Source organism: Allobosea sp. 10N428, from assembly GCF_056394545.1.
On sequence record NZ_JBFTIC010000002.1, the window covers coordinates 1 to 57536 of the forward strand.

General features: G+C 64.7%; 50 protein-coding genes and 1 pseudogene (1 of these 51 running past the window's edge). 27 read left to right on the plus strand and 24 right to left on the minus strand.

Going from position 1 to position 57536, the window contains the following annotated elements; genetic code table 11:
• Positions 1–230, plus strand: a pseudogene (locus AC1DDA_RS06500) (ISNCY family transposase); the annotation flags it as partial.
• A 1200-nt stretch (positions 231–1430) separates the two neighbouring features.
• On the plus strand, positions 1431–2795 hold the full coding sequence (locus tag AC1DDA_RS06505) for a hypothetical protein (protein ID WP_476795136.1): 1365 nt from the start codon (positions 1431–1433) through the stop codon (positions 2793–2795).
• A gap of 356 nt (positions 2796–3151) precedes the next feature.
• Here the strand turns inward: AC1DDA_RS06505 and AC1DDA_RS06510 are convergent, their stop codons facing one another.
• The 4 genes from AC1DDA_RS06510 to AC1DDA_RS06525 form a co-directional block, all read right to left on the minus strand.
• Positions 3152–4999 carry a hypothetical protein gene (locus AC1DDA_RS06510; RefSeq protein ID WP_476795137.1) on the minus strand — a complete coding sequence of 616 codons (1848 nt, stop codon included), beginning with the start codon at positions 4997–4999 and terminating at the stop codon, positions 3152–3154.
• A gap of 47 nt (positions 5000–5046) precedes the next feature.
• On the minus strand, positions 5047–5559 hold the full coding sequence (locus AC1DDA_RS06515; protein ID WP_476795138.1) for an ABC-three component system middle component 2: 513 nt from the start codon (positions 5557–5559) through the stop codon (positions 5047–5049).
• Positions 5547–6548 carry an ABC-three component system protein gene (locus AC1DDA_RS06520; RefSeq protein WP_476795139.1) on the minus strand — a complete coding sequence of 334 codons (1002 nt, stop codon included), beginning with the start codon at positions 6546–6548 and terminating at the stop codon, positions 5547–5549. Before AC1DDA_RS06520 ends, AC1DDA_RS06515 begins: the two co-directional genes overlap by 13 nt.
• 360 nt (positions 6549–6908) lie before the next feature.
• Positions 6909–8129: a hypothetical protein gene (locus AC1DDA_RS06525; RefSeq protein ID WP_476795140.1), complete on the minus strand. Its 1221-nt coding sequence runs from the start codon at positions 8127–8129 to the stop codon at positions 6909–6911.
• 192 nt (positions 8130–8321) lie between these two features.
• Here AC1DDA_RS06525 and AC1DDA_RS06530 point away from each other — a divergent pair, with 192 nt between their 5' ends.
• Both AC1DDA_RS06530 and AC1DDA_RS06535 read left to right on the plus strand, forming a co-directional pair.
• Entirely contained in the window at positions 8322–9458 is a 1137-nt protein-coding gene (locus AC1DDA_RS06530; RefSeq protein ID WP_476795141.1) for a hypothetical protein, read from the plus strand.
• A gap of 599 nt (positions 9459–10057) precedes the next feature.
• Positions 10058–10237 (plus strand): hypothetical protein, encoded by a 180-nt coding sequence (locus AC1DDA_RS06535; protein ID WP_441513350.1) that lies wholly within the window; start codon positions 10058–10060, stop codon positions 10235–10237.
• Between the two features lie 48 nt (positions 10238–10285).
• On the opposite strand, the gene AC1DDA_RS06540 is transcribed toward AC1DDA_RS06535, so the two are convergent.
• Both AC1DDA_RS06540 and AC1DDA_RS06545 read right to left on the minus strand, forming a co-directional pair.
• The gene (locus AC1DDA_RS06540; RefSeq protein WP_476795142.1) at positions 10286–11761 is read right to left on the minus strand and encodes a SulP family inorganic anion transporter; all 1476 of its coding nucleotides are present in this window, start codon (positions 11759–11761) and stop codon (positions 10286–10288) included.
• Between the two features lie 228 nt (positions 11762–11989).
• Positions 11990–12544, minus strand: a complete 555-nt coding sequence (locus tag AC1DDA_RS06545) for a helix-turn-helix transcriptional regulator (protein WP_476795143.1) — start codon at positions 12542–12544, stop codon at positions 11990–11992.
• 53 nt (positions 12545–12597) lie between these two features.
• Between AC1DDA_RS06545 and AC1DDA_RS06550 the strand changes: the two genes are divergently transcribed.
• The 11 genes from AC1DDA_RS06550 (at position 12598) to AC1DDA_RS06600 (ending at position 23565) form a co-directional block, all read left to right on the plus strand.
• A complete protein-coding gene (locus AC1DDA_RS06550; RefSeq protein ID WP_441513352.1) occupies positions 12598–13509 on the plus strand; it encodes an ABC transporter ATP-binding protein in 912 nt (303 codons plus the stop codon).
• Complete coding sequence (locus AC1DDA_RS06555) at positions 13506–14273, plus strand: ABC transporter ATP-binding protein (RefSeq protein WP_476778275.1); 768 nt, start codon at positions 13506–13508, stop codon at positions 14271–14273. Before AC1DDA_RS06550 ends, AC1DDA_RS06555 begins: the two co-directional genes overlap by 4 nt.
• Positions 14260–15471, plus strand: a complete 1212-nt coding sequence (locus AC1DDA_RS06560; RefSeq protein ID WP_476795144.1) for an ABC transporter substrate-binding protein — start codon at positions 14260–14262, stop codon at positions 15469–15471. Before AC1DDA_RS06555 ends, AC1DDA_RS06560 begins: the two co-directional genes overlap by 14 nt.
• A gap of 21 nt (positions 15472–15492) precedes the next feature.
• Positions 15493–16380: a branched-chain amino acid ABC transporter permease gene (locus AC1DDA_RS06565; protein WP_476778273.1), complete on the plus strand. Its 888-nt coding sequence runs from the start codon at positions 15493–15495 to the stop codon at positions 16378–16380.
• A complete protein-coding gene (locus AC1DDA_RS06570; RefSeq protein WP_476795145.1) occupies positions 16377–17333 on the plus strand; it encodes a branched-chain amino acid ABC transporter permease in 957 nt (318 codons plus the stop codon). The genes AC1DDA_RS06565 and AC1DDA_RS06570 overlap by 4 nt, the downstream gene beginning before the upstream one ends.
• Positions 17330–18904, plus strand: a complete 1575-nt coding sequence (locus tag AC1DDA_RS06575) for an amidohydrolase family protein (RefSeq protein WP_476795146.1) — start codon at positions 17330–17332, stop codon at positions 18902–18904. Before AC1DDA_RS06570 ends, AC1DDA_RS06575 begins: the two co-directional genes overlap by 4 nt.
• Positions 18904–19890: a CobW family GTP-binding protein gene (locus tag AC1DDA_RS06580; RefSeq protein ID WP_476795147.1), complete on the plus strand. Its 987-nt coding sequence runs from the start codon at positions 18904–18906 to the stop codon at positions 19888–19890. The genes AC1DDA_RS06575 and AC1DDA_RS06580 overlap by 1 nt, the downstream gene beginning before the upstream one ends.
• Positions 19887–20369, plus strand: coding sequence for a GAF domain-containing protein (locus AC1DDA_RS06585; RefSeq protein ID WP_476795148.1), 483 nt, complete (start codon positions 19887–19889; stop codon positions 20367–20369). The genes AC1DDA_RS06580 and AC1DDA_RS06585 overlap by 4 nt, the downstream gene beginning before the upstream one ends.
• 397 nt (positions 20370–20766) lie before the next feature.
• Positions 20767–21489: a haloacid dehalogenase type II gene (locus tag AC1DDA_RS06590; RefSeq protein ID WP_476795149.1), complete on the plus strand. Its 723-nt coding sequence runs from the start codon at positions 20767–20769 to the stop codon at positions 21487–21489.
• Positions 21490–21511: 22 nt separating this feature from the next.
• Positions 21512–22000: an Lrp/AsnC family transcriptional regulator gene (locus tag AC1DDA_RS06595; RefSeq protein ID WP_441513362.1), complete on the plus strand. Its 489-nt coding sequence runs from the start codon at positions 21512–21514 to the stop codon at positions 21998–22000.
• Between the two features lie 146 nt (positions 22001–22146).
• A complete protein-coding gene (locus tag AC1DDA_RS06600; RefSeq protein WP_476795150.1) occupies positions 22147–23565 on the plus strand; it encodes an FAD-binding oxidoreductase in 1419 nt (472 codons plus the stop codon).
• A 221-nt stretch (positions 23566–23786) separates the two neighbouring features.
• Here AC1DDA_RS06600 and gabT read toward each other — a convergent pair whose 3' ends face one another.
• From gabT to AC1DDA_RS06615, 3 genes are read right to left on the minus strand one after another with little or no spacing between them, the layout of a single operon-like run.
• Positions 23787–25091, minus strand: a complete 1305-nt coding sequence (gene gabT, locus AC1DDA_RS06605) for a 4-aminobutyrate--2-oxoglutarate transaminase (RefSeq protein WP_476795151.1) — start codon at positions 25089–25091, stop codon at positions 23787–23789.
• A gap of 36 nt (positions 25092–25127) precedes the next feature.
• The gene (locus AC1DDA_RS06610) at positions 25128–26306 is read right to left on the minus strand and encodes an NAD(P)/FAD-dependent oxidoreductase (protein ID WP_476795152.1); all 1179 of its coding nucleotides are present in this window, start codon (positions 26304–26306) and stop codon (positions 25128–25130) included.
• A 12-nt stretch (positions 26307–26318) separates the two neighbouring features.
• On the minus strand, positions 26319–26657 hold the full coding sequence (locus AC1DDA_RS06615; protein WP_441513367.1) for a tRNA-binding protein: 339 nt from the start codon (positions 26655–26657) through the stop codon (positions 26319–26321).
• A 164-nt stretch (positions 26658–26821) separates the two neighbouring features.
• Here AC1DDA_RS06615 and AC1DDA_RS06620 point away from each other — a divergent pair, with 164 nt between their 5' ends.
• Complete coding sequence (locus tag AC1DDA_RS06620) at positions 26822–28279, plus strand: NAD-dependent succinate-semialdehyde dehydrogenase (RefSeq protein ID WP_476795153.1); 1458 nt, start codon at positions 26822–26824, stop codon at positions 28277–28279.
• A 138-nt stretch (positions 28280–28417) separates the two neighbouring features.
• Here AC1DDA_RS06620 and AC1DDA_RS06625 read toward each other — a convergent pair whose 3' ends face one another.
• From AC1DDA_RS06625 to AC1DDA_RS06650, 6 genes are all read right to left on the minus strand, one after another.
• The gene (locus AC1DDA_RS06625; protein ID WP_476795154.1) at positions 28418–29116 is read right to left on the minus strand and encodes a hypothetical protein; all 699 of its coding nucleotides are present in this window, start codon (positions 29114–29116) and stop codon (positions 28418–28420) included.
• Positions 29117–29535: 419 nt separating this feature from the next.
• Entirely contained in the window at positions 29536–29658 is a 123-nt protein-coding gene (locus tag AC1DDA_RS06630) for a hypothetical protein (RefSeq protein ID WP_476795155.1), read from the minus strand.
• A gap of 79 nt (positions 29659–29737) precedes the next feature.
• A complete protein-coding gene (locus AC1DDA_RS06635) occupies positions 29738–30133 on the minus strand; it encodes a carboxymuconolactone decarboxylase family protein (RefSeq protein WP_476795156.1) in 396 nt (131 codons plus the stop codon).
• Positions 30134–30174: 41 nt separating this feature from the next.
• Positions 30175–30522, minus strand: coding sequence for a RidA family protein (locus tag AC1DDA_RS06640; protein WP_476795157.1), 348 nt, complete (start codon positions 30520–30522; stop codon positions 30175–30177).
• A 25-nt stretch (positions 30523–30547) separates the two neighbouring features.
• Positions 30548–32869, minus strand: a complete 2322-nt coding sequence (locus AC1DDA_RS06645; RefSeq protein WP_476795158.1) for a molybdopterin-dependent oxidoreductase — start codon at positions 32867–32869, stop codon at positions 30548–30550.
• Between the two features lie 34 nt (positions 32870–32903).
• Positions 32904–33650 (minus strand): GntR family transcriptional regulator, encoded by a 747-nt coding sequence (locus tag AC1DDA_RS06650; RefSeq protein ID WP_476795159.1) that lies wholly within the window; start codon positions 33648–33650, stop codon positions 32904–32906.
• A 610-nt stretch (positions 33651–34260) separates the two neighbouring features.
• Between AC1DDA_RS06650 and AC1DDA_RS06655 the strand changes: the two genes are divergently transcribed.
• The 11 genes from AC1DDA_RS06655 (at position 34261) to AC1DDA_RS06705 (ending at position 46312) form a co-directional block, all read left to right on the plus strand.
• Positions 34261–35325, plus strand: coding sequence for an ABC transporter substrate-binding protein (locus tag AC1DDA_RS06655; protein ID WP_476795160.1), 1065 nt, complete (start codon positions 34261–34263; stop codon positions 35323–35325).
• Between the two features lie 12 nt (positions 35326–35337).
• A complete protein-coding gene (locus tag AC1DDA_RS06660; RefSeq protein ID WP_476795161.1) occupies positions 35338–36414 on the plus strand; it encodes an ABC transporter ATP-binding protein in 1077 nt (358 codons plus the stop codon).
• Between the two features lies 1 nt (position 36415).
• On the plus strand, positions 36416–38242 hold the full coding sequence (locus tag AC1DDA_RS06665; RefSeq protein WP_476795162.1) for an ABC transporter permease subunit: 1827 nt from the start codon (positions 36416–36418) through the stop codon (positions 38240–38242).
• Between the two features lie 30 nt (positions 38243–38272).
• On the plus strand, positions 38273–38995 hold the full coding sequence (locus tag AC1DDA_RS06670; protein ID WP_476795163.1) for an aspartate/glutamate racemase family protein: 723 nt from the start codon (positions 38273–38275) through the stop codon (positions 38993–38995).
• Between the two features lie 13 nt (positions 38996–39008).
• Positions 39009–40127: an NAD(P)/FAD-dependent oxidoreductase gene (locus AC1DDA_RS06675; RefSeq protein ID WP_476795164.1), complete on the plus strand. Its 1119-nt coding sequence runs from the start codon at positions 39009–39011 to the stop codon at positions 40125–40127.
• Positions 40111–40404, plus strand: a complete 294-nt coding sequence (locus AC1DDA_RS06680) for a (2Fe-2S)-binding protein (RefSeq protein WP_476779931.1) — start codon at positions 40111–40113, stop codon at positions 40402–40404. Before AC1DDA_RS06675 ends, AC1DDA_RS06680 begins: the two co-directional genes overlap by 17 nt.
• Positions 40401–41813, plus strand: a complete 1413-nt coding sequence (locus AC1DDA_RS06685) for an FAD/NAD(P)-dependent oxidoreductase (protein WP_476795165.1) — start codon at positions 40401–40403, stop codon at positions 41811–41813. The genes AC1DDA_RS06680 and AC1DDA_RS06685 overlap by 4 nt, the downstream gene beginning before the upstream one ends.
• Before the next feature lie 284 nt (positions 41814–42097).
• The gene (locus AC1DDA_RS06690; protein WP_476795166.1) at positions 42098–43039 is read left to right on the plus strand and encodes an ABC transporter permease; all 942 of its coding nucleotides are present in this window, start codon (positions 42098–42100) and stop codon (positions 43037–43039) included.
• Positions 43039–43914, plus strand: a complete 876-nt coding sequence (locus tag AC1DDA_RS06695) for an ABC transporter permease (RefSeq protein WP_476795167.1) — start codon at positions 43039–43041, stop codon at positions 43912–43914. The genes AC1DDA_RS06690 and AC1DDA_RS06695 overlap by 1 nt, the downstream gene beginning before the upstream one ends.
• 4 nt (positions 43915–43918) lie before the next feature.
• Complete coding sequence (locus AC1DDA_RS06700) at positions 43919–44686, plus strand: glycerophosphodiester phosphodiesterase (protein ID WP_476795168.1); 768 nt, start codon at positions 43919–43921, stop codon at positions 44684–44686.
• A 63-nt stretch (positions 44687–44749) separates the two neighbouring features.
• Complete coding sequence (locus AC1DDA_RS06705; protein ID WP_476795169.1) at positions 44750–46312, plus strand: ABC transporter substrate-binding protein; 1563 nt, start codon at positions 44750–44752, stop codon at positions 46310–46312.
• A 242-nt stretch (positions 46313–46554) separates the two neighbouring features.
• On the opposite strand, the gene AC1DDA_RS06710 is transcribed toward AC1DDA_RS06705, so the two are convergent.
• From AC1DDA_RS06710 to AC1DDA_RS06750, 9 genes are all read right to left on the minus strand, one after another.
• Positions 46555–48021: an alkaline phosphatase family protein gene (locus AC1DDA_RS06710; RefSeq protein ID WP_476795170.1), complete on the minus strand. Its 1467-nt coding sequence runs from the start codon at positions 48019–48021 to the stop codon at positions 46555–46557.
• Positions 48022–48050: 29 nt separating this feature from the next.
• Complete coding sequence (locus tag AC1DDA_RS06715) at positions 48051–49034, minus strand: ABC transporter ATP-binding protein (protein ID WP_476795171.1); 984 nt, start codon at positions 49032–49034, stop codon at positions 48051–48053.
• A complete protein-coding gene (locus tag AC1DDA_RS06720) occupies positions 49031–49999 on the minus strand; it encodes an ABC transporter ATP-binding protein (protein WP_476795172.1) in 969 nt (322 codons plus the stop codon). The genes AC1DDA_RS06715 and AC1DDA_RS06720 overlap by 4 nt, the downstream gene beginning before the upstream one ends.
• Positions 50000–50348: 349 nt before the next feature.
• The gene (locus AC1DDA_RS06725; RefSeq protein ID WP_476795173.1) at positions 50349–51485 is read right to left on the minus strand and encodes a M24 family metallopeptidase; all 1137 of its coding nucleotides are present in this window, start codon (positions 51483–51485) and stop codon (positions 50349–50351) included.
• Complete coding sequence (locus tag AC1DDA_RS06730; protein ID WP_476795174.1) at positions 51482–52702, minus strand: M20 family metallopeptidase; 1221 nt, start codon at positions 52700–52702, stop codon at positions 51482–51484. The genes AC1DDA_RS06725 and AC1DDA_RS06730 overlap by 4 nt, the downstream gene beginning before the upstream one ends.
• A 17-nt stretch (positions 52703–52719) precedes the next feature.
• A complete protein-coding gene (locus AC1DDA_RS06735) occupies positions 52720–54339 on the minus strand; it encodes a dipeptide ABC transporter ATP-binding protein (protein WP_476795175.1) in 1620 nt (539 codons plus the stop codon).
• Between the two features lie 4 nt (positions 54340–54343).
• Positions 54344–55168 (minus strand): ABC transporter permease, encoded by an 825-nt coding sequence (locus tag AC1DDA_RS06740; RefSeq protein ID WP_476778258.1) that lies wholly within the window; start codon positions 55166–55168, stop codon positions 54344–54346.
• A complete protein-coding gene (locus tag AC1DDA_RS06745; protein ID WP_476795176.1) occupies positions 55161–56108 on the minus strand; it encodes an ABC transporter permease in 948 nt (315 codons plus the stop codon). The genes AC1DDA_RS06740 and AC1DDA_RS06745 overlap by 8 nt, the downstream gene beginning before the upstream one ends.
• A 20-nt stretch (positions 56109–56128) precedes the next feature.
• Positions 56129–57536, minus strand: partial view of an ABC transporter substrate-binding protein gene (locus AC1DDA_RS06750; protein WP_476795177.1) — the 3' portion only. Its footprint extends 146 nt past the window's final position; the window shows 1408 of its 1554 coding nt (coding positions 147–1554); its start codon lies off the right edge, out of view; its stop codon occupies positions 56129–56131.

The window sequence follows — 57536 nt, forward strand, 5'->3', positions numbered from 1 at the left end:
AGCGGCTTTCGGAAGCTCTTGCGTGGGTGAAGGCTCGCCAGGATGAGATCCGACCGGTACGAACCAAGACGAACAGCGAAGCCGGCGGCTACATCCCGCGCCCGAAAGGACGCCGAGGACCGATCTCTTTCGCCGATCGCCACGCCGCGACGAAACAAGCCAATCACACCGCCTCTGCCGGCGCTGCTGCGAAACGTAAGCTCTCCGCAGCCCCGGCAGAGGCGCCGTAGCGCCCTGTGACATTTCTAAATTGCAGAAACCTGAGACATTTCAATCCGGTTGCAACAACTCTTGCTGCCGGGGGCGATGCCCCCTGTCGTCGTTGTCGTGTAGCCCGATTGGCCGTCGTTTAGCCCATATAATCGCGCGATGTAGCCCGATTGAACGTCGTACGGATTTTGAAGCGTGCTTAGCGGCTCCCATGGCGATGTGAGGTCCGCCGCGCCATGTGAGGCGACCGGTGGACCCCCATCTGCCAGTGATCACCGTCCGTCAGTTCGCGACTGCGCCAACCTGCACACTGCAACGGCCTCTAGGCCGGCGGCCGACGCGAAACGTTGTGAAACGCGATCGCGAACCTGACCTCAGCAACAGCGCCGCTGCATGGTTTGTCACACGAGCGCTCTCCGACTACGACCTCGCCCAATCCTTGCTACCTACGGGCGCTGATTGCCATGCAAATGGATTCGGTACGCCAAGACGCGAGGCCATACGTTGATAAGGACGGCCGAATCTCGCTCTCGTAGCCGCGCCGGCTCCTCGCTCGCCAAACTATCGGGGATATGTCTGGAACAACTCGTATTTCCCTATTTCCGGACTTCTGGAATCATGGACTTAAACCCCGATCCTTCACAACCGACGTGCAACCCGCGAAGATACAATCATAGCGCCAGGCGCTCCCATGGTTTTGGGCACTGCGAGTTCGACCAATATGGACGCGGAAGCATTTCGAGCGGCGCGACGGGACCTTGGTCTGACCGAGATCGAGTTCGGAAATGCGTTCGGAGTTTCGAGGCGAACAGTGCAGAACTGGTCCAAGAAGGGACCACCTCCTTACATCGCAGATCTGCTGCAACTGGTCCTTCTCATGCGCATTGTCGGGCCGGGACGTTCAGACGCCGTGCCATCAGTGGCCCCTGCCCTGGACACTCTTTTGACCTCGGCTGTTGCTGCAGGCTGGAATAAGGCCGCCGTGCTCGCGGCAGTCGACGCATGGGTGGCGGCCAGACATGAGGACTAGTCGTTAACCATAATGAATGATGAGCATCATCGTTAAAGTTTTAGAGATTGAAAGCGCACAATGTGCGCTTTTATAATGTGTGCATTGTCAATGGCCCGACGCCCGGCCGGCAGCTCGATCTCGAAATAGCGAGCGTCCGAACCAATCGCCAGATGATGAGACGCCTCGCTTGGCTGGCCGATTTAAGCCTATGCCGATCTTCTCGCCGTTCTTCAAAAGCCTGCGTAAGTCCTTTCAATGGAGGCGTGCATGCTCGCTCAGCGCCGTGTTGGTCGCACGAAACGACGGTCTTTGGTTCTCTCGCTCCAACGTAGAACGAGTGGGGGCCGCCATAGTCGCGACCTCATCGTTCCGCGCGAGATCAACAGAAGGAGGGTGCATATACCGGCTGAACCGGTTGGCCCGTGAGTGCAATTGCACTTACACGCGATACGCCGACGATATCACTTTCTCGACAAACGAGCGGGAGTTTCCGGAGCGCATCGCCGTTCTGGATGGCCTCCACGCCTGGCAACCGAGCGGGGAGCTTGCGTCGCGCATCGCTTCCTCGGGCTTCGAGATCAATCCCGACAAGACGCGGATGCAGTATCGGGACTCTCGTCAGGACACGACGGGCCTCATCGTCAACCGGCACCTCAACGTCCCGGTCGAATATTGGAAGCAGGCCAGGGCAATGTGCCACCGCCTGTTCGTCGACGGCCAGGCCTATCGAGTTTTCGACGGTAAGAAGGAGCCGATCTCGCTCGATAGTCTGAGGGGCCGCCTGAACTTCATCTATTACATTCGCAGCCTGACGCTGAGCAAAGGCAAGCCGGACAAGTCAAAGGGCATTCCGGGATATCGGCGCCTTTTTGCGCGCTTCCTGAATTACAACGCATTTTGGTCGATCGAAAAGCCCGTCATCGTCTGCGAAGGCAAGACTGACGGCATATACCTGCGGAGCGCCATCCGCTCTCTCCATGCCAAATTTCCGGGTTTCTTCGAGACCGTCGACGGTAAGGTCAAGATCCGCCCAGCGTTCTTCAAATATACCGCGAACACTCGTGAGGTTCAGGACCTGTCGGGCGGCAACGGGCAGCTGAAAAATCTCGTGGCGCAGTACAAGCACCGGACGAAAGGCTTCAAGGGCACGCCGAAGGCGCCCGTGATCATTGTCACCGATTGCGACACCGGAGCGATCGACCTGTTCAAGGAAGTGAGCAAAATCGTCGGCACGACGGTCGCCCGTGATGACCCATTTTATTACCTTCACACAAACTTGTATGTCGTTCCGGTTCCGAAGCTCGGGCTTCCGGAGACGGCGATCGAAGATCTTTTTGAGAAGTCGCTGCTCGAAACCAAGATCGACGGAAAGACTTTCGACAAGACGAACCATGAGCAAGACGGCGGCAAATTCTATTCGAAGTTCACATTCGCCACGAAGGTCGTTGCAGCTTCGAAGGTGCCAGTCGACTACAGCCGCTTCGAGCCCCTCCTCCAAGCGCTGCTAGATGTCGAAGCCGACTACGCGACGCGGCTAGCCACTATCCCTCCAACTGTGCTTCCCCCGCATTAGCTCATGACCCAAACGCCATCTTTGGTCTCGCAGCGCGCTGCGGCTTCTCGTTGCGGAAGCCGATCGGAGAAATGATAGGTCCGCATTCTGCAGAGGATCAACGTCCACAGCTGGCGTAACACGCGAGTCGAGAATTTTCCTGGGTCATTGAAAACTCAGCTCTGCGCAGCAACTGGGGCATCACGCCCCGGCAGCGCGAGAGTGGAGCTAGAGCCTCGCCAAGCGAGCCCGGCGCAGGTCCTTATGCGGAGTGTCAACCACGAGGATTAATCGCGGCATGCAGACGAACCAGACTGCTCAGTGTGCCCTACAGATCATTGGAGCGATAGACAGCGGCGGGGCAGGAAGCGCTAACTTTAAGCCCGTCCGTCCCCCGTGGGCTGAATCCGCCCGGCCGGGAAGAACCCTTGCCTACCTTCGCCGCCCTGTCCGACGAACACCGTCACGTGTGCTTTCGCGTCGGACGGCGGATCGATATTTTCGAGAACGATGAACTGACCGAGATTCCCCAACTGCGCCAGGGACCGGAAGAACCTAGCTGACAGCTTCGTGTCCTTGATTTCCTGTTCATCCTCCGACAAGGCGCCTTCCCTGTGCGTCATAGGCTCCCGGTATGTCAGCAGCGGCGTATCCAGGACGATGAAGCCAGGATGTGGCAAGCCCTTGCGCCGGCAATGAATCAGGACAGCAACCTTGAAAGCCGAGTGCAGGACGGCGCGGACGCCCTTGCCGTTACTCGCCCGCCCCTTCCCGTTTACCTGGATATCCTGTTTCGCCGGGTCGAAGGCCACTACAGGGTTCCCGGGAAATCCCCAGTCGCGCAGGAGTTCCTGGACAATCTGGGAGAACTCATGTGCCGTGGTGGCGCTGACGCCCGCTTGTAGCTTCGACGGGGTGCTGCGCGAGGCGTCGCGCGAACTCAACTGCGAACGGCGAGCGGCCATCCGGTCTCGCTGCGTGTAGAGATCGAGCGCGCGCTTGATCTCGTCGCGCTCTCGGATGACCTGCTCGTAGTCGGTCCGGGCGCGAAGTTCCTCCGGACGCTCCGTCTCCAAGTTGCGTTCCGCATCCGACAGTTCCGCGAGCATCCTCTGCCGGCTCCGGCTCAATCCCGCGGCGTCGGCGTTGACCGACGCCATCGTCTGCGAGAGGTCACGGCGTTCGCGTTGGATCTTCGCAATCTCCGCGGCGGCTGCGGCTTGCGTCCGGGCGATCTCGTCCGCGGCATGGGAATGCACCTGATGTTCGGGGTCGGCGCCGCAGAGCGCGCAGGGCCGGCCCGCCACCGCCTTGAGGAGGAAGCCACCTTCCTCCAAGGCGACGAGCCGCTCGATATCCGACAGAAAAACGCGATCCAACTCCGCGAACCGACACGACATGGTTTCGAGTTCGGCGAGCTTGGCAGTGGCCGCGTCCACTTCGTCCGTAAGCCAGCGACGCCGACGGGTGAGCGCGTCAATTCGTTCCTGGCGAACGCGTAGATCGGCATGGCGGTCGGTGAGCGCCGCTTCGAGCAGGCCGGAGCGCCTTTCCATCTCCTGCCGCACGGGGGCCTTCTCGCCGATCTCGGCGTCGATGCGCTGGATCAACTCGTCGAGCAGCTCGATCTGGCCTTCGACCTTCGCCTGCCTGACCGCGGGCCTGACCTGCGGCACCACGGCAGAATCGTCCGTGCCGGTCATCAGCAAGCGGAAAACGTTCTTCTCCGCGGTGTTTTCGGTCTTGATGGCGCTTAGGACTGGGCTGGCCTCGTCCATGATCGGCCCCTCGCCCACGATCACGTAGGCCGCCAGCTTCCGGAAGCTGAGGCTGTCCTTCTCGCCATGGATGTTCGTGACGATTTCCTTGCCAGAGAGCCCGAGGGAGGAAAGCAGAAACTGCGAGACGTTGTTGCCGGATTTCGCGCTGTGGATGGCGCTCAGCGTGGCTGGGGGAGCCCGATCCTTCGGGCGCTCGGTCAGTAACCCGTCGAATCGTTCAAGATCTCCGCCCTTGACGGACCGGTGGAATGTGACTTCGCCCCCGTCCGGCAGGACCATCGCCAACAGGGCACCGTCGTAGCCTTCTCGCTGCTCGATGTCCGGGAGCTCGTCGCCCCCGCCCAGCATGAAGTTGATCGCTTTGGCGACGAAGCTCTTGCCGGTGTTGGATGCGCCGTAGACGATGTTCAGGCCGTCCTCGAATGTCAGGATGGCAGGCTCCACGGCTGCGCCCGTGAAGCTGAGGCTCCGCAGCCTAATGCCTCTCGTGCTCACTGGTTCGCCTCGCCCGGTGATCCTGCAGCCTGGAAGTCGGTCCTCAGGCGTCCGATGCGCTCCTTGACGATTCGCTCGATCTCGGCGGGCTCGGCGCGCGCGAAGCGCTCTGCCAGCCAGCGGGCGCGGTCTTTTAGATTCATGATGTAGGGCGATTGCAGCATGCCGAGGAACGAAGGGGCGTCCTCGCTTGCCTGGAAATGGATTCCATCGTCGTCGTGCCTGACATCGACCATATGCACGCTGCGCATCAGGTTGAGGCTGTCCTCGACGAGTCTGCGCCGCACGAACAGCTCGCCGATCCGTGGCGCGAGGTCCGGGTGCAGGCTGTCCGGCCCGTCAACGTCAGCGGTGTGCACGACGAGATGATCGAACCAAGTCATTTCCATCAGGCTGCACCGCCGCGGATAGAAAGCCTCCAGTACGATGAGCGCCCGCAGTCCGGTCTCCAGCGCGCTGTTGAAGAGCGGGCCGTAAGCGGAAGATGACGGAGGGCTTAGCGTTTCCAAGGCAGTCGGCCTTCGTTGGCAAGGTGGTGACAGAAGCCCTGCTTCACCTCGACGCGAGCGTAGGGTGCGAGGATACCCGCCGGCACGACCGATGCGGCGCGGTCCGTCACGCCGTCGATCCTCGCCAAGGTGTCGGGGTAGGACGCCCGATAGGCGCCCACGACCCCATGGTAGATTTGTTGTCCGAAATCCACCAGCTCTCGCTCCAGGGTGTTGTCCCGATAGTGGCGCTTGAAGTACGCCGCCTCGAAATAGCGGGTTCGCTGCTCCCACAGGTGCTCGCGGAACTCGCCATGCGCCAGCACCGCCGCGACGTCGGGAAAGGAGGCCCGCGCGCGCTCTTCGTAGGCCTGCACGATCTGGGCAAGATAGTTTTCCTCGACGTCGGCGATGGCGTCCGGAGTGCCCTCTGACGCGTAGGGTCCGGGATCAGCCCCGAAGAACTTGACGAGCGTCGGGCGAATGTGTGGATCCTTGAGGATCGCGTAGACGTCGAACAGGTGGACCGAAGAGAAGTCGAACCTGTGGATGAGGGCCAGCAGCTCGGACGTCAACGGCACCGTGGCGCGCTCGACGATCTTCGTGGCGCAGTTCTGATCCCACTGGTCGATAATGGTCTGGCGCAGCCGCGTCGGATGTCCGATGCCCTCCAGGACGGCGCGTGCCGCACCTTGTGGAGCGATAAAGTGATAAGCCGCGGGAAGCGAGGTCCCATCTCGGTTCGCGTGGTGGAAGACCTTGGCCAGTTCAGGAAGGATGTCCGGCATTCGCAGGACGGATTTCAGTTGTTTCGCCTGGAAGAGGTGCCACGGACCCTCGAAACGCTGCGGCGATAGGAAGCCCACGACGTCGCGCCCCTTGTCGCCCGTGCCCGCCCACACCTGCGTGGCGGAATACGCCTTGGCCTTGTTTGACATCCAATGATCGACGAAGAGTTCCAGTTCGTTGGGGCGAAGCGTCTGGATACCGCGGACGTGGTCGGTCGACATTCAGGGTTTCCGAATCCGAGGCTGGCTGAGCGCGCGATCATGGCAATCCACGCGACAGACGGAGGGCCGTCAATAGGGCCGTCGCCCGCGCCGATCGGCGGCTGCGGGCGCGTCGACGGAGAATAGAATGGACGTCGGCGAGGAAAACGGGCCCGGGCCGCCGGGATGAACGGCGCGTCAGCGCCTTTGGCGGCCTGTGGGAATTGCGGCAGCGGACCGGGAACGCGGGAGGCGGGAGCACGCGCGCCAAGATGCATCGGGCGGCCTGAGGACCGCTAAGCAGGGATCAACGAAGGGGCTGCTAGCGCGAGTTTCCGATCTCGCTCCTGGATCGGATAAGGCGTTGCCCTGGCAGAGCAATCAAGCAGCGGCGCTGATCGCCTTCAGAACGCGCCGCGTTTCCACCGCCAGTAGGAGTTCGTCGTCGAGGGTAACAATCCGGGCGTGCATCGTCGCGATCCGGATCGGATACAGTCGCTGGAACGACTCGCGGATATCCTCCGAGCGACGGAAGATGCCCCTGAAGACCTCCTTCCAATTGTCGGAGCGCTCGATGATCTGCTGGTAGTCGGCGAAGTCGGCGTAGTGGATCAGTGGGACCTCGGCTTGGCCGGCGGCCTTCGCCTTGTCGCGCTTCGCTATCCATTGCTCCAGCATGGTCTGCGGCAGCCGATGCCGCATCCAAGCATCGCCGAACGCTTCCCGCATCACGCGGTCCAGAAAAAGCCGCACCTCGGCCTCGAAAAGCCGCAACCTGTCGAAGGCCTCCCTCGCACGGTCACGGTCCTCGTCCTCATCGATAGAGGCCGGCTCGTCCCGACGCAGGCCAGCGATCCGCAGGCTCGCGTCGAACGCGCCCGGAGTGAAATCCGTCAGCATCGGATCGAAACCGCGCTCCAGGTAGAACGCCGACCGGGCATCGGGGTCAAGCCATCGATCCGTCGCCGGAAAGGTGGTGTCGCGCCAATCCCCGAGGCCGCCGCGAAGCATCTCGCTGAGCATGCCGGCGTAAGGGCGTCGTTCTGCGAGGTTGCGGCCAATGGCAAGGACCTCGGCGAAACCGCGAGCGGAGGCTGCCTCCGCGCCGACGCGGAGCCAGGGCTCATGCATCCGCGCCATCTCCGCTTCCAATGCGGTCGTCGAGAACGCCCGCCGCGTCAGTTCGGCGGTTTCCGCGGCCCGGCGCGCCAAGCTTCCGATCTCGTCGAACTGCGGAAGGCGAAACGCAGCCAAATTTGCGATCTCATGGAACTGCATGGCCGTCAGGCCGCCCCGGACCATGGCGGGCATCCCAAGACCGGCAACGCCGACGCGACGCGCCTGTTCGAAAGGGCCTTCAATCAATTTGCGATGGCATTCCCACTGATCGTTCAGCTTGGCCAGCGCACCGGACTGACTCACGTCGGAGAACGTCTTGCGCCACGCTTCCTCCTGGCGAAAGGTTGCCAGTATTCCACTCTCGACGTCGATATGGCGCCGGATCTGCGAGAATGGGTCCGCGAGGCGCTGAATGTCGCGCAGCGGCTGCAACGCCCGAGTGGCGACATCCAGATCTTTCATCCATCGGAAGGAATCAGTCATGCGGCCTCGTCCATGCGGCCTCGTCGGTTTGGCTTCATGCTGACGACGACACGGGCCGAAATATGGCAGTTGCCGCACCTACCCCCCACGGTACTTCGCGCTTGCTGGTTTCTACGAAGCCGCCGCCCGTTGGCATGTGCGTCGGCTGGTATAACCTCGCGACTGACATGGTCCGCAGGGCGCGCAAAATGAATGACGAAATCGCGGGACGACTTCAGCGCCCGGACGAAGCTCGACTTGGCGCTGCGGGCCAGCTACCTCTGCTCGTTATGCAAGCGATCAACGGTCGGTCCTAGTGACGAGGCGCCCGACGCCGTGACGATGATCGGCGTCGCAGCGCACATCTGTGCCGCCGCGCCGGGGCCGGGAGCGCGCCGCCACGACCCGACAATGACGCCCGAGGAACGGTCCCACATCGACAACGGGATATGGCTGTGTGCTTCGTGCGGCGTCCTGATCGACCGAGACGAGAAGCGCTACACCGCCAATGCACTCCGAAGGATGAAGCGCGATCACGAAGGCTCGCGGCGCCTCGAGGGATCGGATTCCGACGCCGAGGGCGACCTCATCGCCATAGGACAGGACATCGTCGCAGTCGGGACCGTCATCCGCTCCGGCCCGGATGGTACGCGGGTTCGCCTGTCCCACTTCGTCAACGGTTCGGGTCGCGATCTCTGGTCGTTGAACCGGGACTTCGATAGATGGCTGCCCGAGCGGCGCCATGTGCTTTTGAACGAACTCGGCTTCGGTGGGTTGCTGGCCGAGCCGCCTGTCGTCGAGCGCGCGGGACAGGCCTATGAAGTTCTATTCAGGCTCAAGGATCAGGTCCCGCGCCGAAACGCCGCCGCAAGCATCTCGTCCATGTCTCGCGAGGACGGGCGCATGCTTCATGGAATGGAGGCGTACGTCCAGGTTTTCGAGAGCGTACTGGGCATGGCCCTAGGGACTTGGTTCACCGATCTCGGCCTCGGCAGCGATCTGTCCGATCTGTACTGGCGCTACAAGGGGTCTCCGTGGTTCGAACGCCTTGCGATGATGGAAATGATCCGGCTCTCCTCCATCCCGCGCGTCCAAAATGGCCTCGACGCCCCATCGACCCCGTTTCTGGCCGTCAACCGCATCGACAGCGTCAAGGTGCCGTCCTTCGACCTGACGGGCCAGAAGCTCGGAATCGAGGTGCGGTTCGATCTGGAGGGGATGGGCCCGTGGGAGCACGTCCTTTCGGTATTCGTCTCAACGCCGGAGCAACTTGCGCAGGATCGCGAGAAGGCGCGGTTTCACAATGACAAGATCAAGCGAATCGAGGGAGAATATGCAAAGCGCGAGTGACTTCGTCCCCGCTTAAGTGGGTTCGCGGCGCTCGTCGTGTCCCGTCGCGCGCTCCACCGTGCAGTTGTGTAGCCCAATTAAACGTCGCACGCTCCACAACGCTTAATCGGGCTACACAACGCCCTGTACGACGTTCAATCGGGCTACATCGCGCGCGCAATTGGGAGCCATATCGACTGGACTCATTGGAAAATTTGGCGTCGTAGTGCCAAAAATCCGGCTACGCCGCAGTCGTCGCGTGCCGTGCCGGACGATCAAACGTCGTCCACGCCACAGAGCTCTGTCTGCCCGCGCGAGGCCTGTCGCCGATCTTCGCTAGGACTTCGGGAGCGCGCGGGTTCTGGCTGTCGCGAAGAAGCGATGAGGACGTCCTCCGGGTAACCTTACAGCCCCCAATGGCACGATGCGGCAACGGGATGCCCCGTTTCGCGGCCGGCGCCGCCCCAGCGTGGCGAAATGTCAGGTCCGCTCTCTGGCAGATGCTCAACGTCAGCAGCTGGCGCGACCTGGTGGTTGACCTCGGCACATATCGGTCAATTTCATCGCTACTGTTGCTATAGGTCGGCTCCTCAAATGTGAGCGCAACGCAGGATCGGATTATGACCGAGCGATTTGAACGGCATCGCCAACCCTGGACCTCCGAGGAGCTCCAGAAGCTGAAATTGCTGGCTGGAAAGGGCATGGCCTTGAAGGCGATTGCGAAAGCGATGACTCGTAGCGAGGAATCCATCAAGGACCGCGCAAAACGCGACGGCATCGGTATCGCCAAACTCCGCTAGAATCGGAGCCTCAAGAGCCGGCATCTCGTGCCAGCCGTAAGGCCGCCGCTAATGGCCGGCCACGACCTGCCCTTCGCCCTTGTCGTGGACCGCAAGGCGCTCGACCATGGTTGCTGTCGCATGGTTCATGCCGACGACCTCGACGGCGATGTCGTTGTGCCGGAACTTGAGCACGACGCGGTCGAGCGCGTTGATGGCCGTGATGTCCCAGAAATGCGCGGCGCCGAGGTCGATGACGACGTGTCTGACCTCCTCCTCGCGGAAGACGAAGGCGGCATGGAAGGCCTCGGCGGTGGCGAAGAAGATCTGACCGCTGACGCGATAGATCCGCTTCTCACCCGCGCACTCCGAGGCCACCGCGAAGAAGCGCGTGACCTTGTGCGCGAAGAACAGTCCGCTCAGCACGACGCCGAAGAGCACGCCCTTGGCGAGATCATGCGTGGCGACGACGACCGCGACCGTGCCCAGCATGACGAAGCTGGAGCTTTTAGGATGGATCAGCAGCGTCTTCAGCGAGCGCCACTGGAATGTGTTGATCGAGACCATGATCATCACCGCGACGAGTGCTGCCATCGGGATCTGCGCGACATAGGGCCCGAGCACGACGATCAGGAACAGCAGGAAGCCGCCGGCCCAGAAGGTCGAGAGGCGCCCGCGCCCGCCCGACGAGACGTTGATGACCGACTGCCCGATCATCGCGCAGCCGGCCATGCCGCCGAAGCAGCCGGCCACGATGTTGGCGAGGCCCTGGCCGGCGCATTCGCGGTTCTTATCGGAGGTCGTGTCGGTCATTTCGTCGACGATCGCCGCCGTCATCAGGCTTTCGAGCAGGCCGACCATGGCGAGCGTCAGCGCATAGGGCGTGATGATCTTCAGCGTCTCGAAGGTGAGTGGGACCTGCGGCAGTGCGAAGAACGGCAATTCGCTGGGCAATGCGCCCATGTCGCCGACGGTGCGGATGCCCAACCCGAAATACATCGATATCGCGGTCATCAGCACGATCGTCACCAGCGGCGACGGCACCGCCCGGGTCAAGCGCGGCAGCAGGTAGATGATCGCGAGGCCGGCGGCGGTCATGGCATAGACGACGGGGCCGCGCCCGAGCAGTTCGGGCATCTGTGCCAAGAAGATCAGGATGGCGAGGGCGTTGACGAAACCGGTCACAACCGAACGCGAGACGAAGCGCATCAGGTTGCCGAGCTTCAGGCTGCCGGCGATGATCTGGAAGACACCGGTCAGCAGCGTCGCCGCCAGCAAGTAGTTGAGGCCGTGCTCCTTCACCAGCGTGGTCATCACCAGGGCCATCGCGCCGGTCGCGGCCGAGATCATGGCCGGGCGCCCGCCGGCGATGGCGGTGATGACGGCGATGCAGAAGGAGGCGTAGAGCCCGACCTTCGGATCGACGCCGGCGATGATCGAGAAGGCGATCGCTTCCGGGATCAGGGCCAGCGCGACGACGGTGCCGGCAAGGAGCTCGCGCGTGACGTTCGGAGCCCATTCGCTCCGCAGATGAGAAATGGTCATGACAAAGCTTCCCGCTCCGGACGGTCGCAGCCTCCGGGCAATCAAGAACGGCCGCGTGCAAGCGGCGACGGATGAGGGAAGCCGGCGCTAGGGCGGGCTCAGGCGCGTGCGGAAGAACCTGATGAGCGCGATCATGCCACGACCCATAGCAGGCCTATGCTGCAGGGCAACGACGCTGGGCGCTTGGACGATATGCCGTCACGGCAGCCGATCTGCTAGTGTCCTCTTTCACCCGCGCAGAAGTAATTCGACGAGAGCCTGGGTGTTCTTGGCGTTATATTTCCTGAGCAAGCGGGCTCGGTAGATGTCCACCGTGCGCGGACTGATATCCAGCGCCTTCGCCACTTCTTTCCCGGTCCTCCCATCGATGAGCAAGGTTGCAATATCCCGCTCCCTGGGGGTCAGAGTCGTCCTCAACGACTGACCTGATGGCTGAGCCCGGTCGAGTTCCGAGAAGACCCAGAGGGTATGCGCGTGCGCATGTTCCGGAGTGTAGGTGAAGCCGCTGACCCGAACCCAGAACAGATCGCCGTCGAGCCGGCGCATGACACGGTCATCCGTGTAGCTGCGTTCGCTGGCCAAACGCTCGCCGACTCGGGCGCCCGTCTCCTCATAGTCCGTCTGGGTCGGGTAGAGCCGCTCGAAGGTCGCGCCGACCATATCGGCGATCGAGCCTCGAAAGATTCTGGCGAACTCGTGGTTCCCGGCCACGATAGTCCGGTTCCTGCCGACCGCCAGGCCGACCGGCGCATTCTCGAACGCCTCCCGATAATCCACGTCCATCACAACGACCTCCACGCGGGCGATCCGAGCCGGAATGCCGCCCGAACACTTAAGTGTTCGACACCTATAGCATTAAGCGTATAGGTGTCATAGCGTCCCAGGACGATAAGAGCCGAGCCGCCATGCGGTTTCGAGCAGATGAAGGGCCGACGAGCTTCGTCGAAGCCCTCGGGGAACCGCGACATTGGACAGCCATGACACACGCGCAGTTGGAGATCGCTGATCTCTCGATCCATTTCGGAGGCATCCGCGCGCTCGACGGCGCCTCCTTTGCAATCCAGCCGGGCATTACCACCGGACTGATCGGCCCCAATGGCGCCGGCAAGACGACCTTGTTCAATTGCATCTCGGGGCTGACGCCGGGGGCGACCGGAAAGGTCCGTTTTTGCGGTCGCGACATTTCCCGGGAGGAGCCTCAGGATATCTCGCGCGCGGGTCTGGTCCGCTCGTTTCAGCTTGCACGTGGCTGCGAGAACATGACGGTTTTCGAACACCTCATGCTGTATGGCCCACGCCAACGCGGAGAAGGACTTCTCGGCGCCCTCCTCGGCAATCGCGAGGCACGTAGGCAAGAGGAGGCGCTTCGCGAAGAAGCGCTGGACATGGCGCGACGGCTCAAGCTCGCGCATGTCCTCGACAACCTCGTGACGCGCCTTTCCGGCGGCCAGAAGAAGCTGCTGGAAATAGGCCGGGTTCTGCTCGCGAAGCCGAAGATGATCCTGCTCGACGAGCCCATGGCGGGCGTGAACCCGACGCTGGTCCAGGAAATCGCCGACCATCTCGTCGAGATCAGGAAGAGCGGGATATCGATCGTCCTGATCGAGCACGAAATGGAGCTGATCGAGCGCCTTTGCGACGAGGTCATCGTCATGGCGAGCGGTCGCTTCCTGACGCGCGGCAGCTTCTCAGAAATCGCTGGAAACCGTGACGTACAGGAAAGCTACCTGGGGATGCGGCGCCAATGACCGACCTTGCTGTCCGTGGAATCCGAGGCGGCTATCCCAACGCCGAGGAAATCGTCAAAGGCATCGACCTGGATGTCCGAGCCGGTGATCTGACCGTCATCATCGGCCCCAACGGGGCTGGGAAATCGACATTCCTGAAACTCGTGGCCGGTCTTCTGAGACCGACTTCGGGCGAGATCAGCCTGCAAGGCAAGTGCCTTCAACCGGGGAACGCGCAGGCGGCTTGCAAGAGCGGGATGAGTTTCGTTCCGCAGGAGCGGAACGTCTTCGCAAGCCTGACGATCCGCGAAAACCTGGAGATGGGCGGGTATCTCATTCGAAAGGGTTTGAAGGACCGGATCGACGAGCAGCTATCGCGCTTCCCGCTCCTGAAGACCAAGCTCCGCGACAAGGCCGGCAACCTGTCGGGCGGCCAGCGCCAGGTGCTCGCCATGGGCGTCGCGCTCATGACCAGCCCAAGCGTCCTCCTCCTCGACGAGCCCACCGCCGGGCTTTCGCCAGCGGCCGCCGACGAAGTCTTCGAACTCGTTCGCGGCCTGGCGAAGTCGGGCCTCGCGGTGCTGATGGTCGAGCAGAACGCTCTCCTGGCTCTCGAATACGGAACCAAGGGCCTTGCCCTGGTCGCTGGGCGGAAGGCCCGCGAGGACACCGCCTCATCGCTGCTTGCGGACGATGAGGTGCGTCACCTGTTCCTTGGCCGCCGCGAGCAGGGCCAGGGCGCAAGGCACAAAACAAAACAAGGGGATCGTCATGAGCAAGTTTGACCGTCGTGATTTCCTGGTCGGCGCCGCGGGCGCCGGCTCCCTCGCAGCCTTTTGGCCGCGGGCAGTGCTGGCCCAGGGCGCGCAACCCATCAAGATCGGGATCGTCATCCCCCTGACCGGAGCAACCAGCCAGTTCGGCGCGACGATGAGCGCCGCGGCAAAGATCGCCGAGAGCGATATCAACGCTGGCGGAGGTGTGGCAGGCCGGCCGATCCAGGTTCTGATCGAAGACGACCAGAGCAACCCGGAGGCTGCCGTTCGTGCGGCGCGCAAGCTGATCGACGTCGACAAGGTCGTCTCGATCGGCGGCTCCTATGCCTCGGCCGTAACCTCGGCGATCGCGCCCCTGTGCTACGAGAGCAAGACGGCGCTCTTCACGTCCTCGGGCGCGGACAGCATCACCAAGACGCCGCACAACGGCTACATCTTCCGCACGTCTCCCACCGTGACGCTGCAAGGCACCCGGGTTGGTCGGTACGCGCTGGAGCTCGATGCCAGGAAGATGTTCTTCCTCGGGCCGCAGACGCCCTTCGCGCAGTCCTACATCGATATCATCTCGAAGCTGTTCAAGGATGCGGGTGGATCCGGACAGGGGCTGATCTACGAGGACAAGCGGGCCAGCTATCGCACCGAGATCGACCAGGCGCTGCGGACGAACCCCGATGTCATCGTGCTCGGCGGCTACGTGCCCGATACCTCCGTCGTTCTCAAGGACCTCTATCGCGCCGGCTTCGGCGGCAAGAAGATCGGATTCTCCTTCGGGGTGAATCAGGTTCTGGCGGACGGTGTTCCTCACGAGGTGTCGGAAGGGACCGCATCGCTCGTACCATCGGCATCCGAGGATTCGACGGCCTACAGGACGCTCATCAGCAAGATGGGGCGGCTGGCCCTCGATAGCTATTCGTGCCAGGTCTACGACCATGTCGTGCTGACCGCCTTGGCGCTGGCTCAGGCTGCGGTCGCGTCGCCGAGCGGCACGGCGGTGCGCGACACCGTCAGGGCAATCTCGCAAGATGCGAAGGGTGAAAAGGTCAGCGACGTCGCCAAGGCGCTGAAGCTCATCGCAGACAAGAAGCCGATCAATTATGACGGCCCGAGCGGTCCGCTCGAATTCGCCGCCAATGGCGACGTCGAAGGCGTCTTCTTCCGGTACGAGCAGGTTCAGAAGGGGAAGATGACCCTTCTGAAGGTTGCCTGAGCGAATTCGGGCGAGCGAGCCGTGTTCACCGAAATCGCACAATATGTGCTGAACGGCCTGGTGCTGGGAGCGCTGATCGCGCTGCCGGCGCTCGGCCTGACGTTGATCTTCTCCGTGCAGGGGTTCGTCAACTTCAGCGTGGCCGCGCAGATGACCGTCGGCGCATATGCCGCCTGGTACGCAGGCGCCCATCTGGGGTGGTCGCCGGTCCTGATGCTGCTCTTTGCATTCATGGTCCCGGGCATCCTGGGCGTTGCGACCGACCGTCTCGCGCTCGCTCCCATTCGGCGCCAATCCGGGGCCCATACCGCCTTGATGCTGGCGGTCGTCTCGATCGCGCTCAACCTTGCGATCGAGAATGCACTCCGCTTCCTCTTTGGGAGCGATCTCAACAGCTTCGATCTTCCGATCGAACGCAACGTCCAGGTTTGGGGGCTGAGCGTCGGACCCCAGCAGCTTCGCAATCTGGTTACCGCACTCGTCATCGCCGTCGCGCTCGCGGCATTCTTCTCGCTCACCCGCTGGGGCAAGGCGATGCGGGCCGTCGCCGATAACACCGACCTCGCCAGATTGAAGGGCATCGAGCCGCGCAACCTGTCGAACCTCGCGACGTTCATCGGGATGGGGCTGGCCGGCATCGGCGGTTCCCTGCTGGCGATCGATACGAGCGTCGACCCCTCGACCGGCTCGCGGCTGATCCTCATCATCTTCGCGGCGAGCGTCCTCGGCGGATTGACCAGCCTTTATGGGGCCGTCCTGGGAGCCCTGATCATCGGTGTCGTGGGCGAGGTCGCGATGATCGCCATGCCCCCGGTCTATCAATCCCTCACGGCCTTTCTTGCCATCCTCTTCATCCTTCTGGTGAAGCCGACAGGCCTCTTCGCCGGAGCGGCAGGAGTCAGGAAATGACCTCCTATCTTCTGTTCATCGGGACCATCACGGCGATCTATGCCCTGCTCTCCCTTGGACTCGTCGTGAGCTGGGGCCAGGCGGGCATGGTCAATCTCGGCCTGGTCGGCTTCTTCGGCCTTGGCGCCTATTGTTCCGTGCTGCTGACAAAGCTGGGAGCGCCGATCGGTCTTGGCTGGGTCGCCGCCGCGGCTCTGTCGGCTGCGATCGGCGTGGGGTTCTGCCTGCTGACCCGAACGCTTCGGGGCGACTATCTCGCCATCGTTACACTCGGCTTCGGTGAGGGCCTGCGTCTCGTCGAGCTCAATGAGCGCTGGCTCACGGGCGGTAGCGACGGCATCTCGGGTATCCGGGCGCCATTCAAGGACGCCCTCGGCGAGCTCTATCCCTGGTTCTATTTCGCCTTGGCCTGGACCCTCGTCGCGTTGGTGGTCTGGGTGCTCGCCCGCGTCCTCAGCAGCCCGTTCGGCCGAGCCCTTCGTGCCGTTCGCGACGACGAGAAGGTGGCCGCCGTTGCAGGCAAGAACGTGCTGCGGCTGAAATGCCAGGCCTTCGGTATCGGCGCCGCGCTTTTCGGCCTGGCCGGGGGCCTGTATGCCCAATTCACCAGCTACATCTCGCCTGACAACTTCGTCGTGCAGCTCACCATCTATATCTTCCTCGCGGTGACGGCGGGCGGCTACAGCAGGTTGGTTGGCGCCGTCTTCGGCTCCCTCGCGGTGATGACAATTCTGGAATCCTCACGTTTTGCCGCCGAGTTCATTCCGGGCCTGAGCGCGGTGCAGATCGCCTCGCTCAGGGAGTTTGCGATCGCCGTCGCGCTGATCGTGATCATGCAGCTCCGGCCACAAGGCGTCTTCGGCCTCCGAAACGAGCGATCGGGCTCACTCAGTGCCGGTGCAGCAACACCTGCAGCAGCTATCGGCCCCGTCGAAGCGAGAATGCCATCATGACGACGCCATCGGCCGCCAACGCGCCGGGAGATGAATTCGCGGCCATGTTCGCCGCGTCGGGCATGCCCGGCTTGGCGGCGGCGACCCAGAGATCTCGTGGCCGTGAGCCCCGTCGTTATCTCAAGCTGACGGGCGCCCGCATTGTCGACGGAACCGGAGCCCCGCCCTGGGGCCCGGCGGACCTGATCGTCGAGAGCGGCCGCATCGTGGCCCTGGCCAAGACCGGCAAGGTGAAGCTGCCCGAGGAAGCTCGCGCCGAGGAGGTTCTGGAAATCGACTGCTCCGGGAAGTTCCTCACGCCGGGCTTCATCGACTGCCATGCGCATATCGGTGCTCCGTTCCATGCGAAGAATGGACCGCAGCCGTCGGCCGACTACATCTACAAGCTCTGGCTCGGCCACGGGGTCACCACCGTCCGCGAGACCGGATGCTTCAACGGGCTGTCCTGGACATTGCAGCAGAAGGCGGCGGCCGAGGAGCATAGGATCGACGCGCCTCGGATCATGGCCTACGCGCCGTTCCCGGCGACGACCGACTATGTCAAGAGCTTGCACACGCCGGAACAGGCGGCCGCCTGGGTTCGCGCCGTGAGGGCGGCCGGTGCCGACGGCGTCAAGTTCTTCGGGACGCCGCCCGCATTGATGAAGGCGGCGCTCGAAGAGTGTGCCCGGCACGACCTGCGGAGTTGCTGCCATCACGCACAGCTCGCCGTCGGCCGGATGAACCCGCTCCAGACGGCCGGTTGGGGGCTCAGCAGCACCGAACACTCCTACGGTATCCCCGAGACGCTGCTCGAAAACAGGACGCTGCAAGCCTTTCCGCCGGACTACGATTACGGCGACGAATATCTGCGCTTTTCGGCGGCGGGCCAGACCTTCATGCAGGCCGCCCGCCCAGGTTCGCCGAAGTGGGAAACGGTGCTCGGGCGCTTCCTCGACGCGCGCCACAGCTTCGTGCCGACCTTCAACGTCTACGATGCCAACCGCGACCTGATGCGCACGCGGCGGGCGGATTGGCACGAGCGCTTTACCGATCCGACGCTCTGGGCCTATTTCCAGCCCCAGCGGGGCGGGCATGGCGCCTATTGGTATCGCTGGTCGACGACGAACGAGATCGAGTGGCGGGAAACGTTCCGTCTCTGGATGCGCTTCGTCAACGACTACAAGAATCTCGGCGGGCGCATCGCCGTCGGCAGCGATTCCGGCTTCATGTTCCAGACCTACGGCTTCGGCTATGTCCGGGAGCTGGAGCTCTTGCAGGAGGCCGGGTTCACCCCGCTCGAGGTGCTGCGCTCCGCCACCGCCTCTGGTGCCGAGCTGCTGGGCATCGAGCAGGATGCCGGGACGCTCGAGATCGGAAAGCGCGCCGACATCCTGATCCACCGCAGCAATCCGCTGAACGATTTCAAGCTGCTCTACGGCACCGGCACGATGCGCCTGAACGACGCCACGAAGTCGGTCGATTGGGAGCGCAGCCTCGAGACCGTGATCAAGGGCGGCCTGCTATACGATCCGGCCGAGCTTCTCGCCGATGTCGAGGCGATGGTTTCGGCAGCCCGGCAGGGGGCGTGATGCACCGCCCTGCCCCGATGACGGACCGGCCGGAGTTCATCGTGCTGACCGGCCCTTTGGGATCCGGCAAGACGACGCTGCTCTCGGATCACCTCTTCTTCGCGGACACCTCCGACACCGGCGTCCTCGTCAACGATGCCGGCGAGGTCAATATCGATGGGGCGGTCATCGGAGCAGACCATCGAAATCTCGCTCTCGCCACGCTCGATGGCGGCTGCGTCTGCTGTTCCCTCGGCAATGATTTGCAGGAGGGGATCGACGCCTTGCTGCTGGCCCGGGCGGAGCGGCATCTGGCACCTCCTCAGCGGATCATTCTCGAAACGAGCGGCCTCGCCGAACCCGCGCCGATCATCCGTTCCCTGCGCGCGATCCGGCAAGTCGCGTTCGATGTCCGCATCATCGCCACCTTCGACGCGTCGGCCCCATTCGTCGGCGACAACTTCCTTCCGCACTATGCATCGCAGCTCGGGGCCGCGCAGACGATGGTGATGACCAAGCTGGATCGGCTTTCCCAGCCGGAATGGAACCGCTGCGCCGCCGAAGCTCAAGGCTTCAATCCCCTGGCGGCGCAGGTCCTGACGGATCAGCCTCGCGAGCGGGCGCTTTTGGCGTTCTCGGCGCATGGCGATCGATCTGTCCAAGGGACAGCTCGTTTCTCTGCGATCGCTGCCACGGCCCCGCGCATCACGGTAGCCTTCGCGGAATGGAGGCCGGATGCCTCCTGGAGCTCGATCTCCGAATGGATCGAGAATCTGGCCGGATTCTTCGGAAGCCGCCTCCTGCGGTTGAAGGGTCTCGTCAGGCCCGAGGGCCATCCGTATCCGATGCTCATCAATGGCGTCGGCGATGCGTTCTCCCCTCCCCGTCGGATGCGGGTGAAGGACGATGTCGGCCTCGGCCTGATGCTGATCCTGCGCGATGTCACAGCCGGCGATCTCTTCCAGCCCTTCTGTGGCGAGAATCAGCCGATGGTGAGGGTTCGATGACCGCTCATGACGACAGCCGGGCCTTTCTCGCCGTGCTGACGAAAGCGACGAGCGAGAAGGCTGTCTTTTCCGCTCTGGAAGAGCATTCCGCGGGCCTTCACGATCATCTGCTCTTCACCTGCCTGCGCTTCGACTACGACGACCTGGTCATGTTGCGTCTTTACTCGAACCGAGAGGACGTCAGTCCGACCGGCGGCTCGAAACCGCTGCCGAGCAGCCGCTGGGCCGACCGGCTGATCCTGGAAGGCAGAAGCTATGTCGGCCGGAGCCGGCAGGACCTCAAGGACGTCTTCTTCGACCACGAGGCGCTGTGGGCGATCGGTTGCGAGAGCGTGATGAACATCCCGGTGCGCTGGCTGGATCGAACGGTTGGCTCGATCAATATTCTCGGCAGAGCGGCGCAGTTCGAGGAAGAAACGGCATCGCGATTTTCCGTCTACGCGCAATTGGCGGTGCCCCTCTTCCTCAAGACGGTCTGACCGGGATGCGTTCATTTCCAGCCCAAACCCGTTGCGATCACCCCGATGAGGCCGGACCAGCACATCGTGCTGCATTGCCGCAGCGTCGTCTCGCTCGTCAGCGGGGGAAGTACGCCATCGGCCGGGCCAAGCAGTTGCAGCGGCTCATCAATTCGAGTTCCGCAGCGCCCTGCCCCGAGTGCACGCGAGCGGCAGATTCCGCTGTTTCACCGGTCGCATTCGGCAAGAGCTGCGGATTGCGCTTGCAGGTCTTCTCGCTGTTGCGGCGGAACACGCGGCACATTGAGGACGGGCAGGAGATACCGACCGGGGCTGCTGGCGAGACTTCATCGATCGCCCTGCCGCCGCCCTCAGGCGCCGACCATCGTTTCGTTCCCGCAAAGACAGGACAAGACCGATGAAACTCACAGACTTCAAAGCGCTCACCTTCGACTGCTATGGAACGCTGATCGACTGGGAAACGGGCATGTTCGAGGGACTCAAGCCGCTCACCAGCCGGCTCGCGACGCCCCTCACGCGCGATCAGGTGCTGGAAGCGCACGCCCGCCACGAGTCGTCGCAGCAGTTGCAGACGCCGGCGAAGACTTATCGCGACCTCCTGCCGATCGTTTACAAGCGACTGGCCGAGGAATGGGGTCTTGCCGTGACATGGGACGAGTGCGTGGCCTATGGCCACTCGGTCAAGAACTGGCCGGCATTCACCGACTCCGCCGGCGCCCTCCAGTACCTCAAGCGGCACTACAAGCTCGTGATCCTGTCTAACGTCGACAATGAGAGCTTCGCCGCGAGCAACGCGAAGCTCCAGGTCGAATTCGACGCGATTTACACGGCCGAAGATATCGGGTCCTACAAGCCGTCCGATCGCAACTTCGACTACATGCTCAAGAAGCTGGAGACGCTCGGTATCCGCAAGCACGAGGTCCTGCACACTGCCGAAAGCATGTTCCACGACCACGGACCGGCGAACAAGCACAGCCTGGCATCCTGCTGGATCTATCGCCGCTACGACCAGGATGGGTTCGGCGCGACGATGCACCCGGGCGACATGCCCAAGTATGATTTCCGCTTCAACAGCATGGCCGATCTCGCGAAGGCGCATCAGGAAGCGCTTCGCGGCTGATCACGAGGGGAGAGACGCGGGAATGGCGGGCGCACCGAGACTTGATCGCATCGACATCAACATCCTCGCGCAGCTCCAGCAGAACGCCAGGTTGACCAATGTCGACCTGGCGGACGCGGTGGGGCTATCCCCGAGTCCGTGCCTTGCCAGGCTGCGACGTCTGGAGGAAGCGGGCTATGTCGTCAGCTACAATGCCCGCATCCAGCTGTCGAAACTCGTCGACCACATAACCGTCTTCACCGAAGTGACGCTCAACGATCATCGCCGCGAGGACTTCATCAAGTTCGAGGTCGAGATCAAGCGCTATGAGGCCCTTCAGGAGTGCCATCTGGTGAGTGGGGGGTACGATTATCTTCTGAAGTTCGTGACCAAGAATGTAGCCCGTTACCAGGAACTCATGGAGGGCATCCTGGAGCGCAACATCGGCGTGGAGAAGTACTTCAGCTACATCGTGATCAAGACGATCCTCGATAAGGGGCACGTCCCGGTGAAGTACATTCTCGACCAATAGGGCCGCCAGTCCGCTGCGGATCGATTCCGACAGGCTGTCTCGCAGGGTCACCATCGCTTCGGGGAGTACAGCTCGGTGCTGCCCACGTTGCTCGCTCGTTCCTAGCCTTTCCCGCGAAACGTAACCTCAGGAAGAACGCTGCCCCCATGGATGCCATCGCTCGGGTGCTTTCCAAACTACCGCAAGATATCGTGACCGGCGACCAGGACATCATTGCCGCCTACACGACCGATTTCCGGAAGCTGTATTCCGGCAGTACCCGGGCATTGCTGCGGCCACGGGACACTGCGGAAGTCCAGGAGATCGTCCGGGCCTGCGCGAAGGAGCACGTTCCGCTCGTCCCGCAAGGCGGCAACACGAGCTACTGCACCGCGGCCACGCCAAGTCGCAGCGGCGACGAGCTCGTCGTCAGCCTCGAACGCATGAACCGGGTGCGCGACCTCGACCCCGGCAACCTTTCCGTCACGGTGGATGCAGGAATCATCCTTAGCGAGCTTCAGCGCGCCGCCGACGATGCTGGCCTGTTGCTCCCACTCTCGCTTGGCTCGCAGCAGTCCTGCCGGATCGGCGGCAACTTGTCGACGAATGCCGGCGGCGTTTCGGTTCTGCGCTACGGCATGGCCCGTGAGCTGGTTCTCGGGCTTGAAGTGGTGCTCCCCGATGGCGCGCTCTACAGCGAGCTCAGCCCGCTGCGAAAGAACAACTCGGGTTACGACGTGAAGCAGCTCTTCATCGGCGCGGAGGGAACGCTCGGCATCATCACAGGCGCTTCGCTCAAGCTTATGAGGAAACCGCAGCAGACGATCACCGCGTTCCTCGCCATCAGGCATATCGAAGATCTGGCCGGGATTCTCGATGCCGCCCAGCGCGAAACAGGCGAAGCGATCACCTCCTTCGAATATGTCTCGCAGACGTCGTTGCAGCTCCTGTTGGCGTCACGGTCTGACTTTCGTCGCCCCCTCGCGGACCCAGCCGATCACTACGTCCTGATGGAGGCATCAACGTCGTCTTCGGTGCTCAACCTCGAGGAGGCGAGCACCCAACTGCTCGCAGAATTGATGGAAAGCGGCCTCGTCACTGACGGAGCGATCGCGTCGAGCGGACAGCAGGCCGCGGACTTCTGGCAATTGCGGGAAAATATCCCGGAGGCCGAAGTCCATCACGGAGGCTCGGTCAAACATGACGTTGCCGTTCGCACGTCCCGTCTCGCGGCGTTTATTCAGGCAGCTTCGAAAATCGTGAACGAGAACCGTCCCGGGGCCATCCTCTCCGTGTACGGCCACGTCGGTGACGGTAACGTCCATTTCAACGTCGTCGCGCCCCACGGCATTTCCGCGCCTGAATTCAAGGCGGGGTTCGAGGAGCAGGTATCGCCGAAGATCTACGAACTCGCTTTCGACATGGGCGGGACCTTCAGTGCCGAATACGGAATCGGACGCGTGAAGCTCGACCTGCTCGCCCGTTTCGGGGCTGCGTCGAAGGTCGACATCATGCGCCTCGTCAAGCAGGCACTGGATCCGCAGAAACTGATGAACCCTGGAAAAGTGATACCGAATGTCGACTGAGGCCTGGTGCGGTCTCGCAGACAAGTTCGCGTTCGCACCCAGGCTTGCATCGGAGGCCGGCCGTAGATGTGGCGTGCTCTCGAGCACAATTTGGGGCGCCACCATCTCAGCGACGGCGCTCGATATACGCGCCTCAGACCCCCTGTGAAATTCCACGAGGCGCTGAAACGTCTTTTCTGGCCCCCGGTGAACGCGAAGCTCACCGGGGTAGCCTGATTGCCTTAAGCCGCCTTGGCCGCCTCCGTGCCAGCCAGCACCTCACCGAGGATGTGCATCGCCTCGTCGAGATCCGCGTCAGAAATGACGATCGGAGCGAGGAAGCGGACGATATTGCGGTGAACACCGCACTTGATCACCAGCAGGCCTCGTTCGCGTGCGCGTTCCACGACCTGATGGGCCCGGTCCGCGTCCGGCGCTTTGGTCTCGGCGTCGGTCACGAATTCGAGCGCGCGCATGAAGCCGAGACCCCGCACCACGCCGATATCGGGATGCTTCGCCTTGAGCGCATCGAGGGCAGCCGACAGCTTCCCGCCGAGAACCCCGGCGCGCTCGACGAGACCGTCCTGCTCGAAGGCGTCGAGCACAGCCAGCGCCGCGGCGCAGGCGACGGCGTTGCCGCCATAGGTTCCGCCGAGGCCTCCCGGAGTCGGCGCGTCCATGATCTCCGCCTTGCCGACGACGCCTGAGATCGGGAAGCCGCCGGCCAGACTCTTGGCGACCGTGACGAGATCCGGCTGGATGCCGGAATGCTCGAAGCCGAAGAGCTTGCCGGTCCGGCCGAAGCCCGTCTGGATCTCGTCGGCGATCAGCACGATGCCGTGGCGCTGCGTGATCTCCCGAAGCGCCTTCATGAACGCGACGGGAGCCTCGAGGAACCCGCCATCGCCCTGGACGGGTTCGATGATGATCGCAGCGACGCGATCCGGCGCGATTTCAGTGGCGAACACCTCTTCCAGGGCCGCAATCGCATCTTGCGAGGATACGCCGCGATAGCTGTCCGGGTAGGCCGTATGGTAGATTTCGCCCGCGAAGGGGCCGAAGTTCTGCTTGTAGGGCTGGGCAAAGCCGGTGAGCGTCACTCCAAGCAATGTGCGGCCGTGGAAGCCGCCGCGGAAGGAGATGATGCCCGGACGATTGGTGTAGCCGCGGGCGATCTTCACCGCATTCTCGACCGCCTCTGCCCCGGTGGTGAGGAAGACGCTCTTGTACGGGGCCCCCTTGCCGACCAGCTTGTTGAGACGTTCGGCCAGAGCGATGTAGGGCTCATAGGCCGCAACCTGGAAAGCAGTATGCGTGACGCGCTTGAGCTGCTCCTGGACGGCGGCCACGACGCGCGGATGGTTGTGCCCGACATTGATGACGCCGATGCCGCCGACGAAGTCGAGATAGCGCCGACCGGCCTTGTCCCAGAGATACCCGCCCTCCGCACGATCGATGACGATCGGATGGGCGGTCAGAATGCCGCGCGGAATGTTGTCGGCACGCGCCGCCAGAAGCTGTTCGGAAGTCCGCTGATCGACAGGCATGGGTTTTCCTTTCTGTTGGAACGAAGCGCGTCTTCGTCAGGCGAAGTCTTCCAGCGTGCCGACGATCGGCGCTCCGGCGTCGGGATCAACCACGCAGGCACGCCCTGGCGAGACATTCTCGGCGGTGATGCCAAGCGCCGCGAGGTCGGCTGGAATGGAGGTGTCCAGCGCGAAGCTCGCGGCGAGGCGCGCGGCAGCCGCGCCAGCCATCACGCCATTGCCGCCCTGCCCGGCCAGCCAGATGAAACCGGGCTGCTCCGGGTCTCGCCCGATGACCGGTTCATGATCCGGAGCAAAGGTCCGCAGGCCGCCCCATTTGTGGACGACCGCCCTCACCTCCATCGTCGTGCAGCGGTGGATCCGGTCGATCGCCATGGCGACTTCCAACTCGTCGGCCTGTGCATCGCAGGGAGCGGACGGTGCCATGTCGACGGGCGACACCATGATCCGCCCCGCTTCGGGCTTGAAATAGAAGGTCTCGGCGACGTCGAAGGTCATCGGCCAGCTTTGGATCGTGCTGCCTGCGGGCGGATCGAAGACGACGGCGGTTCTGCGGAAGGGTACGACGTTCCGAAAGGATAGGCCGGCGAGCTCGGCGATCTCCTGAACCCAGCCGCCGGCGGCATTGACCACCACCGGAGCCTCGAAGCGGCCCCGAGGGCTTGAGGCCCGCCATGTCCCACCCGCGTGCTGAAGCGACTGAACCCGCGCGTCGGGGACGAATGTCCCGCCGTTCTTCCGGAGCGCCCTCAGATAGCCCATGAGGAGAGCGTTCGTGTCGATATCCTTGCAGTCGGGCTCGTAAAGCGCCGATACGAATTCACTGTCTCGGACGACCGGACAAAACCTCAGAGCTTCCGCGGCCGTCGTCATTTCGATCGACGCGCCACGTCGGAGCATGTCGTCCGCCTGGCCTTGAAGCTGCGCCTGCTCTCCATCTCGGGCGAGGAAGAGCGCGCCGCGGGGCGTGACCAGCGGAACGTCGGTGAAGCCATCCGGAGGCGTCTCCAGAAAGGCTCGCGACGCCGTCACGAGCCTGCTCCACAAGGCCGGACCGTAATTCTCGGACATCACGGCGGCCGACCGGCCCGTCGAGTGGTAGCCGGCAGAGGCTTCCATCTCCAGCACGACGACCTTGCCGTGGCGGCTCAGCTCATAGCCGACCGAAGCACCGGCGATGCCTCCGCCAATGACGATGAAATCCGCGGTTTCCATGATTTCGGTCCCTCAGAAGACCTGCTCGCCCAGTCCGACCTCGTTGGTCGGCGACAGCAGCTTCACATTGCCGGCGGCGTCGCGCGCGCCGAGGATCAGGATTTCCGATTGGAAGCCGGCGATGTTCCGAGGCGGCATATTGATGACGCAGGACACCAGGCGGCCCACGAGCTCGTCGGCGGCATAGCTGGTGATCTGGGCGCTCGACCATTTCTTGCCGAACTCTGCGAAATCGACCTCGACCTTGTAGGAGGGATTTCGGGCACGCTCGAACGGCAATACCTGCACGATGCGGCCGATCCGAATGTCGATCTTCGAAAAATCCTCGTAGACGATCTGATCCTTGGTCATTTTCCAGCCCCGCATATTCGCCTTACAGAAAGCACTGCCTGCCTGGCTGGATCGGCAAGAAGTGAAGCCGCATTCGCGCTTTGCGATCGATCTCGATGCTCCTTTCAGCAGATCGTGCCGTGGTTCGCGAAGCATGATGCCGACAACCCGTCGGAGGTCTGGGCATGACGATCGCTACCCAGTTGAAAGATCCCTCGCTCTTCAGCGAGCTCTGCTACGTCGATGGAGAATGGGTGGGAGCGAACGACGCCTCGACCTTTGCCGTCGACAATCCCGCGAGCGGGGCGATCATCGGCAACGTTCCTCGGTGCGGAGCATCGGAGACGGAGGCTGCCATCGCGGCCGCCGAGCGCGCCTTCCACTCCTGGAAGACGCGGACCGCCGCCGACAGGGCGCACCTCCTGGAGCGCTGGTACGGCCTCATGATGGAGCACAGCGAAGATCTCGCGCGCATCATGACGCTCGAGCAGGGCAAGCCGCTGGCCGAGGCGCGCGGAGAGATCGTCTATGGCGCCTCCTTCGTGAAGTGGTTCGCCGAAGAGGCGCGTCGCGTTTACGGCGAGACCATTCCTGCCGCGACCACCGACGGCCGCATCATCGTCCAGAAGCATCCGATCGGCGTGGTCGCCGCGATCACGCCCTGGAACTTCCCGAACGCGATGATCACCCGGAAGGCCGCGCCCGCCCTTGCGGCGGGCTGCACCATTGTGATCAAGCCCGCCGAAGCCACGCCCTTCTCCGCACTCGCACTCGGCGTGCTCGCCGAGCGCGCTGGGATTCCGAAGGGGGTGATCAACATCCTGACGGGGCAGCCCGCCGAGATCGGCGGGGTCCTGACGCGCAGCCCGCTCGTGCGGAAGCTGACCTTCACCGGCTCGACCCGCGTGGGCAAGATCCTGATGGAGCAATGCGCTGCCACGGTGAAGCGCGTCGGTCTCGAACTGGGCGGAAACGCTCCGTTCGTGATCTTCGACGACGCCGATCTAGATGCCGCAATCTCGGGCGTCATGGCCAGCAAGTTCCGTAACGGTGGGCAGACCTGCGTTTGTGCCAACCGCATCTTCGTCCAGGACGGCATCTACGACGCCTTCGCGGAGAAGCTCGCAGCCGCGGCAGCCAATCTCGTCCTCGGCGACGGCCTGACGGACGGCACCACGATCGGCCCCATGATCAACCGGGCAGCCATCGACAAGATCCAGCAGCACGTCGACGATGCGACCGCGCGCGGGGCCTCGGTCGCCCTCGGTGGCAAGGTCCGTTCCGGTCTGTTCTACGAGCCGACGGTGCTGAAGGGAGCCACCGTGGAGATGAAGATCGCCAGCGAGGAGACCTTCGGCCCGGTGGCTCCGCTGTTCCGCTTCTCCGAGGAAGCCGAGGTCATTACCCAGGCGAACGACACGCCGTTCGGCTTGGCGTCATATCTCTATACCCGGAACATATCCCGAGCATTCCGGGTGGCGGAGGCCCTGGAATTCGGAATGGTCGGCATCAACGCCGGGTCGGTTTCGACAACGACCGCTCCCTTTGGCGGCATCAAGGAATCCGGTCTCGGTCGCGAAGGGTCTCACCACGGCATCGAGGAATTCCTGGAGATGAAGACGCTTCATATTGGCGGCATCTAGGACATCCGAACATGGAGCGGCGCATTCTTCCCTCCGAAATCCAGGATGCGCCGAATCTGACAGAGAAACGCCAACCTCGTGGAGGCAGTCGTTCCAGGTCTCAATCCGCAGGAGCCAACGGGATCCCGCGAAAGCATGTTAAAGTGCTTGGATCTCAATGACGTCAGGCGCAGGCTGAAATCTCTGCAGTCTGACGCAGGCCACTGGCAGCCCAGCTTCCTCGATCATCAGCCGCCCGAGGCCAACCTTGTCGTCTGGCGCCTGCCGGTGCCAGCTTTCCAGCCGATCAACATGCGCCGTGATACCGATCGCCTCAGCCATTTGCTCAGCGTCGCGCCTGACTGCCGAGCTGGGCAGAACGACGCGAAGAATGAGCAAATGCCTCGATAGATCAAAAGATGCGTCATCGGAGCTGGGCACACCTTTGAGAACCTCGGAGTAAAGCGCTTCCCAAAACTCCTCGGCGCCTGGGAGAGCGAGCTCGAACGGAACCATCGTCAAATGCTCGAGGTCGTTGTCGAGCGCCGCGACCTGATGCCGTTGCCTTACCGGCAACGCTTCGGTGGAAGCGAACTGCCAAACCCGATCGACCAGGTAGCGTTCCAGGTGACGCAATTCATGGGCTTCAATTCGATGGTCGAGGTCGCCACTGACTACGACATGAGCGGTCCGGGAGTTGGGATCGACCTTGGCAAAGGAGCGGTTCCAGAGATCGAAGAACCCCGCTTCGCTGGGCATGGGGCGACGTATTCTGACGAGGTAGCCTGATTGCTCCTCGATATCTTTTGCGAGAATTCGGGCTTCTTGGCTCACTCGAAGACTGGAATCGATCCGCATCCGTTATCCCTGTCGCGCTCCCCACCGCACCGGAGGCATTGATAGGGCCGAAGCAACAGATGGTCGAGCCGGCCAGCGTGTGCCCTCTATCGCCTCGATCCGAGCCAGCGCCTAATCAGCGACCGATGGGCGTTGGCCACCAGCCCAATCGCTCGCACACTTTTTGGACACGCTCCCCGCTCCCGCGCGGCAATGCGGCGATCCGCTTCACGATTCATATGGCCCCGTGCCGTTCAAGTTGGCTGCGGGCGCGGTCCGCGTTTGGAGCGTTGTCCGCTAGCTCGGCCTCAGGTTCGGCGTTGCATGCCCGATGGCCGCCGTCAGCTCGGCATCGGTCATCCTCTTGATGCGCTTGCCGATCCCGCGTTCCGCGGAGCGCTTCGCCTCCATCCTGGCCAGGCGTCGTTCCAGCTTCTGGCTCATCCGGCAGTCGGCGAGGAACTCACATAAGCCTCCATCGCCGACGAGATGGCGGCCGGGATGCCGAGGCCGGCGAGAACGACAACGGGGCGCTGCAACTCATCAGAAGGTGTCAGCACCATAGCCATATCCTCCAAAGGCATCCTCTTCCGCATCGGCGGTGAGCACCACGCGACCGGATACCCGCACCGCAAAGCTCGGCTATTTCTCGAATGCGGGGTCGATCGGGACGCGATAGCCATTGACCAACCGGTTCGTCTCGTTCGCCATGCCGACGACGGCGAGGAGCTCGTGGTACTGCTCCGGCGTCATTCCTGCCTTGGCCGCCGCAGCACTATGGCTCGCGATGCAGTAGCCGCAGTTATTGGTCACGCTGACCGCGACATAGATCATTTCCTTGACGAGCGGGTCGAGCGCGCCCGGCGCCATCACCTCGCGGACGCTGTCCCAGGTCCGCCGCAGGGTCTTCTCGTCATTGGCAAGGTATTTCCAGAAATTGTTGACGTCGCCGAGTTTCCGAGCGGTCTTTATTTCGTCGTAGACGGCTTTGACTGCATCGCTGGCTTCGCTGTACTCGATCGCTCTGGGGCGAGGCATCGGCTTTCTCCTCGGGCTGTGTCTGAAATGTCGGGCGTCGGTCAAGCGGCGGCGACGACCATGATCTCCACCAGAATATCGGGGTAGGCCATGTCGCCGGTAACGCAGGCGCGCGCCGGCGCATGATCGGGATCGACCCAACCGTCCCAGACCTCGTTCATGGCCTTGTAGTCGTCCATCGACTTCAGCCAGACGATGCTCGACAGCACCTTCGTACGGTCGCTGCCGCAACGTGCGAGCATGTCGTCGACCTTCGCGAGCGCCTGTGTGGTCTGTCCGGCTACGGAGAGGGAACGGTCATCCGCGACCTGCCCTGCCAGGTAGACCGTTCCGTTGTGCACGACGGCGCGGCTGCGGCGCCCATTCGAATCGGCTCTCGTGATCGGCATGGAAATCTCCGCGCAGGTTGCGTCGTTACGAACGGTTGACGATCAGGGGAGGATCGAAAGCGGTCACGGGCGGCAGTTCGCCTTCGTAGCGCTCGATCTCGACGAGACAGGATTGTGCACTCGGCCCCTGGCCTAGACGCGACGTGCCCAGATCATGCGTCAGGACATTGGGATTGCCGTGCTTTTCGAGGGCCCCGGCCTTGCCGGGCATCACCGGGTCGTACCAGGCACCGGTGGCGAGCTGCAGGACGCCGGGGCGAACCGCGTCGCACAGGACGGCCGCCGCAAGGCAGGCGCCGCGCTCGTTGAAAAGGCGGACGATGTCGCCGCCGCCGATCCGCCGCGTCGCAGCATCGGCTGGATGAATCCGGACGGGCTCACGGCCGCGTATCTTGGCAGCCCGGGAATGCACCCCCTGGTCGTACTGGCTGTGGAGCTTGGTCTTGGGCTGATTCGAGATCAGATGCAGGGGGAACTGCCTCGCCTTGGAGGCCCGGAGCCATTCCCTGGGTTCGAGCCAGGCGGGATGGCCGGGGCAATCGTCGTAGCCGAAGGAAGCGATCCGGTCAGACCAGATCTCGATCCTGCCGGAGGGCGTCGGTAAAGCGTTCCCGACCGGGTCCCGCCGGAATTCCTCGAACAGGGTCGGCTGCTGCTCCGGCTCGGGAAAGAGCAGCGCTCCCTCCTCCCAGAAGGTCTCGAAATCCGGCGGATTGAAACCCAGAGCTGAGAGGCGTTCCTGTGCTTTCTCGTAGAGGGAACGGAGCCATTCCTCCTCGCCCCGCCCCTCGGTGAAGACCGCCGCCGCGTCGAGTTCGGCAGCCAGCGCGCCAAAGATGTCGTAATCGTTCCGCGCTTGCCCAAAGGGGGCACTGACCCGATGCGAAGCGGCAATGAGCCGGTCGCGGCTGGAACAGACGATGTCATTGCGCTCCAGCTGGGTGGTCACCGGCAGCACGATGTCGGCATGGCGTGCGAGCGGGTTCCACCAGCTCTCATGGACGATCGTCACTTCCGGCCGCTTCCATGCTTCGAGGAACCGGTTGAGGTTCTGATGGTGATGGAACGGGTTGCCGCCGGCCCAGTAGACGAGGCGGATATCGGGGTAGCTCCGGTCTTGCCCGTTGAACTGATAGCTGCCGCCCGGCTTCAGCAGCAGGTCGGATATCCGCGCCACAGGGATGTAGTCGTTGACTGCATTGATCCCCTGCCCGAATGACGGCCAGGACAGGTCGAGTGTCGGGTTGCCGATGCCGTTGACCGAGCCGTAGCCGATGCCGAAACCGCCACCGGGCAGACCGATCTGGCCCAGCATCGCGGCCAGTGTGATCGCCATCCAGCAGGGCTGCTCGCCATGATCCGCCCGCTGCACGGCCCAGGCCAGCATGATCATGGTCCGCTGCGCCGCCATCTTGCGTGCGAGCCCCCTGATGGCCTCCGCCTCGATCCCGCAGATCGCGGCCGCCCACTCCGCCGTCTTCGCGATGCCGTCACTCTCGCCCGCGAGATAGGGCAGGAACCTGTCGAAGCCGGTGGTGCAGTGCGCAAGGAAAGCCTTGTCGTGCAACCCTTCGCTCCACAGCGTGTGAGCGAGACCCAACATCAGCGCCGTATCGGTGTTGGGCGCGATCGGAAGCCAGTTGGCGCCGAAGCGCTCCTCGACATCGTCCCGGATCGGCGTGACCGATATGAGCTCGCCCCCGGCTGCCCTGAAAGTCTCGAGGCTTTCGGCCAGGATATGACGGCCTATCCCGCCGGAACTCACCTGGGAATTCTTAAGCGGCAGGCCGCCGAACATCACCAGCAACCGGGCGTGGCGGACAATAACGGGCCATGAGGTATGCTCGGTGACGAGCCCGCGGCGGTCGCCGACGACATGCGGCACGATCGCGTCGGCGGCGGCGTAGCTGTAGTTGCCGACGGAGCGCGTATAGCCGCCGATAGCATTCAGGAATCGATGGATCTGGCTCTGCGCATGATGGAAGCGCCCCGCGCTCGCCCAGCCATAGGAGCCGCCGAAGATGGAGCGGTTGCCATGCTCCCTGCGAACCCGGTCGAGCTCGCCGGCCGCGATGGCGATGGCTTCGGACCAGTCCACGGCGACGAAAGGCTCGGCGCCGCGGCCGGCCCCCGTCGCCCGAAAGCCCTTCTCGAGGAATGAGGCGCGGATCATCGGGCGTTCGATCCGGGTCGGATCGTCCAACGCTCCGATCATTGACCGGGCAATGGGAGACGGCGCCGGATCCTGCTCGAAGCCCTCGAGCTCGGCGGGACGCCCCTCGGACATCCGCACTCGATAGGTGCCCCAATGCGTGGCGACGGTCGGTCGTGCGGGTGTCTTCAACATCATCGTCGCCCGGGCTTTGGAGGTCGGCGTTTGGTCAGGCGGACCTCGCCAGATCGGCGGGCTTCGCCTCGGCCCGATCGACGGCGTCAGGCGAAACCATGCGCCAGGCGAAGCCGAGATGCTCCGAGACCAATCGAGCCAACAGGGGGCCATCCCGGTCGAGGAAAGCCTGGGCAATAGGCTCATGCTCGTTGAAGGCTTTCGCCCAGTTCTCCGCCTGCAGGACGCCGAGATAACGCGTGCGATAGAGGCGAAGGTTGAGCTGCGCGTGCATCTCGATCAGCACGGGATTGTGGGAGGCCGCAGCAATCGCGAGATGGAAGGCCTGATTGGCATCAAAATAGGCGTAGCGGTCGCTGACGCGGTAAGCCTCCGCCATGGTCTCCAGATGCCGACGGATTGCCTCGTCATCCTGCTGCGTCGCCTGGTCGCAAGCGAGTTCGGCGGCGAAGACGTCAAGGCGAACGTAGACCTGCAGGAGATGGCGGATCTCGTCGTCCGACAGTGCCACTACAACGGCGCCGCGGTTCGGGATAATCTCGATCAGCCCTTGCGTCGCCAGGATCTGCAGGGCCTCGCGCAACGGGGTTCGCGAGATCCCGAACTGGTCGGTGAGCGCCTTCTCCCGGATCCATTCGCCCGGCTTGATGTTGTCATGGATGATCTCAGACCGGATGTGATCTGAGATCTGCTGGGTTAGCGATTTGGGCGCCACGATCGCCGCGGCCCGCCGGGCCCCGACCGCCGTTACAGCACCTCCCGGCATCGCCGGCTTGTTCATGCCCGTCTCCTCATTGAGTCGCTTTCCACATTGCGAATGTGGGTGCGACGCAAATTTGATGTTGTAAACCTACACACCTTGCGTATTGTCGACAACATGAAATCGACAATTGCCTCGTGATGGAGTCGATGGCCGCATCCTCGTTCCTCAGCCGAAGGACAGTGGCGGAGCCAATTTCGTCGGCCTCGGACTCGGGCCGGCGCGATAGGCGGCTCGATCGGCGTCCTCTTGCACCGCATATCGAACCCCGCATGCGATGCAGCGGCCGGGACATAGCGGCGGTCGTTCCCAGGATTCAACTTGCCGGTGTTGGCATGCCGCCCATCGGGACAGCCACCCTCTCGCTAAACTTTTCCTACCCCAGCTCTGATGAGCGTATCACTTTTCTGAAAGCGCCCGGACACAACGTATTCATAGATTATTCTACCACAAACAGTTGGGAATTCAGTAATTCAATCCCTCGCGGAAGCAGAGAATCGAGCGTAAATGGATTTGTCCGCCTCGAAAAACAAATTTGACCTGTTTGAAGAACAGTCTCCAATTTCGACGCAGGCATAGATGACCATCGAAGACCATTTCTCCACCTGACTCCAAGAAAAAGGGGAATGTCATGCCGGATCACTCGTTCGTTCGTAATGGAATTTCGCGGCGCGGCCTTCTCAGCGGTGGCGCCGGCCTCATCGCCGCGCCGTTCATCATCCGTCCGGCTTACGCCGCGGAGCGCATCACCGTGGCCGATCCGGGCGGCGTCTACGTCACCGGCTTTACGCCCGCCTTCTATGCGCCCTTCCGCAAGACCGGCGCCGAGCTTGTCAACGTCTCCCGCGACTCCGAGCCGACCAGCCAGGTAAAGGCGCAGGTCGACGCCAAGTCCTATGTCTGGGACGTCGTCTCGATCACCCTGTCATCGCGCAAGCTGCTCTCGGATGCCGGGCTGCTCGAGCCATTGCAGTTCTCGGGAACGGATTACGACGAGCTTCTCCCTCTGGCGAAGCAGCCAGACTGGCTGGGCACCAACGTCTATGGCAGCGTGCTGGGCTACCGCACCGACAGCATGAAGGCCCGTCCGACGAACTGGGCTGATTTCTACGACGTCGCCAAGTTCCCAGGACGCCGCGCCCTGCCGAAGAGCCCGATCCATACGCTCGAAGGCGCCCTGCTTGCTGACGGCGTCGACCCGAAGAAGCTCTACCCCCTCGATGTCGACCGGGCCTTCAAAAAGCTCGACACGATCAAGCCGCATATCGCGGTTTGGTGGACGAGCTTCACCCAGACGACGCAGCTCCTGCAGAGCGGCGAGGTCGATTTCCTGCCTTCCAGCAATGCGCGAATCCAGGCGGCGATCGACAACGGCGCGCCGGTCGAGATCATCTGGGATGGCGGGCTCTACGGCATGGAAGGCTGGGCGATCCCGAAGGGCTGCCCGCGCGCGGAACTCGCCAAGAAGTTCATCGCCTCCTGCGCCAATGGCGAACGGCAGGCGCTCTATACCAAGGCGCTGGCCTATGGCCCGACCAACCAGACCGCGTTCAAGTTCATCGACCCCGCCCGCGCCAAGCAATTGCCGACGGAGCCGGCCAACTTCAGCAAGCTGATCCCGAGCAACGACGAATGGTGGGGCGCGAACAAGGACAAGATGTTCGAGCGCTTCAACGCCTGGCTACTCCGTAGCTGAGGCACTGGCCCGATGTCGGAGAAGCTGCGAACCGAGCAGGTCACCAAGCGCTACAGCGAAGTCGTGGCGCTGCAACCGACGACACTCTCGATGCGCGACGGGGAGTTCCTGACGCTGCTCGGGCCGTCCGGCTCGGGCAAGACCACGCTCCTGTCCCTGATCGCCGGGCTGACCGAGCCGACGGGCGGCGACATCTGGATCGACGGGCGACGCGTCACCGACGAGCCCTCAGCGAAGCGGGGATTGGGCATGGTCTTCCAGAACTATGCCCTGTTCCCGCATCTCTCGATCTACGAGAACATCGCCTTCCCCTTGCGCATGCGCCGGATGGGCGCAGCCGAGATCGACGCGGCGGTGCGCCGCGTGCTCGACCTCATCCATCTCCCCCATGTCGCCGAGCGCCTGCCGCGCGAGTTGTCCGGCGGCCAGCAGCAGCGGATCGCGCTGGCCCGCTGCATCGTCTACGAGCCCTCGATCATCCTGATGGACGAGCCGCTCGGCGCCCTCGACAAGAACCTGCGCGAGCACATGCAGACCGAGATCAAGCGGCTGCATGTCGAGCTCGGTATCACGATTCTCTACGTCACCCATGATCAGGAGGAGGCGCTGTCGATGTCCGACCGCATCTGCCTGATGAACAATGCGCGGGTCGAGCAGATCGGCACCCCGGCGGAGCTGTATTTCAAACCGGCCTCGATTTTCGCAGCCGGGTTCGTCGGCGAATCCAACATCGCCCCGGCGAAGGTGCTGTCGACCGGGGCCGAGACCCTGCTCGGTTGTGCCGACGGCTCGACGATCAGGGTGGCGGCCGATGCCGGCCACCGCACCGATGAAGACGTCAACTGGATGGTGCGGCCGGAACGACTGAAACTCATCCGCGACGGCGAGGCGCATGAGAACATCCGGCGCGGCCAATTGCTCGATGCCATCTTCGTCGGCGGCTTCACCAAGATCAATGTCCGGCTGGACGACGGCACCACCCTCCTCGCAAAGGAGCTGACATCCGGGCGGCCGCTGCCGGAGCGCGGGCAGAACGTGACGCTCGGCTGGTCGGCCGCCGACGCCATCGTGCTGCCGCCGGGCGCGTGACATGACGGCCATGTCCACGCGCGATTACGAACCTGCCCCGAGGGCCGAGCCCGCGATATCAGCCCTTCAGCCGCGGCTGCGTCGCGCAAGGCCGCTCCTGCCGCTGGTACCGCTCCTCGCCTTCCTGGCGATCTTCTTCTTTTTCCCGGTCGCGCAGATCCTGTCGCTGTCGCTGTTCGATCGGAGCGGAGCCGCCACCTCCGCCAACTTCGCCAAGGCCTTCTCCGACCCGCTCTATTTCGACGTCCTGCTGATCACCTTCAAGATCGCCGGCTGGACCACGGTGATCTCGGTCGTCGGCGGCTTCCCGGTCGCCTACTACCTCGCAAACGCCGCGCCCCAGAGCCGCAACGCGCTGATCATCTGGGTCCTGCTGCCGTTCTGGACCAGCTTCCTGGTGCGGACCTTCGCCTGGATGATCCTTCTGGGGCGGAACGGTGCGGTCAACCAGCTCCTGCTGGCACTTGGCATCGTCGACGCGCCCGCTTCGCTGATCTTCAATCTCACGGGAACGCTGATCGGCATGTCGCATGCGATGCTGCCGCTCGCGGTCATGACGATGTTGCCGGTGATGCAGACGATCGACGGCAACCTGTCGCGGGCGGCCGAGACGCTCGGCGCCGGACGCGCCCAGATCTTCTGGCGCATCTACATCCCGCAATGCATGCCCGGCATCAGCGCGGCAGCGATGATGGTCTTTATCAGCTCTCTCGGCTTCTTCATCACGCCTGCCCTGCTCGGGGGGGCGCGCGAGACCATGCTGACGCAGGTGATCATCACCCAGATTCAGGAGCTGCTGAACTGGCCGGCGGCCAGCACGCTCTCGGTCCTGCTGCTCGCGGCCTCGATCGTGGTCTTCGTCGCCTATGACCGGGTCATCGGGCTGTCGAGCCTGGCCGGTGGCTCCTCGGACCGCTCGGCGCGGACGGTCTCGGCCTGGTCGCGCATCCTCGACGTGATCGGCCGGGCGATCGTCAATGGGCTGGGAAGCCTCTGCGCCGGAATCGGCGCGGTGTTCGCCGGACTGCTGCCCGCGCGCGCCTTCCGCGGGCTCGGCCGGGGCAGCAGCCTCGCGCTGTTCCTCATCGTCGTCGCCTTTCTGCTGATCCCGACGCTCTTCGTAATTCCGGCCTCCTTCACGCCGGGCAACACGGTCCAGGCCAATCCGAACGGGTTCTCGCTGCGCTGGTACGAAGCGGTCTTCGCCTCCTCCGACTGGACCAGCGCGGCCTGGAATTCTCTGATCGTCGGTCTGGCTTCGGGCGCGGTGGCGCTGGTGCTGGGCACGATGGCGGCCTTCGCGATGGCCTGGAATCGCTTTCCCGGCAAAACCGCTGCGCTCGCCGTGATCCTGTCGCCATTGATCGTGCCGCGTATCGTGATCGCGGTCGCCCTGTTCTTCCTCTATTCGAAGCTGGAGCTGGTCGGGACGGTGACGGGGCTCGTTATCGCGCATGCCGTGCTCGCCGTCCCCTATGTCGTCATCACCGTCATGGCGGTGCTCGCGACCTATGACCGGCGGCTCGACCAAGCGGCGGCGGTGATGGGCGCAAGCCGGTGGCAGACGCTGCGCCGGATCACCTTGCCGATCATCAAGCCGGGCCTGCTCTCGGCCTTCCTCTTCGCCTTCGTCACCTCCTTCGACGAATTGACGGTGGCGCTGTTCATCACCGGCGGCTCATTCAACACGCTGCCGCGCCAAATGTGGTCGGACCTGCTGCTCCAGATCAATCCGACCCTGGCAGCCGTCGCGACCCTGCTGCTGGTGCTGATGACTGGTCTCCTGTTCCTCAACGAGCGTTTCCGGCGTTCAGCCGGCCGCAACTGACGCCCGCGTGGCGCGATCTGGAAGGCTTCGATGGGCAACAACCTTCGCAAGAAAACCTATTACGGCGTCACCGTCGGCATCCTCATGGTCAACAGCCGCTTCCGGCGCTGGCCCGGCGATATCGGCCATGCCGGCACCTGGGATTTTCCCGTGCAGTACAGAATCGTCCACGACGCCGTGCCCTCGCGCATGACGGAGCTGCACGAATCCAGCCTGCTCGAACCGTTCAAGCGGGCGGCCCAAGAGCTGATCGATGCCGGCGTCGACGGCATCACCACGACCTGCGGCTTCCTCTCGATCTACCAGCGCGAGCTCGCCGATTTTTGCTCCGTGCCGGTCGCGACCAGCGCTCTGCTACAGGTGCCGATGGTCGAGCGCATGCTGCCGACGGGCAAGAAGGTCGGCATCCTCACCTATAATGCCGAGGTGCTGAACGGCCCTTATCTGCGCGCCGTCGGCATCGCCGAGGACACGCCGGTCGTAGGCCTGCCGCAGAGCTCCGAATTCGTCCGCAGCATCCGCGAGGGCGACGACACCGTGCCTTATGACGTGCTGCGCGGCGAGGTGCTCGCCGCGGCGGGCGACCTGCTCAACCGGCATCCCGATGTCGGCGCGATCGTCGGGGAATGCACCAATCTGACGCCCTTCAGCGCCGATATCGCCGAACGCTACGGCGTGCCGGTCTTCGACGCGGTGACGATGGTGAACACCTTCCATGCGGCGCTGAAGCCGCGGCGCTTCGGCACGGACTGACCTCAGCGCCACGATGGAAAGCGGCCAGAACAGGACGGGTATCGCCGTCATCGGCGGGGGCATCGTCGGCGCTAGCGTCGCCTACGGTCTTGCCGCCCACGGCGAGACCGTGACGCTGTTCGACGAGGGCGACATCGCCTTCCGGGCGGCGCGCGGCAATCTCGGCAATGTCTGGGTGCAGGGCAAGGGCGCCGGCGGCCCGGCCTATGCCGATTTGACTCGCCAGGCGGCGAAGGACTGGGACGACTTCGCCCGCGACCTCGGCGCCGAGAGCGGGATCGATCTGCATTTCCGCCGGCCGGGGGCCTTCTTCTTCTGCTTCTCCGAGCTGGAGTTGGAGCGCCGCAGCAAGACGATGGCCGATCTGGAAGCGCATGCCGCGGTGCCGAGCCGGTTCGAGGTCATGGACAATGACGGCATCCGCAAGCTCCTTCCCGAAGTCGGCCCCGCCGTCGTCGGCGCGACCTTTTGCAGCGACGACGGCACGACGAACCCGTTCCATCTGCTGCGCGCGCTGATCGCGGTGTTCGAGCGGCACGGCGACTACCGGCCCCGCCACGCCGTCGCGGGCGTCGTCCCGGACGGCGCGGGCTTTCGGGTGAAGACGCAACAGGGCGACTGGCTCGCCGACCGCGTCATCCTGACCGCCGGGCTCGGCAACAAGGAGCTCGCGCCGGAGCTCGGCCTCTCCGCCCCCGTCCGCCCCGTGCGGGGGCAGATCATGGTCACGGAAAAGCTGAAGCCCTTCCTGCGCCACGGGATCAGCTTCATCCGCCAGACGGTCGAGGGCGGCATCGTCTTCGGCGAATCCTCCGAAGAGGCCGGGCTCGACGACCGCACCACGCCCGATGTCATCCAGACGACGGCGAAGCGCGCCGTCGCGGCCCTGCCGCTGCTCGCCAGCGCGCAGGTCGTGCGCAGTTGGGCAGCGCTGCGGGTGATGTCGCCGGACGGCATGCCGGTCTACGAAGAATCCACGGAACATCCGGGCGCCTTCCTGGTCACGGTCCATAGCGGCGTGACGCTTGCGCCGTTCCATGCCGGCCCGCTCGCCGCCGCCTTGTCCGCCGGCCGGCTGGATCCGGCCTGGCAGCCCTTCTCATCGGATCGCTTCAGTGTTCCAGCGCCTTGATCTCACGGAATTCGACACCGCCTTCAGCTTCGGCGGCACGACCGTGCCCGCCCGCGAGGGCGAAAACCTCGCGGCAGCGATCCTGCGCGCGGGGATCAAGACCTTCCGCAGCACGCCTCGTTCCGGGGCTCCGCGCGGCCCCTATTGCATGATGGGGGTCTGTTTCGAATGCCTTGTCACGGTGGACGGGCAGCCCAACCGGCAGGCTTGCCTCGAGACCGTACGCGCTGGCATGGTCGTCGAACCTCAGACAGGCGCCGCGGAGCTCAGCCAGTGAGCGCGCCCTTCGACGTCGCGGTGGTTGGCGCGGGTCCGGCGGGCATGGCGGCCGCTGTCACAGCCCGCAAGCACGGACTGAGCTGCGTGGTGTTCGACGAGGCCGGCAAGCCCGGCGGCCAGATCTACCGAGCCATCACCGAGCGCCCGGCACCGGACCGCGCCGACATTCTAGGACGAGATTATTATGCGGGCCGCGATTTGGTCGAGGCCTTCCAACGCTCCGGCGCGGAGCACCGGGCCGGGGCGATGGTCTGGTCCGTCGCGGAGGGTGAGATCCGTTGGCGCTCGCGCGAAGGCTCCGGCGTCACCGTGGCACGCCGGATCGTCGCGGCCGCCGGCGCTATGGAGCGCCCATTCCCTATCCGCGGCTGGACGCTGCCCGGAGCCATGACTGCCGGCGCGGCGCAGATTCTGCTGAAAACCGCTGGTCTGTTGGAGGACGATCTCGTCTTCGTCGGCGGTGGCCCGCTGCTCTATCTCGTCGCTGCGCAATACTGCCGCGCAGGGCATCCGCCGCGGCTTATCATCGAGACGACCCCGCGGAAGAATTTGGCGGCCGCGCTGCCCTATCTCCCGCGGGCGCTTCTGGCCGCCCCGTATCTCTCCAAAGGACTTGGCCTGCTCCGCGAACTGCGTGCCGCCTGCGTCCGCATCGAACGCGGCGTCGAGCAGGTTGAGATCGAGGGCGAAGATGCGGTGCGCGGCGTGAAATGGTTCAGCGGCGGCCGCTGGCAGCGCACTGATGCAAGCCGCGTGGCGCTCCATCAGGGCATCGTGCCCAATGTGAATCTCGCCATGGCGCTGCGCTGCCCGCATGTCTGGGACGAGCGTCAGCGTTGCTGGCGGCCGGAGCTCGACGCATGGGGGCGCTCCAGCCAGCCCTGGCTCTGGATCGCGGGTGACGAGGCCGGCACATCCGGCGCCATTTCGGCGCGTTTGAGCGGCACGCTTGCCGCGCTCGACATCGCTCGAGACCTCAGCGCGATCAGTGCAGCCGAGCGGGATCGGGCGAGCAGCTCCCTTCGCACCGCGCTCTGGCGAGACCGCGCGATCAGGCCGTTTCTGGAGGCGCTCTACCGTCCGGCTGATGCTTTCATCGCGCCCGAGTCCGACGATGTCGTCGTTTGCCGCTGCGAGGAGGTGACGCGCGGCGAAATCGCCCAGGTCGTGAAGGAAGGCGCGGCCGGACCGAACCAAGCGAAAGGCTTCCTGCGGTGTGGCATGGGTCCCTGCCAGGGGCGACTTTGCGGGCACACGATCACTGAGACGATGTCGGCGTTGAGCGGGCGCAGCCCGGGTGAAATTGGCTATTTCAGGTTACGCATGCCAATCAAGCCCGTGACGGTCGAACAGATAGCGGACTCCTGTGTCGATTCGGGTCCCAACTTCGGCGCCGAAGCATCGTAAAGTCGTCGGGGCGCAGATGGCGGTGCGATGATGGGCTAATTTCGGGTGGCGCCGGACGCTGCCCTACGAACTCAGCCCAGAGCGGCGTGCCGATGCCTTACGTGCGGTCGGCCGCTTCTTGGATCTATCCGGCAAATTGCGCCGGAAATCGATCTGAAGGATCAGTCTGCGGGTATGGTTCCGGTCCATTTCGCTGCCCAGACAGCAGCTGCGTCAGCGCCTCGTCATCAACCTGTCGTGAAGCCATTTGCAGAACCGGATCTCCAACTCCGTGATCGGGCCAGATGCTTCGCTTTCTCCTTCTCCGCTCTCTGCGCGCCCTGCTGACCGTCGCCATCTGCGTCTCGGCCGTGTTCGTCGCGCTGCGCCTGGCGGGCGACCCGGCCCAGATCATGTTGCCGAGCGACACCCCGCCGGATGTCGTCGCCTATTATCGCGAGGCCTGGGGCCTCGACCGGCCTCTGGCCGAGCAGTACCTGCTCTATATCGCGAGCGCCGTCCGCGGTGATTTCGGCCTCTCATTCGCGGATGGCAGGCCTGCCTTCACCGCCGTGGTCGAAGCGCTGCCGAAGACCTTCCTGCTCGGCTCCTCCGCACTGATGCTGGCGCTCCTCTTCGGCCTGCCGCTCGGCGTCCTCGCTGCCCTGCGCCACAACCGCGCCGCCGACCGGCTCGCCATGGCGGTGGCGGTGTTCGGCTATGCGATCCCGGTCTTCTTCCTCGGCATCCTGCTCATCCTGCTCTTCGCGCTGAAGCTGCGCGTGCTGCCTTCGGCCGGATCTGACAGCCTCTGGCATCTCATCCTGCCAACGGTGACGCTCGGCCTGCCGCTTGCCGGCCGGCTGGCGCGCTTCGCCCGCACGGCGACGCTGGAGGTGCTGGGCAAGCCCTATATCCGGGCGGCACGTGGGCGCGGCGTGATGCCGCTCCGCGTGATCCTCCGCCACGCCCTTCCCAATGCCGCGGTGCCGCTGCTGATGTTCATCGGCATCGAGATCGGCCATATCCTCGCCGGCAGCGCGGTGGTCGAGACCATCTTCGCCTGGCCGGGCATCGGCCGGCTGCTGGTCGACTCCGTCTCGACGCGCGATCTCTCCGTCGTCCAGGCCGTGATTTTCACGGTGACGGTTATCATGGTCGGCGCCAATCTGCTGGTCGATATCGTGCATATCCTGATCGATCCGCGGCTCGGCGGCTTCTCCCGCGCGCTTGGCGGGCAGGCCTGATGAGCGCCGTCGGTCTCTCCTCCGCGCCTGCGGCTCCTGCGGCCAGACACCGGATGTCGCCGGTCGTGATGCTCTCGGCCGGCTTCCTGCTCGCCGTCGTTGTCGTCGCGCTGCTCGCGGACTGGCTGGCTCCGCTGCCCTATACCGCGCAGAATCTCGCCGCGCGATTGAAGCCACCTTTGACCGAAGCCGGCGGCACGACCTACTGGCTCGGTACCGACCAGCTCGGCCGCGATATCCTGAGCCGGATGATCTTCGCTGTCCGCACCTCGATCCTGATCGCCGTGATGGGAACCCTGATCGGAGCCGTGTTCGGGACAGCGCTCGGCTTCCTCGCGGCGCGTCTGCGCGGCTTCGTCGATCAGGCCATCATGATGCTGGTCGATGCCCAAGCGGCAATTCCGGCGCTGTTCCTGGCGCTGACCATGCTCGCCTTCTTTGGCAACAACATCATTCTCTTCATCCTCCTCGTCAGCATCGACGGCTGGGATCGCTATACCCGGCTGGCGCGCGGCCTCGTCATCTCCGAGCAGGAGAGCGACTACATCAATGCCGTCGAGGCGCTGGGCGCTGGCCCGTCGCGGGTCGTCCTGCGCCACCTCCTGCCCAATATCGCCGCCGCGCTGGTGGTGCAGGCCACGCTGAATTTTCCCGGCACGATCCTGCTCGAAACCTCGCTCTCCTTCCTCGGACTCGGCGTGCAGCCGCCGGGCACCTCGCTCGGCCTGATGCTCGGTGAAGGCCGCCGCTACCTGCTCAACGCCTGGTGGATCGCGGTCTTTCCGGGGCTGACGATCTTCCTGACCACGCTGTCGATGAGCCTGTTCGGCGACTGGCTGCGCGACCGTTTCGACCCGACCAGCGAGAGGAACTGAGACGATGCGACCCGGCCTCCTTTCGGATGCGGGCCGGCCGCTCGCCATCGCCCATCGCGGCGGAGCCCTGCTCGGGCCGGAGAATACGCGGGAGGCCTTCTCCGCCGCCATCGCAGCCGGAGCCGAGGTCGTCGAAACCGATCTGCGCTTCAGCGCCGACGGTGCGCTGGTCTGCCTGCACGATGCCGACCTCATGCGCCTCGCCGGGCATCAGGGACGGGTCGCCGAGACCGATCTCGCGACGCTGAGGGCGCTTCTGCCCGGCTTGCTGACGCTGGACGAGGCGATCGCGTCTTCCGCGCCGCTCGGCCTCCTGCTCGACGTCAAACTGTCCGAACCCCGCATCCTGAACCCGATCCTCGCCGCCCTCGATTCAGCGGATTCGCTTCCGCGCTGCCTGCTCGGCGTCCGCGACATCGACCTGATCGGCGCGGCGCGCCGGCTGTCGCCGGAGATCGCGATCCTCGCTCTGGTGCCCGATCCCGATTCCATCGCGGCAGCGCGATCCGCCGGCGCCGATTGGTTCCGGCTCTGGCAGGGCGAGGCCACGCCGGAGCGGCTCGCCGCCGTGCGCGAGGCCTGTCTGGGTTCGGTCATCATGGTCGGTCAGCCACGCTCGGTGGCGGAATCGGGTTATCCCGCCTTTCCGGTCGGCCGGATCGATGCGGAGGGCATCACGCGCCTGCTGGCGCTCGGCCCCGACGCGGTGATGCTCGACGATCCGCGACTTCTCCTCGCGGCCCGGACTGTCACCGGCCCGTCGTCAATCTGATGCAAGGCAGCCGCATCGCGGCGCCGTTGTGCCGGCCCCGCCCGATGTCTTGCGAGGATCTCCATGCCCGTCCTATCCCGTCGCCGCTTCATCGAGGGTGCTGCCGCCCTGCCGGTCGCGCTCTCCATGCCGACCGCCTTCGCGGCCGATGACAGCCGCCCGAACTTCACCGTCGCGGTCGCGGATCTGCCGGCGACGCTGGAGCCGGCGCGCGAGCTTTCCAATGTCGGCACCCGCGTCACCTATTCGATCTTCGACACGCTGATCCGGCGCGATTTCCTCGGCGCGGCCGATGGCGGCGGCTCGGAGCTGAAGCCGCATCTGGCGGTGAAATGGGAGCGGGTCTCGCCGCAGGAGCTCGTCGTCACGCTGCGCCAGGGCGTGAAGTTCCACAATGGCGACGAGCTGACCTCGGAAGACGTCGCCTACACCTTCCGCGACGGCCGGCTCTGGGGCGACAAGGCACAGATCCCCGGCGGCAAGCCCTATTTCGGCATCCTCGCTTCCGTCGAGCCGGTCGACCGCTACACGGTCCGTTTCAAGACCAAGGTCGCCGATGTGCTGCTGGAGCAGCGCCTCGCCTCCTGGTGCGCCTGGATCGTCAACAAGCGCGCCTATGAGGCGATGGGCTTCGAGGCCTATTCGCGCAAGCCGGTGGCGACCGGCCCCTATCGCGTCGTCTCGCATTCGGCCGCCGACGCCACGGTGCTGGAAGCCTTCGACGACTATTTCATGGGCAAGCCGACGGCCAGGCGCGTCAGCTTCAAGCGCGTGCCGGAGCTGGCGGCGCGCGTCGCCGGGCTGGTCGCGGGCGATTACGACCTGATCACCAACATCCCGCCCGACCAGATGAGCGTGGTCGGCGGCTACAAGGACATCGACGTCCGCTCGGTCGTGCTCGCGAACGTCCATGTCCTCGCCTATAACGATCAGGATAAGGTGCTCGCCGACAAGCGCGTGCGGCAGGCGCTGAACCACGCGATCGACCGCCAGAAGCTGGTCGAGGCGCTCTGGCAGGGCACGGCGCAGGTGCCGGCGAGCCATAATTTCCCGGAATACGGCCAGATGTTCGTCGAGGGCCGCAAGCTCTCCTACGACCCGGCGAAGGCCAAGGCCCTGCTCAACGAAGCTGGCTACAAGGGCGAGCCGATCGTCTACCGGACGCAGGCCAACTACTACACCAATGCGCTCGAGGCCGCGCAGATCCTGACCGAGCAGTGGAAGGCCGTCGGCATCAATGCCTCCTTGCAGGTCGTCGAGAACCCGACCCAGATGCGCGGCGCCAACACGCAGATCTTCAACTGGTCGAACTCGACGCGCCTGCCCGATCCGCTGGGTTCGATCTGGGTGGCCTGGGGGCCGGCCGGCGAGATCCAGGTCTCGAAGTTCTGGACCTCGGCGCAGGCCTTCAACAAGGCCGGCACGGCGCTGGAGGCCGAGACCGACCCGGCGAAGCGCAAGGCGCTGTTCACCGAGATGCTCGACATCTGGGAGGACGAGGCCCCGGCCACGATCCTCTACCAGCCGAGCGAGGCCTACGCGATCAAGAAGTCGATCGCCTGGCGGCCGACGACCTTCTACTTCATGGATCTGCGCCCGGACAATCTGCGCTTCGCCAAGGCCTGAGCGGCCGTGATCCGGGCTACGCCGTAGGCATAGCCCGGAGCCTATGAGAAGGGCGCTATCCGTCATGGTCGGGCTTGTCCCGACCATCCACGTCTTCCTTCGTGCAATGCGGTGTTCAAGACGTGGATGCTCGCCACAAGGGCGAGCATGATGGCTGGAGCGAGGTCGTGTTCATGGGTTCCGGGCTCAGGCTTGCGGCCTGCCTCGGAATGACGGCGCGGTTTCCTCGAAACCAGCGAGCTCTACTGCCCGCCACCCAAAATAAACCGCCGCCCGTCCTGCTCGACCACATCGACATGCTGGACGAAGGCGCCGCTGCCGGCCGAATGCCGAAGCTCACGCCCCTCCTCGCGCGGCGGCACGGCGAGATTGCGCCCCATCATCGTCGCCGCGGGCTGAAGCCCGAGCAGGCCAAGCACGGTCGGCCCGATATCGATGATGCCGGCCGGCTCCTGCGAGACGCCGCCATGGCCGCCGGCGTCGCCCAGGATCAGCACGGTGTTCAATTCATGCGGGTTGATGCCGCCATGCATGCCGCCGCCGAGTGGCACGTCGCCGGGCGTCATCGCCCCGAGACCGGGCAGCCCATATTGATCGGCGTCGAGCGTCGATTTCAGAATGAACATCAACTCCGGCTGGCGCTCGGCATGCCCCGTGTTCATAAGGCCCAGCGAGAGCGTGCCCGCGATCTCGCCTTCGACGCCGTTGCGGTCGCGCGAGAAGACATGGCCGATGGCAGGATGCTCCATCAGCCAGGCCGCGACACGCTCGATCTCGGCGTGCTCGCCTTCCCGCAGGCGGATCTCTCCGCTCATGCCGCCGGTTGCCACGATAGCGGCGCCGTTGATTGTCTTTTCCGCGCTGAGGTCGAAGCCGGCCTGCTGCGCCGCCTCGAACAGCGGTTCGACCGTGCCGGTCGAGATCTGCCCATGATCGGAGGCCGCGATCACCGCGATACGCTCCGCATCGGGCTGAGCCTCGACCCAGTCGAGGATCGCACCGAAGGCTCGGTCGGCCTCGCGAAGGCCAGCCATCGCCTCAGGCGAACCGAGGCCGCGATAGTGGAAGGTCGTATCCGGCTCGTTGAACCAGATCAACGCGACGTCGGGCCGTGTCGGCAGCACCAGCTCGGTCATCACCCGCCCGCCATAGGCGAGTTCCTGCAGCCGCGGCAATTCGCGCTCCGGCAGCGGGCCAAGACGGGCGATCGCGGCCTCGACCGCTTCCGGCGTCTGCGTCGCCCCGGCGCCGTGCATCGAGAAGGTCCAGTGCCCGTTGGCGCGGGCGCGCGGATTGATGAAATGCGCCGAGCCGGCCGAGCCGGTATGCACCACCGCCATGCGCTTGCCGGCACGGGCCAGCACGTCTCCGAAGCTGTCGGCGGCGAGCAGGCGACCGTCATGATGCGCCTCGGCGCGGCGGATCAGGCCGGCATCGCTGGTGTCGAACATCCGCTCGGGGATCGCCTCGCGATGATAGAAGGCATTGCCGACGATGCCGTGGACGATTGGCGGCGCGCCGGCCGCGATCGAACTCGTCGCCACGCGGGTGACCGACGGAAAGACGCTGCGCGCGCGGCGGAACCAGGTTCCGCGCGCGGCAAGGCGCATGATGTTCGGCGTGAGCTCAGGCGTGACGAGATCCGGCCGCAGGCCGTCGAAGACGGCAATGACGACGCGGTTGGCGGTCGGTTGGTCAGGGCGGCTCATCTCGTCTCCGGGGTCGGCGTCGTTTCGGATCAGGCTGCGGCCGCCGCGGTCGGCGCGGTTGCCAGATGACAGGCGGCGAGGCGGCCGTCAGCCACGGGCTTGAGCACCGGAACCTCCTCCCGGCAGCGGGCCACGGCGCGCGGGCAGCGCGGATGGAAGGCGCAGCCCGAGGGCCTGTCGACGGGATTCGGCGGGTCGCCCTGCAGGATGATGCGCCCTTGCGTCCCGCGCAACGGCGTCGGCACGGCCGAGACGAGCGCCTCTGTGTAGGGATGGGCCGGGGCGTGGAACAGCGCATCCGGCGGGCCTTGCTCGACGATGCGGCCGAGATACATCACCGCAACCTTGTCGGCAATCTGGCGGACGACCTTGAGATCATGGCTGATGAAGAGATAGGCCATGCCGAAGCGGGTCTGCAGGTCCTGCATCAGGTTGATCACCTGCGCCGCGACGGAGACGTCGAGCGCCGAGATCGGCTCGTCGCAGACGAGCAGCGCCGGCTCGAGCACGAGCGCCCGCGCCAGCACCACGCGCTGGCGCTGCCCGCCGGACAGCTCGTGCGGATAGCGTTCGAACAGATCGGTCCGCAGGCCGACCGCATCGAACAGCGCGAGCGCCTTCTGCCGTTGCGCGCCGGTGTTGCCTTCCAGCCCATGGATGACCAGCGGCTCGACGACCTGCTCACCCACTGGCAGGCGCCGGTCGAGCGCGGCGAGCGGGTCCTGGTGAACGAGCTGCATGCGCCTACGCAGGGCGCGCCACTGGCGATCGCGCAAGGCGGTCACCGGCTCGCCCTCGAAGCTGATCCGCCCGCGTGTCGCCGGCAGCAGGCCGAGCGCGAGCTTGGCGGTGGTCGACTTGCCGCAGCCGGATTCGCCGACGATGCCGAGCGTTTTCCCGCGTTCGAGCGAGAAGCTCACGCCGTCGACCGCGTGCAGGATGCGGCGCGCTCCGCCGGCGGTCGCGACCGGGTATTCGCGGGCGAGGTTGCGGACATCGAGAAGCATGGTCATGCCGTCGCCTCGATTGGCGCGGGCACCGACAGATCCGGAAAGGCGGCGCCGCGAGGCGGCAACGCTTCGTCGAGCCGCAGGCAGGCGGCGCGCTGGTCTTGCGCCGCGAGCGTCAGTTCCGGCAATTCATCGCCGCAGCGCTCGATCGCGATCGGGCAGCGCGGCGCGAAGGCGCAGCCCGGCGGAATGCTGGCCGGGGCCGGCACGGTGCCGGGGATCGGCGTCAGCCGCCGGCGCGGACCGTCGAGCGTCGGCAGTGCCGCCAGCAGACCTTGCGTATAGGGGTGGCGCGGCCGGGTGAGCAGGTCCTGCGTCGCCGCCGTCTCGACGATTCGCCCTCCATACATCACCGCGATCCGCTCGCAGAGATCGCCGACGACACCGATATCGTGTGAGATCAGGATTAGCGCCATGCCGGTCTCGCGCCGCAGCTCGCGGATCAGGTCGAGCACCTGCGCCTGGATGGTGGCGTCGAGCGCGGTCGTCGGCTCGTCCGCGACCAGCACATCGGGCTCGCCCGCCAGCGCCAGCGCGATCATGACGCGCTGGTTCATTCCCCCCGAGAATTCATGCGGATATTGCTTGAGACGACGTGGCCCGTCGGCGATGCCGACCCGGTCAAGCAAGCGCAGCGCCTCGCGGCGGGCCGGTTCTCCGGTCAGGCCGCGATGAAGCCGGAGGACCTCCGCGATCTGCGTCCCGATGCGCTGCACCGGGTTCAGCGCACTGCTCGGATCCTGGAAGATCAGGGCGATGCGGCCACCGCGCACCCGCGCCAGCTCGCGCTCGGGGAGCGTGCCGATATCCCGTCCATCGAGCAGGGCTTCCCCGCCCGTGGTGACATTGCGCCCGAGCAGGCGCAGCGCGGCGAGCCAGGTGATGCTCTTGCCGCAGCCGGATTCGCCGACGATGCCGAGCGCTTCGCCGCGCCCCACTGACAGGTCGATGCCGCGTACGATCGGCATCGCGCCGGACAAGGCAACGGTAAAGCCATGCAAGCGAAGCAGGGGGGATGCGGCTTGGCCTTCGATGAAACTCGAGCCGCGTCTGTTGAAGCGATGCTTCGTCAAGGTCGATGATGACTGCATGACGGCCGACATATCGCCGGGCCCGTGACCGTCTTGTGACGTCGCGGTCGAGTGTCGGATATCGACCGTCATTGACCGGGAACTGCACGTCGCAGAAGCCGCGGCACCAAGGATGCGGGCAACAGACCGGTCCTGGCTGCTTGACGACTAGTCTCCGTGGGCTGCCCGCGGCGTATCGCTACAGAGGCCAGGTCCATGAAGTCGTTCGTTGCGTCATCTCGACGCGCTACCGCCAGTTGGCCGAAAGCAGCATGCGCGGCGCCTGCGTCAGGCGTCGCGCGCCCTCCATTTCCACAACGACGCTTTCGCTGAAGCCCAGCCCGCCCGCAGACACATACATATGGAAGACCATGCCCTCCTCCAGCCGCCAATCGGAGCTCGGCAGGAAAACGCGGGAAAAATCGCTGGGCCGCGGAGTTCGGCCGTAGAGACCCAGCGTATAGCCGCTCACGTTGTCATAGGCTGGCCGCAGGCTCTCGGCGAGAACGGCCTTTCGGAGGATGGCATCGACATCGCGCGCGACAGCGCCTGGCTTCATGGCCGCGAGCTGCCGGTCCTGCAGGGCGACGAGGCGTGCGGCGAGCGACGCCAGCCCGCGGCGATCCTCGCCGATCAGGACCGGCCGCATCAGGCGTGCGCCGTAATTGCGGACCTTCGGGATCAGCTCGACGTGAAGGATGTCGCCATCCCGCAGCGGCTGCGCCGTCATGACGCCATGCAGGAACTCATGGTCGCCGATCCCGGGCACGATGGGGCCGGTTTCGCCGGTGTCGGCCCCGTTCTCGAGGAAACAAGCCGCAGCGATCGCGGCCGCTGCACGCGGCGAGAGCCCCGGCCTCGCCTGAGCGGCAATGGCCGCCATGGCCTTGTCGGCGATGCAGCCGGCATCTCCGATCAGGCAGATCTCCAGCGGCGATTTCACGGCCCTGAGCAGATCGCATGCCGCAGGCAGGTCGATGAAGCGCACCTCCGGCAGCAGGGCGCCCAGCTTGTCGCGCGTGGCGGCGGTAAAGCCGTAGGAGCTGTGATCGGCCCCGATACGGGCGTCCGCCAAGCCGCGGCGGCGCAGCTCATCGGCCATGATCGCATGGGGCTCGGCCGTATCGGCATAGCCGACGATGTCGGAGAACCAGCAGGCGGCGCGGCAAGGCCCGGCATCGAGCTCGCGCAGCACGAACCAGGGCTCGCCCTCGCGCGGCAGGAAGGCCGCGCGATACATCGTCTCGGAGACGGTGTAGCCCGTCAGCCATGCCAGGAATTCGGCATGGTCGACGAGCATGATGTCCACGCCGGCCTGCGCCATCGCGGCACGGGCCCTAGCGACCCGTCCCGCGAATTCCTCACGCGGAAAGGGCGGGCTCACGCGACCTCGCAGATATCCAGGATCGTCAGCATGTAGATGCGGATCATGTCGAGGAAATCGCGGATCTCCACGCGCTCGTCGGGCATGGTGTTGTAGCGCCCGCCCGGTCCGCAGACGATGCCTTCCATCCCGGCCTCGGCATAGAGATGGCCGGCATCGGTGCCGAAGAAGCCGGGCGGCTTGATCGCGCCGGTAGGCTGCTTCTCGCCGCGCACGGCCTCGTAAGCCGCGTTGACGGTCTTGACGATGCGGGCATCCTTGGCGACCTCGAAGGCCGGCATCGACTGATGCCCTTCCTTCTTCTCAATGCGGATTGTCGTCTTCAATCCTGGAAAGCGCTGCTCCAGCGCGGCAAGCTCGCGCTTCATGTCGGCGAGCGCGCCTTCCTGTGTTTGGCCGGGCGCATATCGACCCGAGCCCTTGAGCTTGCAGTAATCGGCGACCTGCGGCGCGCGCCACTCGTGCAGCTCCTTGCCGAGGGCGCCATGGACGACGCCGACATGGACGCGGTTGATCGATTCATGCTCGGGCGACGGCGCGCCCGAGAAGGTCATCGCATTGAGGCGCGGGACGAGATCGCAGGCCGCCATGATCGCGTCGACCGCCTGCTCGCGCTTGGAGAGGTGGCGGGTGTTGCCGGTGAGTTCGATGACGAAGGAGAAGGCGCAGGCATGCATCGTCACGGCCTGCAGGTCGGTCGGCTCGCTATTGACGAAATAGTCGGCGCGGATGCCGTTGCGTATCGCCGCGACGGTGCCGACGCCGCCCTGCAATTCGCCGACGACGAAGGTCAGGATCACGTCGCCCTTCAGCTTCACTCCGGCATCGATCAGCGTCTTGACCGCGCAGTAATAGGCGGCGTCGCCCGCCTTCATATTGGAGACGCCGATTCCGTAGATGAATTCATCGTCGATGACGCCACCCCACGGGTCGACCGTCCAGCCTTCGGTCGCCGGGTTGGTATCGAGATGGCCGTTGAACAGCAGGCTTTTGCCCCCGCCCTGCCCCGTCCAGCGACCGATGGCATTGGCGCGTCGACCCTCGTCGAAGGATTGCGCCTCCGCCTCTATGCCCATCGCCTTCATCTGATCGACGACATGGTAGACGAGCGCCTTCTCGCCTTCGGTCTCGGAATAGCTCTTCTGCTTCACCCAGTCCGAGAGCAGCGCGAGGCAGGCCTTCTCGTCGAGCGAATGGATCAGGTCGCGGGGGTTCATGCGTGTGGCCTCTGATGTCAGGCGGCAGCCGTGGCCGGAGCAGGCACGGCTTCGAGCAGGGATTGGGTGTAGGGATGGAGAGGGCCGGTCGAGAGCGTCGCGATATCGACGAGATCGACGAGGTCGCCGCGATACATCACCGCGATCCGGTGGGCGATCTGGCGCACCAGATTGAGATCATGGGTGATGAAGAGATAGGCGGTGCCAAAGCGCTTCTGCAGATCGACGAGAAGCTCGACCACCGAGGCCTGAACGGAGACGTCGAGCGCTGACGTGATCTCGTCGCAGATCACCAGCTTCGGCTTCGAGGCGAAGGCCCGCGCGATGGCGACGCGCTGCTTCTCGCCGCCGGAAAGCTGGTGCGGATAGCGCTCGGCGTAGGAAGCCGGCAGCCGGACCTGCTCCAGCAATTCACCGATCCTCGCTGTATCCCGGCGCGCGCCCGGCTCGCCATAGAGCGCCAGCGGCCGGGACAGGATCTCGCGGATGCGCTGGCGCGGATTGAGCGAGGAATCCGGATGCTGGAAGATGATCTGGACGTCGCGACGATAGGCGCGGTCCATGTCGGAGAGGCCTGATATCCGTCGCCCGGCGAAGCGGATCTCACCCTCGAAGCGGTTGAGCCCCGTCATCGCCTTCGCCAGCGTCGACTTGCCCGAGCCGGATTCGCCGACGATGCCGAGGATTTCGCCGGGCATCACCGAGAGGCTGACCTCGCGATTGCCGGTGAACTGCGTGTTCGCCCGGCCGAGCAGCCCGCCAAGGAAAGGCTTGCGGCCATAGAGCACGCTGACCTTCTCGACCTCGACCAGCGGTTTGCCGGTCTCCGGTCCTTGCGTCCCGACCAGCCTGTGGTCCGGCCGCGGCACCGCGGCCAGAAGTTTCCGGGTGTAGCTGTCCTGCGGACGGGCGAAGACTTCGCCGACGCCGCCCTGCTCGACGATCCGGCCGCGATGGATCACCGCGACCTTGGTGGCGATCTGCGAGACCAGTGCGAGGTCGTGCGAGATATAGAGCGAGGCGACGCCGGTCTCTTCCTGCAGTTCCTTGAAAAGATCGAGGATCTGGCGGGCGGTGATGACGTCGAGCGCGGTCGTCGGCTCATCGAAGATGATGCATTCGGGCTGGCAGGCGAAGGCTGTGGCGATGACGACGCGCTGCTTCTCGCCACCGGAGGCCTCATGCGGATAACGCCGCATCATCTCTTTCGGCACCTTCAGGCCGACATGGGCAAGCCGTTCCTCGCCTTCGGCCCAGGCCTGTTTCCGGGTCAGGCCGCGATGGCGCACCAGCACCTCGGCAAGCTGCTCGCCAAGCGGCAGTGTCGGGTTGAGCGAGGTGCTCGGGTCCTGGAAGACCATGCCGATGCGCTTGCCGCGGATCGCGTCGATCTCGGCTTCGGACGCCTTCAGCAGCTCCTGCCCGGTCAAACGGATGCCGCCCGCCTCGCGCGCAGTCGCGGGCAGGTAACGCATGATCGCCCAGGCGAGCGAGGTCTTGCCGGAGCCGGATTCGCCGACGAGGCCCAGCACCTCGCCCTTGGCGACCTGGAGGTTGACATCGTCGAGGGCTCGCATGAAGCCGGTCGGCGTCGCGTAGTCGAGGCTGAAGCCGGCGATGTCGAGGATCGTGCTCATCGCGTCAGGTCCTCGGGTTCAGCGCGTCGCGCAGGCCGTCGCCGAGCAGGTTGAAGCCGATCGCGACCAGCGCGATGGCGAGGCTCGGCCACAGGATCATCCAGGCGCTGAGATGCATGAAGCGGCGGGCCTCGGCGACCATCAGCCCCCATTCGGAAGCCGGCGGCTGCGCGCCCAGCCCGAGGAAGGAGAGCGTCGCGAACAGCATCACCGCGAAGGCGACGCGGATCGTCATCTCGACGATGATCGGCGCCACCACGTTCGGCAGCATCTCGCGCCCGACGATGAAGGCTGCGCTCTCGCCGCGCGCGATCGCAGCGTTGACGTAATCCTGCTTGCGCACGGCGAGCGCGACCGAGCGCGTCACCCGCGCCATGCCCGGCGCGAAGGCGAGCGCGATGGCGAGCAGCGCGTTGAGGCTGCTCTTGCCGAGCAGATTCACGATCAGGAGCGCCAGCAACAGGCTGGGGATCGACATGATCGCGTCGACGGTGCGCATGATCGCCTCGTCGCTGCGCCCGCCCAAGAAGGCCGAGACCGTGCCGATCACGGCTCCGACCAGCGTTCCGAGCACGGTAGCCAGCACGGCCAGGACGACGGTGGCGCGTGCGCCGTGCAGCAGGCGGCTCAGGATGTCGCGCCCATACTGGTCGGTGCCGAGCCAGAACTGCGCGCTCGGCGGCTTGTAGCGCATCAGTGGCGCCATCTTCTCGGGATCGTAAGGGGCGAACCACGGCCCGACGATCACGACGAGCAGGATCAGGCCGACGATGACGAGGCCGAGCGCGCCTTGCGGCGAGCGCAGCATGCGCTTGAGGATCTCAATCATACTGGATCCTCCGGTCGAGCCAGGCATAGGCGATGTCGGCGAGGAAATTCGCGACCGCATAGGTCGTCGCCATGATCAGCGCGCCGGCCTGGATCGAGGGCAGGTCGCGCGCCTGGATCGCGACGATGAGCTGCCTTCCGATCCCCGGCAGGGCGAAGATCTCTTCAACCACGATGACGCCGCCGAGCAGATAGCCGACATCGAGCGCGACGATCGTAATGGTCGGCAGCAGCGCATTGCGCAGCGCATGCTTGAACAGCACCTGCCGCTTCGACAGCCCCTTGAGGCGCGCGGCGCGGATATAGTCGGAGTGCAAGACGTCGACGAGTTCCGACCGCACCATGCGCGAGACATGCGCGATCAGGATCATCGACACCGTCAGCACCGGCAGGACGAGGTGCTTCAGGCCTCGCAGCGGGTCTTCCGTCAGCGGGACATAGCCCGTCGCCGGCAGCCATTGCAGCCAGTCGGCCAGGATGAGCACCATCAGCGTCGCCGTGACGAATTCCGGCAAGGAGACGCCGATATAGGAAAGGAAGCTGACGCCGAGATCGGCCGCCCGGCCCCGTCTGACTGCGGCGACGATGCCGAGCGGGATCGCCACCGCCAGCATGAGCAGGATCGAGAACAGCGCGAGCAGCAGCGAGCGGCCAAGCGCCTCGATCATCGCCGGCGCAACCGGCTGGCCGGTGCGCATCGAGAGGCCGAAATCGCCGCGCACCACGCCGCCGAGCCAGTGCAGATACTGCATCCAGATGGGATCGTTCAGCCCCATCTTGAGGCGCAGCGCCGCCAGCGCATCCGGCGTCGCGTTCTCGCCCAACATCATGACGGCGGCATCCGCCGGCAGGATCTGGGTGATCGCGAAGACGATCAGCGACACCACCAGAAGCGTGTAGCCGATCAGCAGGATGCGCTTGAGGATGTAGGCTGGCGACACGCCGCTGCCCTCGCCTGCGCTCAGCCGCGCTTCGGCGCGTTGGCGCCGAGCGAGACATGGTCGAGCCGGAACACTGCGCCGCGCGGATGGAGCTGATAGCCCTCCACCCAGTCGCGCTGTCCGCCGAGCAGGTCGAAGAAGGCCGGGATGATCGAGGGAACCTCGTCATACATCAGCTTCTGCGCCTCGGCGTAGAGCGCGCGGCGCTTGGCCTCGTCGACGGTCGCGCGCGCCTCGAAGATCAGCTTGTCGAAGGCGGCGTTGTTCCAGCGCGTCTCGTTCCAGGCGGCGTTCGAGGTGTAGAGCAGCGAGAAGATGGCATCGGCCGTCGCCTGCATGTTGTAGAAGCCGACATAGAACGAGCCCTTCTTCCAGACCTGGTCGAGATAGGTCGCATGCGGCATGGTCTCGACCTTGATGTCGAAGCCGGCGGGCTTGGCCATCTCGCGCAGGGCCACGGCAAGCTGGGTGCGCTGGCCCGGTCGGTCGGAGGCGATCAGCGTTGCCTCGAGCCCCTTCGGATAGCCGGCCTCGGTGAGCAGCGCCTTGGCCTTGGCGATGTCGGCTCTCTTGGCTGGCAGGTCGGCGTAGAAGCGATAGGCCGGGTTGAGGGCTGTGTCGTTGCCGGCCGAGCCGAAACCCTCCGTGACGAAATCGACCATGGCGGCGCGGTCGACGGTGAGCGCCAGGGCCTGGCGCACGCGCACATCGTTGAAGGGCTTCTGGTCGCAGCCGAAATTGACGTTGCAGAACTGGCCCGAGGGCACGCGCAGCGCCTTGACGCCCGAGGCCTTCTGCAGCCGGCCGAATTCGGTCGGCGGGGTCGTGCTGATCAGGTCGGTATCCCCCGCGATCAGCGCGGAAGCCTCGGCACTGACGTCCGGGAACACCACGACCTCGATCTTGTCGAGATAGGGCCGCGCCTTGTCGTAATGGGCGTCGTTACGGGCAACGACGATCTGCCGCTCCGGCTCGAAGGAGACGAGCTTGAACGGGCCGGTGCCGATCGCCTGACGGTCGAGCTTCTCCAAGCCGCCCTTGATGACGGCGGCCGGCACGATCTTGGCGTTGGTATAGGCCAGCGTCACCGGCAAATCGGCGAAGGGCGCCGAGAGATTGAAGACGACGGTCGCATCGTCCTTCGCCGAAACCTTGGCGATCGGGCCGACATTCTGGCGCGCCGGCGAGGCAGTCTTGGCATCGAGGATCGCCTCGAAGGTCGCGACGACATCGGCCGCCGTGCAGGGCGAGCCGTCGTGGAAGCTCAGCCCCTTGCGCAGGACGAAGGTCCATTCGGTCAGGTCGGCGGAGTTCGTCCAGGACTCGGCGAGATCGGGCTCGGCGCTCATATCGACCTTGAGCCGAGTCAGGCCGGAATAGAGCAGTTCGGCGACGAGATATTCCGGGTTCACGCGGGTCACGAGCGGG

Bases quoted from the DNA above. Each gene is read 5' to 3' on its own strand.
- AC1DDA_RS06505 (WP_476795136.1), top strand. From the start codon at position 1,431: ATGCCGATCTTCTCGCCGTTCTTCAAAAGCCTGCGTAAGTCCTTTCAA.
- AC1DDA_RS06520 (WP_476795139.1), bottom strand. From the start codon at position 6,548: ATGTCGACCGACCACGTCCGCGGTATCCAGACGCTTCGCCCCAACGAA.
- AC1DDA_RS06525 (WP_476795140.1), bottom strand. From the start codon at position 8,129: ATGACTGATTCCTTCCGATGGATGAAAGATCTGGATGTCGCCACTCGG.
- AC1DDA_RS06530 (WP_476795141.1), top strand. From the start codon at position 8,322: ATGACGAAATCGCGGGACGACTTCAGCGCCCGGACGAAGCTCGACTTG.
- AC1DDA_RS06535 (WP_441513350.1), top strand. From the start codon at position 10,058: ATGACCGAGCGATTTGAACGGCATCGCCAACCCTGGACCTCCGAGGAG.
- AC1DDA_RS06540 (WP_476795142.1), bottom strand. From the start codon at position 11,761: ATGACCATTTCTCATCTGCGGAGCGAATGGGCTCCGAACGTCACGCGC.
- AC1DDA_RS06545 (WP_476795143.1), bottom strand. From the start codon at position 12,544: ATGGACGTGGATTATCGGGAGGCGTTCGAGAATGCGCCGGTCGGCCTG.
- AC1DDA_RS06555 (WP_476778275.1), top strand. From the start codon at position 13,506: ATGACCGACCTTGCTGTCCGTGGAATCCGAGGCGGCTATCCCAACGCC.
- AC1DDA_RS06560 (WP_476795144.1), top strand. From the start codon at position 14,260: ATGAGCAAGTTTGACCGTCGTGATTTCCTGGTCGGCGCCGCGGGCGCC.
- AC1DDA_RS06570 (WP_476795145.1), top strand. From the start codon at position 16,377: ATGACCTCCTATCTTCTGTTCATCGGGACCATCACGGCGATCTATGCC.
- AC1DDA_RS06575 (WP_476795146.1), top strand. From the start codon at position 17,330: ATGACGACGCCATCGGCCGCCAACGCGCCGGGAGATGAATTCGCGGCC.
- AC1DDA_RS06580 (WP_476795147.1), top strand. From the start codon at position 18,904: ATGCACCGCCCTGCCCCGATGACGGACCGGCCGGAGTTCATCGTGCTG.
- AC1DDA_RS06585 (WP_476795148.1), top strand. From the start codon at position 19,887: ATGACCGCTCATGACGACAGCCGGGCCTTTCTCGCCGTGCTGACGAAA.
- AC1DDA_RS06590 (WP_476795149.1), top strand. From the start codon at position 20,767: ATGAAACTCACAGACTTCAAAGCGCTCACCTTCGACTGCTATGGAACG.
- AC1DDA_RS06595 (WP_441513362.1), top strand. From the start codon at position 21,512: ATGGCGGGCGCACCGAGACTTGATCGCATCGACATCAACATCCTCGCG.
- AC1DDA_RS06600 (WP_476795150.1), top strand. From the start codon at position 22,147: ATGGATGCCATCGCTCGGGTGCTTTCCAAACTACCGCAAGATATCGTG.
- gabT (WP_476795151.1), bottom strand. From the start codon at position 25,091: ATGCCTGTCGATCAGCGGACTTCCGAACAGCTTCTGGCGGCGCGTGCC.
- AC1DDA_RS06610 (WP_476795152.1), bottom strand. From the start codon at position 26,306: ATGGAAACCGCGGATTTCATCGTCATTGGCGGAGGCATCGCCGGTGCT.
- AC1DDA_RS06615 (WP_441513367.1), bottom strand. From the start codon at position 26,657: ATGACCAAGGATCAGATCGTCTACGAGGATTTTTCGAAGATCGACATT.
- AC1DDA_RS06620 (WP_476795153.1), top strand. From the start codon at position 26,822: ATGACGATCGCTACCCAGTTGAAAGATCCCTCGCTCTTCAGCGAGCTC.
- AC1DDA_RS06625 (WP_476795154.1), bottom strand. From the start codon at position 29,116: ATGCGGATCGATTCCAGTCTTCGAGTGAGCCAAGAAGCCCGAATTCTC.
- AC1DDA_RS06630 (WP_476795155.1), bottom strand. From the start codon at position 29,658: ATGGTGCTGACACCTTCTGATGAGTTGCAGCGCCCCGTTGTCGTTCTC.
- AC1DDA_RS06635 (WP_476795156.1), bottom strand. From the start codon at position 30,133: ATGCCTCGCCCCAGAGCGATCGAGTACAGCGAAGCCAGCGATGCAGTC.
- AC1DDA_RS06640 (WP_476795157.1), bottom strand. From the start codon at position 30,522: ATGCCGATCACGAGAGCCGATTCGAATGGGCGCCGCAGCCGCGCCGTC.
- AC1DDA_RS06645 (WP_476795158.1), bottom strand. From the start codon at position 32,869: ATGTTGAAGACACCCGCACGACCGACCGTCGCCACGCATTGGGGCACC.
- AC1DDA_RS06650 (WP_476795159.1), bottom strand. From the start codon at position 33,650: ATGAACAAGCCGGCGATGCCGGGAGGTGCTGTAACGGCGGTCGGGGCC.
- AC1DDA_RS06655 (WP_476795160.1), top strand. From the start codon at position 34,261: ATGCCGGATCACTCGTTCGTTCGTAATGGAATTTCGCGGCGCGGCCTT.
- AC1DDA_RS06660 (WP_476795161.1), top strand. From the start codon at position 35,338: ATGTCGGAGAAGCTGCGAACCGAGCAGGTCACCAAGCGCTACAGCGAA.
- AC1DDA_RS06665 (WP_476795162.1), top strand. From the start codon at position 36,416: ATGACGGCCATGTCCACGCGCGATTACGAACCTGCCCCGAGGGCCGAG.
- AC1DDA_RS06670 (WP_476795163.1), top strand. From the start codon at position 38,273: ATGGGCAACAACCTTCGCAAGAAAACCTATTACGGCGTCACCGTCGGC.
- AC1DDA_RS06675 (WP_476795164.1), top strand. From the start codon at position 39,009: ATGGAAAGCGGCCAGAACAGGACGGGTATCGCCGTCATCGGCGGGGGC.
- AC1DDA_RS06690 (WP_476795166.1), top strand. From the start codon at position 42,098: ATGCTTCGCTTTCTCCTTCTCCGCTCTCTGCGCGCCCTGCTGACCGTC.
- AC1DDA_RS06695 (WP_476795167.1), top strand. From the start codon at position 43,039: ATGAGCGCCGTCGGTCTCTCCTCCGCGCCTGCGGCTCCTGCGGCCAGA.
- AC1DDA_RS06700 (WP_476795168.1), top strand. From the start codon at position 43,919: ATGCGACCCGGCCTCCTTTCGGATGCGGGCCGGCCGCTCGCCATCGCC.
- AC1DDA_RS06705 (WP_476795169.1), top strand. From the start codon at position 44,750: ATGCCCGTCCTATCCCGTCGCCGCTTCATCGAGGGTGCTGCCGCCCTG.
- AC1DDA_RS06710 (WP_476795170.1), bottom strand. From the start codon at position 48,021: ATGAGCCGCCCTGACCAACCGACCGCCAACCGCGTCGTCATTGCCGTC.
- AC1DDA_RS06715 (WP_476795171.1), bottom strand. From the start codon at position 49,034: ATGACCATGCTTCTCGATGTCCGCAACCTCGCCCGCGAATACCCGGTC.
- AC1DDA_RS06720 (WP_476795172.1), bottom strand. From the start codon at position 49,999: ATGCCGATCGTACGCGGCATCGACCTGTCAGTGGGGCGCGGCGAAGCG.
- AC1DDA_RS06730 (WP_476795174.1), bottom strand. From the start codon at position 52,702: ATGAACCCCCGCGACCTGATCCATTCGCTCGACGAGAAGGCCTGCCTC.
- AC1DDA_RS06735 (WP_476795175.1), bottom strand. From the start codon at position 54,339: ATGAGCACGATCCTCGACATCGCCGGCTTCAGCCTCGACTACGCGACG.
- AC1DDA_RS06740 (WP_476778258.1), bottom strand. From the start codon at position 55,168: ATGATTGAGATCCTCAAGCGCATGCTGCGCTCGCCGCAAGGCGCGCTC.